Below are 57671 nucleotides of genomic sequence, written 5' to 3'. Positions count from 1 at the left end.
CATTCATTTCCATAGACCTCCTTGGCAGTGAGTTGACGATCCTTCACTTTCTGCTGCTTTGTAAGCCGCACCCTTTCTTCCTTTCGCAAAACGGTTGAAAGAACAGCAAGATATAGAAGAAATACTTCATTAATAATCAAAGAAAGAGACATGATCTGCAGTAAAAATGCTACAAAACATAAAAGCAAATATAAATGCTCTCTCCTTAAATGGCGATTCATGAGTTGAATGAACACCAAAAGAAGAAATAGAAAGTATAAAGAAAACCCTATTAGACCCGATTCCGATAATATTTGCAAAAAGGTATTGTGCGTGTATAAACTCTCTCCATAATGCGCTTTGTTATATTCAATAAAATTATCGGCCCCTATTCCAACAACAGGATGTTCAAGAAAGTAGTTCCACGCCCGACTCCACAATTCAAAGCGCCCGCTTCCCCCATCACTTGAAAAGTCTTCTATTCTTTTTCCGATCAGCCCCACAATATTAATCTTCATGACAACTACGGCTATGTAACCTGCCGCGATAGAAATGATGCCCAATGTACCGAGTGTCCGCCATCTTGCAGCAGAATGGCTGATTGCTGTGTAAAGCAAAATAATCAGGAGCATAGATAATATGCCGCCTCTTGAAAAGGTTAAGACCGTCGTGAGCATGCAGAGAGCAAACCCCGCTTTATTTCTCCAGCTAGTCATATTGCTCAGAAAGTATGTAAAGAAAATCATATTATAAAAAACATACAGATTCGGATCTTCTAGCAAGCCGATCAGTCGCGGATAGCTTCTGTCCATAAGGAGCCCGTAACTGGAAATCATCTCTTCCGATACTTGGAATCCCACTTTTTTTAATCCTATGGCATATAACAGAAGACTTACCATATTAAACAATAAACCTGACTTGGCAATGGCCTCTTGTATTGCATTAATTGAATATTTCTCTAAAACGAACCTTAAAATGAAATAACAGCTGATCAGTAAGAAAATTCCTGCCATAATACGAATACTGGCAAAAGGATAAGCGGAAAAAATGCCGGTAAAACTGTAGAATAAATAGAATAATAACAGCATGATTTCGAAAGCATGCATTTTCTGAAAAGAGAAAACAGAAAAATGAAAAAGTAAATATACACATAAAAAGACCATGTAAGGCTTTAAAGCAAAGCCAATATATAGGTTATATTTACTTAACATAAAGAAAAAAAGCAGTAAAAACAGACTGGCGTGACGCTGCTTTTGATTAGTAGACTTAAGAAATCCCATCTTTTATCCCTCGCTTTACCGCCTCTTCGCTCTGGTCTTTACGAATAATCTTCATTAATTTGCGCATTAAGCCCCGATCAACTGCTATGATCACTAGAAGGGATAACAAGTGAAGAACAGCAGCAAGCATAGGAGAAGCCGAAAAGAAAGAACTCGTAACTGCAAAAAAAGCAAGAAAGAACAATAAATAAGGAAGCAATACTTTAACCGCTAAAGCTTTTCTGTCCGGATTCAAGAGCCAATAGCCTGCTAAAGACAGCAGCTCGACAGCGACCCCTGCAAAAGCAGCGCCTTCCACTCCATATTGATGGCTAAAAGCCATATAAAAATAAATCCCTCCGACAAGAGACAGCGCCTGGACAGTTGTTCGCCGAGACTGCAAAGCTTTCGTCGTTAATCCATCAGCCAACGCTATATTGACGCTTTGCAAGACAAGCAGAAAAGACAATATTTGCAAAGCTTTCGCAGCGAATAACCACTCTTCCCCAAACAATGTGCCAATGATGATTTCCGGTATGTAAAATAAAGAAATCGTCATCGCCATACCTAGCAGTGCCATCATTTTTAGCTGCAACATATTTAACTGCAAATGCTCGATCTTTCCTTTGCTGTTATAGCTTTTAAATAACGCCGGATAAAATGCGCCCGCCAATACCCCTGGAATTTGATATAAAGCCGAAGGAATCCGGTAAGCAACAGCAAAAAATCCCACCTGCTTGAGCGTTAATGTTTTCTCCAGCACAACTGGCCCTAGCTGTGGAAGGAGGACAATTAATAAACCACTTATCATGAAGGACAGCACATTCTTCAACATCCCTTTATGAAAAGCATAGTGAAACCGGATCGCCGTCCGCTTTCCGATCAGGTAAATTCCTATCACTCCTGCTAATAAATAAGATAAACCATACAAAAAACAAATGGCGTATGGGTGCAACGACAAGGTTATGCCTGCCAAAATAGAAGTGACGAGCAGCACGGCTGAACAAATACGGATTACTCCTAAATATTGCATCTCTTCCGTAAGTTGAAAATAGGTGATGCTAATGCTCTGTAAAGCTAAACCTATCACCATGGGCACGATCAAGAAATACATCGTTTTCATTAACTCTGGCTGCCCTTGATACAACAGTTGAATCAGACCGAAGCCGCCCGCAAATGTAATTCCCAATAACACAGCTCTGATTTTGATAAAGGAAGAAAGAACAGCTGGGAGGCTAATCCCTTTCTTTGCCCCTTCGCGAAGCACTGCTACGCTGATCCCAGCATCTGTACAGTAACCCATAATTAGTGAGTATGCTAAGGCGATGCTGAACATTCCATAACTGTGAGAATTCAAATAGTTTGCTAAAATGACAAGTGTAACAGCGTTCAACCCACTCGAAAAAGCGGTACTATAAAATAAGTGAAATACATTTTTACCAATGGAGTTTTTTTTTCTGCTATCCATTCATCATCACCTGCATAACTTCAACTTGTTTGATAAATTGCCCCTAAAAGGTTATTGTTTGTTCTTTCCAGTATCTTTTTCACTTGCAAAGCATTGGCTTCTTTTGTTCGATTTTCTTGAATGACAAGAAGCACACCATCGCAGGCAGATGAAAGGATTTGAGAGTCAGCTGCATCCAAAAACGCCGGTGTATCTAGGACAATGACGTCGTAGCAGCGCTGCCAAACAGTTATTAACTGCTCTATTCTCTCTAAGCTTTCAAGATGGATGGAGAAAGATCCAGCAGAAAGTATATCTAGATTTTGAACAATTCCTTCCATGACCTTTCCTTTTTCTCCCCTTAATAAATTGCTCAAACCCGAAGCATTTCGGAAACCAAACAACTGGTGAATCACTGGCTTTCTGAAATTCACGTCAACCAGCAGCACTTTTTTCCCTGCTTCTGCAAACGAACTGGCCAGCTTTGAAGAAATAAACGGCTGCCTTCTATTTTCTTCTGGAGAGGTCACCATTAAAACTAGATTTTCATGTTTAACCGCATGTTGAATATTCATTTTCATCATTCGGATCTGCTCTGTACTCAACCACTTGTCAGGAGATGGAAGTCGCCTGATCCACCTGTTTTTCCTTCTCTTTAGCAACCAATTGCCTCCTCTCTGGATCATATTCTTCGTAAGGGCGTTTTTCTTTGCTGCTTTTCCGGAATTCTATCTTGCTATCAAACTTCCCTAACAGCGGCATGCCAAGTAAATTCTCCACGTCGTCTTCTTTTTTCACTGAGTCATCCAATTGCTCACGAATAACAGCTAGACCAATCCCCGATAATAGTCCAGTTATAAGGGCAATCGCCAGGGCTGCTACTTCATTATTTTTCTTGATAATCCCATCGTTTTTTTCCAAAATTTTCACTTGGTTGAACTTGAGAAGCGTGTTCATTTTCTCAAGTGATATGACTGCTGTAGTTTTGGCAATATTTCGTGCCAGTTTTTCATCCCGGTCTTTTACCGTTATAGTAACGATTTGAGAATCTTTATTGTTTTCAATAAACAGCTTTTCCTCTAATGAGGTTCCTCTCAAATCAAGCTCTTCTTTTACTGCGCTTAAAACAATCGGACTTTTTATAAAGTCCACAGAGGACGCTAGCATTTGTGGAATTTTTTGTGTTTCCTCATAAGAATTTTCTGTATTTGTATTTTGCAGATTACCAATCAAAATATATTCACTTGCTTCATACGTCGGTTCAAAAATATAAAAGACAGCCCAACCAGTGACTACTACTACGATCACTGCAGTTACACTGATCAAAATCATTCTTTTCTTGATTAAATTTAAAAACCCCTTTATAGTCATATCCTCCTGCATAACAGCTTCTCCTTCCTTCCGTCAGCTCTGTATGACCATCTCTTTCTGGTAATAATAAATCGTTTCTTTTAACCCTTCTGCCAATGAATAAGCCGGCTTCCACCCAAGCACAGTTTCTGCTTTTTTATTTGTTAAACAACTCGCCTTAATATCTCCTGTCCGTTCTTCACTAAAAATAAGAGAAGAAACATTCCCAGCGATTTCATTCATTTCTTTTACCATATCTAATACTGATGTTTGCTTTCCTGTGCTGATGTTGATAATCTCATTTTCACCATGAGTGAGCGCAGCGACATTGGCTTTGGCCACGTCTTTAACAAAAATAAAATCTCTCGTCTGGTTTCCGTCTCCGAGCACAGTCAGCGGCTGGCTGTTTAAAAGTTTTTCAATAAAAATAGAGATCACTCCTGCCTCTCCATTGGCACTCTGTCTCATGCCATATACATTGGCATAACGCAAAATCGTATACGTTAATCCATGCAGCTCTGAAAACAACCTTATGTAGGCCTCCGCATGCTTTTTTGATAATCCATAAAAAGAGAGGGGATTCACCTGATGGCGTTCATCAACCGGCAAGTAATCAGGATTGCCGTATAAAGCAGCAGTGGAAGAAAAAATCACTTTTTTTACGCCATACTTTACGCACGTTTCAAGCATATTCACAGTACCAACAATATTTTCTTCAATATCGTTGAGCGGCTCTAGAAAAGACTTAGCAACTGAGACCTGTGCAGCTAAATGAATGACACAGTCTGGCTGAAAATCCGAGTAAAATTCCTCTAATTCTTTTTTTCTAACGTCTCCTTCATAAAATACAGCTGCTGCAGGGACTTGCTCTCTCTTCCCAGAGGAAAGATTGTCAACCACTGCTACTTGGTGATCTTGCGCCAGTAATTCCTCTGTAATATGTGAACCAATAAATCCAGCTCCGCCTGTAACTAACACTCTCATTCTCTTCTTCCTCTCCCATCGATAGATAATAAACCTTTAATTGGGATATCTGACTATCTTTTCACCCGTTTGTTCTTTTTAGAGAACAACCTTGATGTGAGTATACCATGTGCCTCCGCAATAAATAATAGGTAATTAGACCTGTTTATTCTTTATAAAGAACATTTTTTTAATTTTAGGCGAAAAAATAACCTAAAAATATTCAATTATGCGTTATAATGAACAAAAACCAAAAAAGGAGAATTCTAACATGATAGGTAGGCGTATTAAACAATTGCGTGAGGAAAAAGGATATTCACTGACAAAACTTGCTAATGAAGCTCATATTTCAAAATCCTATTTATCAACGTTGGAGAGTAAAGCCATGACCAATCCGTCCCTGCGCATTCTTTCCCAAATTGCCTTGGCTCTTGAAACCACTCTAGATGATTTAATTGCATCTGAACCGCTTCGGAGAAAAAAGCAACCAGCCCTCAGTAGAAAAGGCTGTTAATACAGACAGTTAGCTAGCTGGAAAATTGATGAAACGACATAAAAAGAAGGAAACTACATTCCTTCTTTCTAGTTTCCTTATCATCTCATGACGTTCTTATATTTTTCTGATCAGCTTCTTACACTGACGACCCACTTGCTCTTTATCTGCCAATTTTATTATTTGTGCCATTATCGCTAATCCGGTTTAGCGGGATCGACGGGATAAGAATATCCGTTGCGTCTGATGCGGCAGTCAAGTCTATAATCGGATTTTTATGGGGAATAGAGGCTAAATCCCACACCATTCCTTCAAGTCTATTATACTGTCCAGTAATTCTTGCAATCTTTTGGGTAGCTGTTGAAGGCTGTATTTGCAAATTTGTCCATTGGTTGCCACTGCACTCATTAGGGACGGTTAATCCGCTCTCCATGTGGATCATGGTCACACAATCATCCAATGAGGCATTGGTAAACCGGTTAGCATTTACCCAGGCCATGCCCGTTGCCGGCTTTTGCGCTTTCAATTTCATACCAGTAGCCATGCCCGCTATTTTCACATTTTCAAAATTAACATAAGAAATTTCATGTCCACTGCCGCCTGAAAATAAGGATATTCCTGTTCCTTTATGGCTACCCGACCAGTTAATTACATTTAATTCTTCAATTTTAGTCCGATTCCAGACATTATAATATTTGTGTTTACCATCTAAACGAATCACGTCCGAATTAAAAGCTGCATCGTCAATAGCAATGTATGCTCCTGTAAGCACGGCGTTTCTCTCCAACTCTATTACTGGAAAGTTTCCATAAACGACGAAGGTTGTTCCATGCCCAAATTCCAGTCTTACTCCTTCTCTAACGATTATAGGAGCAGTGATGTTGTAAGACTTATCTGCAAGCAGGACAGTTTTTGTATTGTTTTGCCTGGCAAATTCAATCGCATTTTGTATTTGCAAGGAGTGGTTAGCTCCTTTAAAATCTTCCGAATATATTTTCTCTATTTGCACCAATTTCGTTCCTCCATCCTTTTTCAGGACTAAACACTGTCTGTCTATTTATTTTATTTCATCCGGTCTATATTGGTGCACTTTACAAGCTATTTTCGTTGCCCTTTGTAGCTAACAGAAGGCTTGTTCCCAATGAGCTGCTTATTTTAATTGGCAAATCATTGCTGTATCTACAAGGACAAGATATAACATGAATTCATCTCCCTTTGCTTTTCTAAAAAAATAAGCCAGCACTCCATAAAGGTGCTGGCGGTTACTCTGCTTTATATACTAGTCTTTGCCGTTTTCAGTTCTCTATACTCTTACTAAATGATGAAGGATACTCATCATTTCTTTCTCGATACCTGCCAGCTTTTCTTGGCTATCAGGTATCGACTTGCCTTTAACGCCAAAATAGATTTTCACCTTCGGCTCAGTGCCTGAAGGCCGTATGCACACCCATGAATGGTCTGCCAATTTAAGTTTCAGCACATTTGATTTTGGTAAACCAGTTGGCCTTATTAAACCTGTTTTCTTATTTATGTACTCCCCTGTTTGATAGTCCGCTAGTTCAATGACTGCTATCCCGTTGAGTTCCTCTAGCGGCTCCGTCCGAAACTTCTCCATAATCGCAGCAATTTTCTCTGCTCCCTCTTTTCCTTTCAGCGTCAGTGAGCGAAGTGACTCTTGATAGAACCCATATGTTTCAAAGAGCTCCATTAATCCTTCATACAATGACTTGCCCTTCCTTTTATAATCAGCCGCCACTTCTGCTATACATACTGCCGCTTGCACTGCATCTTTATCGCGTACAAAATCCCCAATTAGATAGCCGTAGCTTTCTTCATATCCGAATAAAAATGTGTGCTCTCCAGACTGCTCAAATTCTTTCATCTTTTCACCAATAAATTTGAATCCCGTCAGCGTATCCACTGTTAAAATGCCAAAAGCAGCCGCAATTTCCCTACCAATCTCAGAGGTAACAATTGTTTTCATTATCACCCCATTTTCAGGCAGCGTACCGCTCCGCTTTTTCTGTGCAAGCAGGTAATGCAGCATTAGCGCACCTATTTGATTGCCCGTTAGAACGATATATTTTCCCTCGCGGCTTTTTACGGCTACTCCGAGACGATCGGCGTCAGGATCTGTTCCTATTAAAATATCAGCATTTCTTTCTTCCCCGTAGCAAATGGCCATTTTAAACGCCTCATGCTCTTCAGGATTAGGAGAGACGACGGTTGGAAAATCCGGGTGGGGCAGCTCTTGCTCTTTTACGATCCTTACATTTTCAAAACCAAACGCCTGCAACGCCGCTCTGACCGGCTTATTACCCGCTCCGTGTAACGGTGTAAAAACAATTGATACCTCCTTATTAGTTTCTGCCTGATTATACCTAATCGAATTTAACGCACGAATATAAGCCTGATCGATTGAATGGCCTATATAAGTAAGCAGGTCCTTTTCTATTAGCTCTTGTTCAGAAGCTGTTTCAACGGTCAGTTCGCTTCCTGCCTTCTTCACATAGTCAATAATTTCATCAGCCATCGCCGGCGATATTTGACTGCCATCTTCAGCATATATTTTCAACCCATTGTACTCTGGTGGATTATGGCTCGCTGTAATCATTACGCCAGCATAAGCATGTAAGTACCTTACTGCGAATGACAATAGAGGTGTGGGATGCAATTCTCCGAACATATATGTCCGAATACCATGCCTGCCCATTGTTTTTGCAGTCTCCAGGGCAAATTCAGCTGACAAGTGCCGAGAATCGTAAGCGATAACTACTCCGCGAAGCACAGCTTCTTTTCCCTGACTCAACACATATTGCGCCAAGCCTTCTGCTGCTTTTCGGACAGTGTAAATGTTCATTCGATTCGTTCCCGGCCCCATCTCACCACGCATACCGCCTGTTCCAAACTCTAGTTCTTTATAAAAACTGTCCTCAAGTAATTTTTCATCTTCTTGAATGACCTGTAGTTGACTTTTTAACGTATCATCCAATTGGATGTAGCTCATCCATTGGTCTAACTTAACTTTCCAATGCATACTTTCTTCTCCCCTTGCTTTTTACAGAGTAAATGCCTTCCCACCATTCGCCAGACTATAAGATAGCTATTTCTTTCCAAGCAAGTAACAAGCTTAATTTTATAAAATTCAAATAATGAAATCCAGGACTTCCTAACACGCTTTTTGACTCTCTCTTATTACGTCTCTTTTACTTTCCCTATCCCCCTCTTTTAGACAGGCTGTCTAAAAACCTGTTGCCTTTCATAGATATTTAAAGCGCTCTTCTTTACTAAAAATTAGCTGTCTCATATGTTTGATGTCTCTTCTCTTCACGAGCGAAAAAATAATTTAGTAAAATGAGGTTCGCTTAACCAGTCATAGATAAAGCGCCCTATCCATTTTATGTTATCGATAGGGCGAAATCATGATACGTTTAAATTTTGAAGGGAGATTCATCCAGAGACGAAGGTCAAATAAAGAAGAATCAAGCATTCTAGCTAGCCTTCCCGTTTATAGATGGGCATCGTGGTTTCCACTTGATGGGATAGGAAGAGAAAAAGCCACTTTTGTTCCTTTTCCTATAGCGCTTTGAATAGTTAGTCCTTGCCCGTACAGCTGAATAAGACGCTTATTCGTATTATAGAGACCGATGCCTCCTTGTTCAGGATCTTCTAATATCAATTTTATTTTCTCGCTCTTCATCCCACAACCGTTATCCTTAATGACCACTTGTATATGATCTTCTACTCTTTTCACAATTAAAGAAACAACCAACGGGTTAGTCTGCTCAGACCTTCCATGTCTCACCGCATTCTCCACTAGTGTTTGGATGGACAGCGGAGGAACAAGTGCCTGCAAGCTGTCGTCCTCTACTTCCCAGCAAATGGACAGACGTTCACCGAAGCGCTGACGCTCAATATATAGATAAGATTGGACAAGGTTCAGCTCTGATTCCATCGTCACCGTTTCCTGCATGTTGCCCCGGTCAAAGCTCTTCTGTAAATAGTTCCCGAATTCATGCAATAACTTGGCCATTTCATCATGATCAATTTCACTCAGCGCCACGATTGTGTTAAGAGTGTTGTATAAAAAATGAGGCTGCATCTGTGCTTGAAGCAAAGCTGCCTCTGTACGAGCCTGCTTGTGCATTGATTGCTTTAACTGAAGAAGCGCTGAAACCCTTGCCATGAGCTCCGCCTTCTCCACCGGTTTTAAAATATAATCATTTGCTCCTGCCTGAAAGCCGGCTTCGATATCTTCCGTTTTCCCCCGTGCTGTCAATAGTAGAATCGGAAGCTCTGACATCGAGAACTTTTTCCTTACTTGAGAGGTTAATTCATAGCCTGACATTCGAGGCATCATGACATCCGAGATGATTAAACTCCATCTTTGATCATGCAGGTGTGAGAGCGCCTCTTCTCCATTTAAGCAAGTTGTCACCACATAGCCGGCTTGTGCCAATATTCTCTTTAATACAGAGAGGTTAATTGGGTCATCATCAATCACCAGAATCGACTCAGTTTCTTCTCGAGCAAATGATGCCGCCACCAAATCAGGCAGTTTGTCTTGCTTTAATGGTTCCTCGATCCGCTCTCTTTTTTTCCTGCTAATCGGAAGAGAAAAGGTAAAAGTGGACCCTTCTCCTGGAGAAGAGATCACAAACAGTGTTCCTCCGTGCAGCTCAACTAGCTGCGCACAAATACTTAAGCCCAGCCCCATGCCGCCTCCTGCAGCAGTCATGCTCGAATCAGCCTGTTCATATGGCTGGAAAATCCGTTTTTGTGTTTCTTCGTCCATCCCTATTCCAGTATCTTGAACAGAGATCACTGCCTGTCCCTCCTTCTCCAATGCAGAGACAGAAATCATCCCTTCTTCAGTAAATTTCAACGCATTTTGAATAAGGTTGAACATAACTTGTGCCATTCTATTCTCATCTGCAACCACCAATGGAAAAGCCTTTGGCACATCGTTGGTAAATACCACATGCTTCCCCTCTTTTGAAAATGCCAACAGGTCAAACACATACTCAACAATACTGTAAAGATCGACTGGCTGCTTGGATAAAGGAACATGGCCTTCTTTCAGCGCTGAGATATCTGTTAAGTCCTGTAACGTATAGGACATTTTTCGGGCAACTGACTCTATCATCTGCACCTGCCTTTTCGTTTCCTCAGACAGCGGGTCACTTAATAGTGACTGAGCAATATTGATCATCGCATGAAGCGGGTTGCGCAGCTCATGAGAAGTATTCGCCAGAAAATCATCTTTCATTTTATCTGCACGTTGCAATTTTGCATTCAATTGTGTTTTTTCTTCAGCTGTATAATAAAATCTCTTAAACCAAAAGAGAGCAAAACAAACAGTGCCAATTAGTAAATCAAACGGATAGAATGGTACAGCGATCCCCTTAAAAAATTGTTTTACCGCTCCCCCTAATGCACTGGACGAAACAGCCACCACGGTAAAAACAAGATAAATCGTGTACGGTTCCTTGCGAGAAGCTACTTTATAGAAAAGAACTGGAACAAGAAACGCGAGTCCAAGAGTAATAAAACTATAAATAACCGATCTGAAATAATAAAACTCCTGATAGGGAAAAATAATCAAAGCAATAAGATAAATAGCTGTAAATAACTGAAACAAACGGAAGGTTCTATTGAACTGATCCGGTACCAGTGTTTTCAAGAAACTAAAACTGCAAACGACCGCGCCAAAATACAATAGATACGCAAGTTTTAATCTTGCTTCAAAAGCAATATCCATTGGAATAGCAAATCGGAGCAGTTGATCATCATCAATTAGTATGGAAAAACACATGCAAAATACAGCTGTTGCAAGCAAAAGCAAATTTTTCTTCTTAAAAACGAACATGTATAGAATAACTAAGTAAATTCCATGAAAAAAAAGAACAGCTGCAGTGATCAGCTGCATAGACATAGAGATTTGCTCATGATGTCTGACAGCCTCTGTTGTCCCGAAATACACTGGGCGTGAAATGCCGCCTGACCGTAGATAGTGAAAATTAGATACTTGAACCACTAGATCAATCTTGCTGTTTTTCGGCTTGACATTCACAGAAAAAGAGCTGTTTTCTGGATGGGAGCTCACTCTATTTGTACCGAGATTGCCCATTTCTTTTATTAACTGACCGTTCACAAAAATACGAGCAGCAGATTGGATGCCCATAAATCGAATTCTGTATGTTTCCTGCTTATTTTGATCCGTTAAAATTGACAATTGAAAGGTGCCATACCCGTATGGATGTTTCTGCTTGTCCTGAATCCATTCTTTCCAATCAGAGGGAATCGGGACCTGTACAGCTTTTTTCTTTTGCTCTGACAAACTATCAGGTGCGAGCAACTGCTCTGGATAAAAAAGCCACTCTCCCTTTAACTGCATAGGTTTTTTTGATAGGTCTACTTTTGCCGCATCTATTATTCCTTTTTCTGCCTTTGGCATACTAGGGTCATTATAGATATAAAGCCAGGACAAACGAAGCCCTATCAAAACGACGATAAAGCAGAGGACAGCTAGCCATGTATTTCGTTTTTTCATGCTTTTTCATACTTGTCTGTTGTAGACATTGTCTTTTTTCTTTTTTATCTATTAAAACTCTCATTTTTTATTGTCCTCTCCTTCATATAATCATACATACTTCTAGTGCTGTACAGGAATAAGAAACATACAGAACATCGGATGGTCCTCATCCTACTATTCTTTTCTTACAAAATGCTTATCAATGCCAACAAGCAGCTTTGAAAAAGACGCAAAGAAAGCTCTTCTACCGACATAAGGCAGCTTAATCCATTTATCGTGTCATTCTAATTGTTTTGCTCTTTCCATTGTCAAAGGATAGTTTTTTCATTTAAAAGGACTTTTCTCTTACTTTTCCTGCTCTCAATTTCCAGTATTTATGCAAAAAGTGCAATTTCACTCTTACATTTAACACTTTTTTCTCTTACAATATACTTATTAATAAGAAAAAGAGAGGCATATCTATGATTCGGGCTATTTTAGCAGATGATGAACCGTTAGCGCTAGAATTGATGAAAAAACGACTGGCTCATTTTCAAGTAGAGGTAGTTGGCACGTACCCAGATGCACCGTCGCTTCTTAAGGATATCAACAACATCTCTTTCAACGCCGCCTTCCTTGATATTGATCTTCCTGGGATTAGCGGGCTTGATTTAGCTGTTCTTATTCAAGATGAAAAGCCTAATGTCCAAATTGTGTTTACCACGGCACATAGAGATTATGCCATTCAGGCATTTGAACTAGATTCCATTGATTACTTGCTGAAGCCTATACTCAAAGAGCGGCTGGCTAAGACTATTGATCGCCTTGAGGACAAACTAAATCTGGAAAAAGAGAAGGAGCCGATACTGTCTCCTCAGTCCTCTTCCCTCTATATACAATGTTTCAAGCAATTCTCTATTGTCTGTAATAATACGGCTGTTAAATGGAAAACTGCTAAGATTAAAGAAGTTTTTGCTTTCTTAACACTCCATCTGGATAAGCCGGTCCATAGGGATATACTCATTGATCAGCTTTGGCCAGGCCATGATTACCAAAAAGCAAAAATTCATCTTCACACCTGTATTTCTTATGTACGCAAGCAACTGGAGGGGTTTGGTCCCGGCAATACGCTGACTTTTGCAGGCCAGCAATACACCTTGCACTTACATGACGCAGTGCTGGATGTTTCTTCATTTGAAAAGTTATCAGAAAGCGTTTCTTCTAACAATGTAGAGGACGTCGAAAAGGTGCTTCTGCTTTATACAGGTGCTTTTATGGAGGAAGAAGCTTACGAATGGGCAAGGCCGAAAGCAGATGAACTCTCGGCTAAGCTTATAGCTATTTTGCATAGATTGGCCGATTACTATGAACAAAATAGTCTAGAGGATAAATATATAGGGTGCTTGCACAAAATATTACAGTTTAACCCTTATTCAGAACACATCGTCACTCGCTTAATGCTAGGATACGCACATCTCGGCATGCGGGCAGATGCCATCCGTTTATATGAAAATTTTGAGAAGAAACTAAAAGAGGAAATCGGTATTCATCCTGGAAAAGAAACAGTGGAAACCTTGATGCATATTCAGCAGGGACAAACATAAAAAAACACCTTAAGTTTTAACTATCTCCTGAATGATGAATTCCGCAAGAGATTCCTTATTTGGGAGGATAGCTTAAACAATTTCCAGTGTTCACATGTATGAATATTAGTTTCTTCATTTGCTTTCCTTATTTAAATCCACCGTCACCTTCTAATAAAAAAGCCCTTTTTAAAACCAGCTGACTGCTGGTTAAATACATATAAAATCGCGTGCATAATTACATCCATTCCTAAAAGAAAGAAATGGGATTCTCTGAAGCAAGAAGGAGAAAAATTATGTGCAGCAGCAAAAAAGCTCAAATGATCTTTATTTAAAGAATAGCTTCTAAAGTGAGTGTTAGAAGACCCTTTGTTTACTGGCGAAAAGTGAACACAGAAAAGGAGAGAACAGGATCGATTGCACCTTCTCCTTTGATCCCCCATGAGGCGGGCTACTTGAACTGATCCCATAAAGGTGGCCCACTTTTCTACGTGATCAGGCAAAGATATGAACTCCCCCTACTCGTCGACAATCAGCTGGACTTATTAGAAGGCCAGAGACTTTCAACTAGCTTAACAAAAATGCTAAAAAATAATTGATATCACAAAGTAACTGAAATGTCGATTTATATTTTGAATCCATAAGAGATCTTTTTTAATTTCATCTAAGAGAACGGTCCCTTAGAATTCTCTTGCACATTCCCTCTTTTATATCCATCTGAAACAGCTACTCCCCCTCTATATTCTATCTTTCTTTATAAAACTAAGAAATTCACTAGATGTCTCCTTACTTTTAAGAAACTTCTTCACTTCTTCAATTGAAATACCTGCTTTCTTGGCCTCGATCATCAGCGCTAACCATTCTTGATCAACATACTCTTTCCCCTGCATTTCTTTCCCCCCTACTATAGAGAACACAGCCGCTATCATGAACAATCTTTAAACATTCGGCTTTTTGCTTCTATATTTTTATACTTGCTTGCCTGCTTTACATTTACGCAGTTTAATATGATGTCAGTTATTAATTAAGCTTCTTATCTTCAAAAGCTTTTTTGTTTAACGTGACTTTTTTCCTTATCATTTCTCTATAAGTCTTATATGTAAAGCAAGAATACACTTTCCTTCTTATAACTTCCTTAAATTCTTCTGACCATATACCTATTTTTTACTAAGTAACACCAACACAGCAGGTGCCGTTTAACATAAAATTCTTATAAATAGAAGAAAAAGAAGGCTCTATCTAATAAAGGGAGACAACCAAAAAAAGAGTGATTACATAAAACACACCTTTTTGGCGATTAGACTAATCTAAAATCCAGTGAGTGAATTTGCTGTTCGTGTGCATCCTAGCAAAACGTCCCATTATTTGTACATTATGGGTGTTAATACTATAATAAAAAGAATATCAATGTAATACTGTTCATTTGTTACGTTTTCATCCAATTTCCCCCATCCATTCAACGAATAACTTATTATTTAAGGAGTGATGTCCAGCATGCAATATATCGTTCTTTTAATCATCGTTCTTGGCGTGGGAATAATTCTTTATAAAATGATTAGAAAGAAAAAACTATCTTCTAGCCATTACTCTCCATACGATGACCTTACAAAAGGTGTTAAAAATAATCGCTCAATAGCTGGGGATAGACACTCTACTAACTATCGGGAAGAAAGGAAAGATGAGGAACGTTTTTGACTTAGAAAAATGAGTATAGGAGGTTTAACTACGTTTGCAAAAAATAATCGGTGTGCTATTCAGTCTCTTATTAATCAGTGGATGCTCTTCAAATACTAATAAGTTTATCCCTTCAACGATAAACTCTGATTTTCCAGTGCCCGCCAGTGCGAAAGAAACAGAAGGCCAATCTGGTAATCCAAACATCTTACAATACCAAAAATATAATTATTCAAAAGCTGATGAAATTAGCAGCATACACGAAGAGTATTTAAAAGCAATTAAAAACTCAGGCTGGACAGAGTTAAAAGAAGAACAATTAGGCGCTGTAAGATTTTTTGAAAAAGAGAAACAAAAAGTAGCAATTTCTACACATGACGGCTTTTTTACATTGAATGTAATGAAAAATTAAAGGTCTAACCAGCGAAAGTTGATTCAATCGTCTGCCTTTCCCTATTCTTTAAAATAAAAAAAGAGCTTCCAACAAGGGAGCTCTAATCATAATCATCCATCTAAAAATCGGCCGTTATTATTTCTTTCAAAATCTTCTCCTTATCATCCATCCACGATAATTAATTTGCTTCGTTAGCTGAGAAAAAATATTCTTCTTATTCAATTATATTTTCATCGAGAATTATGTTCCTTTCCTTTTCATCTAACATTCTTCTGCTTTTATAAAAGTCTATCATTACCCTATCTCTGCCAATGTACCAAGATAGAGAACCGTTTTATTGTGATATTACATCTGCCTCTGGATCAGGTTGCACATTTTCTTCTATTTTTAATAATGAAGAAAATAAGCGTAGAGCTATCTTTCCCGCGTACATAGCACCGATCTCTTTCCATCTTCTCTCCATCCTTCGCCTGTTAACAGAAACATACAGAAGAGGATTATGGTTAGTGGACAAAAAATCCATCTTTCGCTATGATTCTTTAGGTCACGCCTCCTTCAACTATACCCTGACTCTTAATGACAGCCCTTTCTTAATCAGCATCTACTTATGAAAAAATCGCTTAGTCTTCATGACAAATCCTCATAAAAGAGAAAAAGGAAAAAGAGCTTTTGGCATCGTATGTAAGTAATTAACTGGCGTTAGTAAGCAGAAAAGCATTTTTATTTGCTGTGAGGGGAAAAAGGATAAGTACTTGTACTTCAAAGGGGGGAGAGAATGAGGGAAAAACAGCCGTTTATGGCAGATTTATTAATCATTTTAATCGGTAATATTTTTTTAGGATTTGCTTATGCCAAATGGATGGTACCTCATCATATTGTTAATGGCGGAGTAACTAGCTTATCAATGATCGTGGACAAAGCCTTTCATGTTCCACTTCTATATGTAAGCAACGGAATGACTGGATTATTACTAAGCGTCTCATTATTATTTTTAGGAAAAGAAAACTTTGTAAAATCAATTGGCAGCAGCTTATTTTATGCCCTTTCTTTTTCCTTGTTTTACAGCCTGCCCTTTAATTGCACAATCAATATCGGCGTCGACATTTTACTTGCCTGCCTTTTCATTGCTTTTGGCTATTATTGCTGCATTTCAACAAATGCATCTACCGTTGGAATGGACGTCATTGCGCTTATTTTGCATAAAAGAAATAATAAAATAAATATCGCCAAATCTATTCGTTTTATTAATATCATTGTACTGGTCTTCGGCTTTGCTGTCTTTGGGTGGCCTGCTATCGTTATTGGCCTGATCTTTACGTATCTTTATTCTTGGCTGTTAAATATACTGCTAAAGCGGAATCCGTTATTCACTTTAAGAAAATCCTTTCATTAATCTATGCATCGAGCTGCTAAAAAAAAATGGATTGTGCTACCTCCAGGTCATGAGAGTTTGTGAAGGCCTAGTTCGATTATGCTCGATAAACCAGCAATCTCCGGAACATCGTTCATTTGGCAGCATTTATGATTTGAAAAAACCTTTTCCTAACATGCCCAACACTCGAAAACGTTCCGGAAATCCTTTTTTGCTTATCTGTGTTATCTTCTCTGTTCTCATAAAATGCATCATACACTCTGACTGTTTAATCCCTAACCCTATGTCTTTTTTAGTATTTTTTTCAGCCACTGTCCTGTTAGTAATCCTGGAATCACCCCCATCATCGGAAGCCAAATAGGGCCTATCAATATGCCAAAAACCTTTAATTTCGTTGAAAAAATAAGCCCTACTGTGACAAAATAAGCAGAAAACACGAATGGCAAAAAAGAATAGGGCTCTTTTCCTCCTCCAGCATCTTTAAAGGCATCCCACATGGCGAAAAAGTAAACACAAGGGTAAAACATGAGCCATTGGAAGTCGGCTTGGGCGATCGACTGTTCGATATTACCTTGAAAACTGGCAATGATCATCTGATTAAAATTAGCTTGTACATTAATAAGAAATTCTAAAACAATTAACAAGAGACCTTTAAGGTATTTTCCGTTTAAGAGTTGCCCAAAACCGGGAAGGGCAATGCTCCAAAACAATTTTTCTTTTGCATCCACATCGGTTTAACCCCCTGCTAAGTCTTTTCGGTTTGGAGCGGAAGGCGGCTTTTCCACCCAACCATTTTCAATCATTATTTTAGCCCCGTCGAGCGAGTATTCCCCTACTTCAATCATTAATCGGCTGTAAGCAGCTGACAGATCTTTTCTGGAACTTCCTCCAATACTCCTCCCATAAAAACCGCTGCCCGCGTTATACAGAGCAGCCGTATGGCTCATCATTAATTTGTCGGAAAATACGGCCTCCACCGAATCAGTCACTGTGAAATGGGAAACAGTAGGAACGGGCAAGTTGCTCTCCTCTAAAAATTTCGCAAATACGGCACTATGATGTTGCCCAATCTCTGCTCCTCTTTCCATGTATTTTCGAATCTCCTTTGAATGGGCTGTTTGTGAAAAACCTGTTAACAACGCACTTCCCAATGTATTACGGTATAAATTCATAAAAAGAAAGGAAATTTCTGTGCTTGTTAAAGGCCGCTGCTCACCCAACCAACCAGCCAAGAAGTGCTGCTTATGAACAAACTCTGTCACCTGCGGATAAGGAATATAAGGCGGACGAATATACAGACCTTTGTTCAGCAATATATCTACAGATTGATTGAATAATTCAGTGGCTGCTTGTAAGCAAAGACTAAAAAATTCCCGAATGTCTTGTCTGGCTGTAGTCGGTAAAGCAGTGGTGTATGCATTCAATCCCATGACCCCTATGTTACTCACATAATGCAAGATGAATTCATCGCTGTAGAGCCTCGGCGCTCGCACATTGACATCTTGTTCACTAAAAGCCACAGGAATAACGATGCCTTCTGCTCTAAATATGCTCTCCTCTTTTTTCACACGCGTTTGGGCCGATTCCAGAGCAAACTTTACACAATCTTTTGTGTCGGAATCTTCCACATGATTCAGAAAGTACGAAAGCACACAAATGGACAATGTATCACTCACGTATGCTCCAAAAAGTGAGGATAACTCACTTGATGTTAATTTAATATGATCATGACTTGTCACTTAACCATCTCCCTACTTCAACTTATCAAGTAAATCTAGCATAGTGTCTCCCCAAAAAGGAAAAGTTATGATTATCCTGCAGCAAACACGAAAAATAATTACTATTTACTTTGTGGAGGTTACGATGAAAATTAATAAAGAAATTCCTCTTACCGCAGCTGAGATCGCTTCTCTTTGGACTTCCTATATGAACGACAGCATGTCCAAATGCATACTTGGCTACTTGTTCAAACATATTAAAGACAAAGAAATCAAGCCTGCTATCCGCTTTGCTTTTGACCTGTCATCCAACCATTTAAATCAGCTCCATACTTTTTTTAATCAAGAACAATATGCAGTCCCGGATGGGTTTACTGATAAAGATGTTAATATGGATGCCCCATGGCTGTTTTCCGACGTATTCTGTCTAACCTATGTGAATGAAATGGCAAGAGCCGGGATGCTGGCTTATAGTGGTTTTCTCTCTATGAGTGCAAGAGCTGATATACGCGATTACTTTACAAAAGGATTAATGGAGACTTCTTCCCTTTACAACCAAACGACAGAGATTGCTCTTTCCAAAGGAATTTACCCTAGACACCCTGTGATTGAAGTTCCAAAAGAAATTGATTATGTAGATAGTAAAAACTATTTAAGCGGATTAAATCCTTTCAATAGCAAACGTCCATTAAATGCTGTAGAAATCTCTCACCTTTATCTGAATATAGTGACAAATACAGTCGGGGTTAAACTGTGTGTTGGCTTTGCCCAAACTTCACCATCTAAAGAGATCAAAGAATTTATGATGCGAGGAAAAGACATTTCCAAGAAGCATATTAAAATCTTTGCTGATACACTTTTAGAGAATGAGCTTCAAACCCCGCAGCTTCCTGATATTTCAGTTAGCGATTCAACGACTCAAACATTCTCAGACAAACTAATGATGTTCCATATGTCTCTTCTAAGTGCGACAGGAATAGGCAATTATGCAACTGCTGCTTCTGTCAGCCAAAGAAGTGACTTGGTGGTTAATTACGAACGGTTGTCACTGGAGATTTCCCGGCTCGCCAAAAGTGGGGCTGATATTATGATCAAGCATAACTGGCTTGAACAGCCACCCGGAGTACCCGATAGAGAACGTTTGGTCAGGGAAAAGGAGTAAATCGGGCAGGTGGCGCTTCTCATCTTATGGTAAAGAATGCCTTGCTCTGGACTGCTCCCATCCTTTTTCGATTTTCACCTATAAGTTCGACTCTCCTCAGAGAAAACTGCCAAGGATAGATTTGTTGTCCTGCTTGCATCCTTGGCAGCGCATTTCTTAAAGAAAGAACGTATTTGGTATCATTCGTCCATTTTCTTTAAGTCTACGTTATGAAACTTACTGAACAACCCCGCTTTCCAAAACGACCACATCGGTATTTACTTGAACCGTGACATCTTTATATTCTTCTTTCCATTTTTTAAAATCAAAATTTCTCGTTTGCTGCTTGGCTTTGCGTCCCAAACCAATCGGGTCAATGCCAAGATACTGAAAATGCTTGATTTGTTTTTTTGTACTTTCAGTAATTTGCTGAGCGAATGCCTTTTCAAACTCCTTTATTTTTTGAGGGGTTAAACGTCTCCCTCTGTATTCTTGAATAATCCCTTCTATCTTTATGTTAATCTTGAAGCTAAAAGGATTTTTTTGCTTACTTTTATTTTATTTTCTGAACGAATGCTTTTTATGGTAGCCCGATCGCCGTCTAATTTGACTGTTTTCGTTCCGGCGCTGTATTTGTCAACGAGCAACTTAAAATAGAACATATCATCGTTGGAAACTTTGTCAATCAGACGCCCTTGCCAATCTAATAAGCCAATGCCCGAAATATCGATTCTATCTTCATTGAGCTTCTTAACCATGGGCAAGTAGGCAGTCTTTCCTTGCTGGGTGTAATTATACACAAATAAATGAAGGTTCGTTCTCGGAACGTCTCCACTTGCAATATTGTGTTCTAATGTTTGTGAAATGTATGTCGCATTTCCTTGTTTTCCATAGTCCCCCTCTAGCATCTCCTGAGCTCTTCCCTCTGAAATAGCAAAGTAGACTCTTGATCCAATTCTTGCATCCCGTACAAAAGCATCACTGATCTCAATGATCTCTTTTTTTGCGATGGCTTCACTAAAAAGTACGAGTTTCAGCGATCCATACACAATGGTTGCGTCTGATTGTCTTTGGGCCTTATTTAATATATTGACACTCGATTGATCCACCACGCTCATCGTTACATTTTTAGTTGTTCGATCTGTACTGTATTCTGCCAGCAAAATCGTTCCGCGAATTTTATCGTTCGATGCTGTGTCATACCCTACCCCTCTTTGCGTATGAACTTCATCAATGATGCTTTTTTGAATACACCCCGACAGGAAAAAGCAAAGAATAAGCAGGACACCTTTTTTAATCATTTCTTTTTCACCTTCTTCACAATGAACAGCAAGATAAAGAGAAGAGGAATATAAAGATAATTGATAACAAACCCGACATTGCTAAAATAATCATTCAGTTTATCCACTTGAATCCTTGTCTCCAGCTGCGGAGTGATAAAAAGAAAAATACACAACACCCCGATAGCAGATTTCCGTTGTTTGATTTTCACTGTCTGTTTAAACAATCGGCTGGCACACCATAAATAAATGCAGACGTTTGGAATAATAATAATGTTCCAATTGACGACTCCGATATATTCCAAGCGCTCTATAAATGGAAATTGGACAATTTTTAGCATGGACAAGGTAGGCCATATCGTTTCCTGTAATTGCTCTTCGCTAAAATAGGCGAAAGAAAGAATTGTCGAGTACAGATAAACAATCGTTGTAAATAACAGACCAAAGTGTGCCCACTTTTTTGACCGCTGGCCATTTTGTATAAAAGGGTAAAAGACTAAAAGCGTTTCGTACCCTAACGTAATTAACGTTAAATCCCTTGAGGCCTGCAATATCTCTTTTGTGGAATGCTCATATATTGGAAAAAAGTTATAAAAATCAGTGTAAGGAATGACAAAGAGAAAAACAATGAGAAGATAGATCGGCAAAACAACAGAAAAAAATGATAACCCGCTAATGACACGAAACCCGCCGCTGACAATATAAAAAACAAGCAAGAAAAAGAAAAAAGTAAATAAGAATACACTTATACCTGGAAACATCCATACTTGTACAAGTTCAATATACGTACGCGTGACCGTAAGAAGCCCCAGCAGAAAATAACCAGCAAAGAGTAGATTGAACAGCTTGCCGAGCCACTTGCCAAATACTCGCTCATGAATAGAGGCTAAACCAGCATCTTCCTCGTTGAGCATTTTATATATCATAAACATAACAATATGAGTCGCAACGCCGGCAATGATGACCGATATCCACGAGTCATAACCGGCGCTCTGGGCAAGCAGCTGCTGAAAGCCGAGAATCCCTACACCGATCTGTGTTGAGATAATAACAAAAAAAACAATAAAAGGATCTATCTTCCTTTGTGCTTCTATTGGCTGCATACGAAAAACCTCCGCTGGTTACTCTTCAATATCATGACGTTTTTTTTGCTCATCCGGTTTAAAGCGGATCGGCTTCTGTGCCTGCAAATAAGATGGACGCCGGATTTGTTTATCAAAAGACATTCTAATGAATGAATCTTTTAAATCTCTCCACCTTGGCGGGTACAGTGGTTCAAAGTAAGGGCGCCCTAATGACGTAAGACGAAGCAAATGAGTAATCACAATAAGCAAACAAAAGACGACCCCAAGCAGTCCCCAAAGCTGAGCAAACAAAAGAAAAGGAAAGCGCAGAAAGCGGATCACATTGCCCATCTTATAGACTGGAGTGGCAAAAGAAGCAAGAGCGGCAAGAGCCACTAGAATTAATAAAACATTACTTGTTAAGCCGGCTTCAACAGAGGCTGTCCCGATAACAATCCCGCCAACGATACCAATGGTTTGCCCAATTTTAGTGGGCAGCCGTGCTCCAGCTTCCCTGAGCAGTTCAATAACGAGCTCAAGAATAAGCGCCTCTATCACAGGCGGAAAAGGAATCGCCTGTCTGGAAGTAATCAATGTAGCCATCAAGTCTTTGGGAATCAGCTCATAATGATAGGTCAACACGGCTACATACATCGGCGTAATTAAAATGGAAAATACAACAGCAAACAAGCGAATTAAACGCAAGGCAGAAGCCATCATCCAATTTAATAGATAATCTTCAGATGAACTAAAAAACTCCACCAGGTTGGTCGGACCGATTAACGCATGAGGAGAGCCGTCAACTATGACAATCAATTTTCCTTCCACAAGCGCGGATGCTGCTCGATCGGTTCTCTCTGTATCAAGCATTTGCGGAAATAATGATTTTTTATTGTCAGCCACAATCTGCTCGATATAGGCACTATCGTTAATCAAATCAAAGTCAATTCGCTGTAGCCGTTCACGCATCGTATTGACGTTTTCCAGATTGGCAATATTCTCAATATACAAAAGCGCCGTTCTTGTTTTCGATATAGAACCGATTGTGTACTCTTCGATCATCAGCTCCTTAACGGGCAGCCTTGTTCTTAAAAGGTTGATGTTTTTATCGATCGATTCAATAAATGCTTCTTTTGGGCCAATAACAGCCGTTTCGACCTCAGGGGGGAGAGCGACCGAACAAGGGTTTCTTTAGCATCAATAAAAGCAAAACATCCTTTTTCTTTCTCGTTCTTTGCTTTGAGTACGAGGTATCCTTTAAAAAGCTTGTCCTCAATGAGCCTTTCATCTGTCTCTACTTGTACGTCTTCAATTGGAAGGATCTTTTTTACATCTTCAATGGAGGCAAATGGCTTGTCCAATAAGTACGGCAAAACATCCTTTTCCACGACCTTCTCGTCTATAAGAGTAGAGATATAGCGGATGGAGAAATGGAGACCCGTCTCTTGATTGTAATAAAAAGATTCTTTTTCATCTTCCGACTTAGCAGGTACATTATCCGTTTCTTCGGCATGCTGTTCTTTTAATTGTGATTGTTTTTTTCTTTTTTAAAGAAAAACTCCATTGCGACCCTCCGCTTTGTAAATTCTTGCTAAAATGTTCATCCAGCCTTTCTTTCAGTCATAAAGAAAGACCGTCACATTGATGTATGGATGCTGGACTTTTAATTATTCAGTTTCTTACAGTTCTTCTCTATATATGCTTACCGCTTCACTCTATTTATTGTTCATTTCTTCCTTGGGAGCAGTATAGACAAAAAAAAGCAATTATTAAACATGCTGAACACATCGCTAATTTGTAGACAATAAAAAACAGCTGTTTTCATGAATTTTATTGCTATTTCGTAAAAAAGAGTGGTTGATTTCCACTTCCGGATGCTCCCATCAGCTTCTTTATCAACCGTTTGCTTTCTTACACACAGTTAAATCTTTTAGAAAAGAGTCTGACAAAAAAACTGTATGGTTTTTAGTATAGATAGCAAGCAGGTGTCCTCTGCTTGCTATATTCTGCCCTTTGCCAGCTATTTATGAAAACAAGGAGGCGGCCTGGTTACTTGTCTGTTCCTTGTTTTATGACATTTCTTTCGCTGATCACCAGAACCCTGCACCGCCATCAGCATAAGCAGCTCCAATAATGATCAACAGAATAAACAAAACAACAAGTAATGCGAAGCCTCCACCATAACCTCCTGCACTCATTAAGCGCACCACCTTTGTTATAAGCTACTATAGCTTATGAAAGTTCTCCCAAATTCGGAATGAACATTGAATAATATCCTTTGGTGATGAGGCAGATGAAAAAAACAATCAACATTTAAATGAGGCAAATAACGAAAGAGAATTTCATTACAAAAGCGGTACATATGAAACAAATATTAAAATCGACTTTTATGGATTAGTTGTCAGTTATCCGGAGGCTTTCACGAGAAAGCTTTAAGACTGCCTTAAAGCTTCTATAAGGTAGTGATGATGCTTTTGGTGTCCCCTGCGATTCGCCCGCTAAATCGGCCACCTATTACGCCCAACCTTTCAGCAGGCCGGCTATTGAGACAAGGTGGCGGGTGCTTGTAAATGCCTATTTATGAAAAAAGGAGAACTTCTGTTACTCTGCCAGCCTCTCAGGATGTTCTTAAGTGTTGGCGATACCTTCCATATCCTCCCTGTATTGGAGAATGATCCTTTTTATGCTTCTTTTCGCTTTTTTATAAACCAAAACCCATCCATCGGCATAACTATATTATAGAACCGCTATTCCTGTTAAAAAGGAGGTGAACTTCTATGAGCAATGGGTTGAATGGCAGCATTTCTGAAATTTTCCTTGGGTTTCTAACAGGCGTGGCTTGGCTCCTCTTGTCAGTATTAGGGGTAACTTCTACTTTCTTTGGACTAATTGGTCTAGGAGAGATCGCTGATATTTTAAGTACGATCCTTGCAATAGTTGGATTTCTTGCCTTCCTTCTCTTCGGAGCATCGATATTCAGAAGAATCTGGCGTAATACCTTTCGATAATCTTAATGTACAAATTTAAATATCGTTTAGTCCCCTTTAACAGCTGCGTTATAAATAGGCTGTTAGAGGGGACTTTTTTGCTTTTAAAGTTTTCGAGAAAATTTGTCAAATGATCTAAACAGAAACATGAAGAGGAAATAGAGAGGGAAAATGAACCTATGGCTCACTCTATTATTTCTTCTACTTATCTAGATCCATGAACGGTTGTTTATTTTATAGCTAAAAGAGAGATATAATAAGCAGAAACCATTTACAATTCTAAAAGGAGGTAGATAAGATGAGAAAGTGGCTTTGGTTGGTCATTCTACTTTTTATTATCACATCCCCTATACTCATTTGGCACGCCAAACCTACCAAAAAGATAAATCTATTAATCTTTGATAAAACGGTGCCTGACGACACGTTCCGGGAACACCAAGGTCTGACGTGGTTAGTAAACTATAAGAAATATAATCAGCCTTCAGGCGCACCTTATAGAAAGGAAACAGATTACGCGGGAACCGTGCCAATTGCCGAAAAAAAATATACAGATCGAACTATCTCGCAATTATCCAACTCACCGCAGCTCATTTATACAGCTGATACATATGGAATCGATACTTCCCACTCTAAAGGCTCCCGTGGGGGAATAAGCAAAAAAGAATGGACGGAGCTGCAAGAGCTTTATTATGATCAGCAACCTGTATGGGTCTCAGAATACAATAGCTTTGCTTCCCCTACTTCCAAAGATATACGTAATGATTTTCTAAATTTCTTGAATATCGATTGGACGGGATGGATTGGACGCCGCTTTGAAGAGCTAGATCCGGCCAAAAACAAGGAAATTCCTCGTTGGGCCATTGAGGCATACGAAACTCAAGAAAAGCACAAATGGAAAAGCTCTGGTCCTGGCTTTTTGTTTATTCACGAAAATGGAAAAATCGTTGTACTGGAGAAACGGCATCTGAAATCTGATAAACTGACTGTAAAATTTACAGCTCGCGGAACGAAGGAATTCAATCTGAAAGAAAGCCCTCGTTATAATTATTGGTTTGATGTCATTACTCCGCGGAATCAACAAGAGGTGATGGCCAACTATGAATGGAAACTAAATAATAAAGGAAAAAAACTTCTCAGTGAACATGGAATTCCTGATACGTTTGCGGCCGTCACTAAAACAGAAAAAAACGGCTCTCCCGCCTTTTATTTTGCAGGAGACTATAATGACATCAACAACTTGCCGTCTTTTTATAAAGTTACGGGTCTCATCAAAGTCAAAAGCCTATTTACAAGCGAAAACTCAGCAGATAGTGATGCTTTTTACTGGAACACTTATGCTCCGATGATGGAGACGCTTATTGATCGAGCATCCCGCATATCTCCGAAAAAGACACAAGCTGTCAAAACGGATAAAGAAGAAGTAGACGGCATTTCCATCAATGCTAAAGTAGCCGATGACCGTTTCCAAGTTTTAAAGAATGGTAAATGGGAGCCCCTAACGATTAAAGGGGTCAATATGGGAATGGGAAAACCAGGCGCATGGCCGGGAGAAGCAGCCATCTCAGAAGAAGAATACTATCGATGGATCAAGCAAATCGGCGAAATGAACGCCAATGCCATCCGGGTATATACTCTTCATCCTCCTGGATTTTACCGGGCTTTAAAACGCTATAATGAACAAGCCGAAAAACCTATTTATTTATTCCATGGCATCTGGATAGATGAGGAGCCGCTTGAAGAAAAGCTGGATGCCTTTGACGGTGGAATTATGAAACAGTTTAAATCAGACATTAGGACCATTGTAAATGTAGTGCACGGCAATGCAGAAGTTCCCGAAAAACCGGGACATGCCAGCGGTTCATATAAAGCAGATGTATCACCTTATTTAATCGGATGGATTGTTGGAATTGAATGGTATCCGGATATGGTCGACCATACGAACAAAAAACACCAGGAAAAAGGTGATTTCATCGGCACATATATGCAGACAAAGAAAGCGCAGCCGTTTGAATATTGGCTCGCCTCCATGATGGATTATACCCTTCAGCAGGAAACCAAAAATTATGGTACGCAGCACCCTATCAGCTTTACAAATTGGGTGACAACGGACTTACTCGACCATCCTTATGAGCCTCTTGAACAGGAAGACTTGGTCGGAATCAATCCAAATGTCATTCATCCGACAAAACAACTGAAAACAGGTTATTTCGCTGCCTATCATGTCTATCCGTATTATCCGGATTTCTTAAATATCGATGAAAATTATTTAAAGTATAAAGATCATCGCGGGAAAACCAACAGCTACGCCGGATATTTGCACGACTTGAAAAAGGCGCACACGATGCCCGTATTAATCGCTGAATTCGGCTTGCCTGCTTCACGAGGCATTACCCATTCCAACCCCTATGGCTGGAATCAAGGCCATAATAGTGAAGAAAAACAAGGTGAGGTCGTTACCGAACGCTTTGAAGATATTATCAAAGAGGGTTACACTGGAGGACTGGTATTTAACTGGCAGGATGAGTGGTTCAAGCGAACGTGGAACACAATGGAATTCGATGACCCGAATCGTCGCCCGTATTGGTCAAATGCTCAGACAAACGAACAGCAATTCGGCATCGTTAGCTTTGACCGTTTAAAAATTCGTGTTGATGGGAAAACCGATGATTGGGACAAAGCAAATGTTATCCCTGTACAATTAAAGAAAAATAGTGCCATTAAGCAAGCGTTTATCACTCATGATGAAAGATATCTTTATGTTCGGTTGGATTATAACCAAACACAAGCAGCTGGAATGGATACCACTCTTCTAATCGACACGATAGCTCAGCAGGGCAATAAAAACATTTCTTATAATGGCGGCATTACCTCGGAACGCGGAATTGATTTTCTATTGCGGCTGAATGGAAAAGACGATTCGCGCATGCTTGTGGACAGTTACTATGACAGTCACTACTTTATGTATGGAGAAAAATTAAATCTGATTTCTAAGAAGCCTTATGCCTCTAAAAAGAATAACGGCACATTTCATAAAATCGAGATGGCGTTAAATAAAACATTAATCAACCCGGTTACTAAGCAGCGCTATCCTTTTGAATCGTTCGAAACTGGAAAGCTAGAAAAAGGAAATGGCAATCCAGACAGCAAAAATTATAACTCTCTAGCAGATTATGAAGTAAATGAAAAAACGGGAATAGTCGAAATTCGCATTCCGTGGATGCTGCTTAATGTAAAAGATCCGAGTACAAAAGAAATTGCCGGCGACTACTGGAAAGACGGCATGGAAGCCTCCAAGAAAATTAAGGCAATCTCTTTTGCGGCAACAGCCGGCTCAGAACCAATTCACCTACGCGCTGACGATTTCTTTTCTTACAGTTGGAAACCATGGGAGCAACCTCAATATGAAGAACGCCTAAAGCAGTCGTATTCAATTATAAAAAGAGAGTTTGCCAAATACGAATAATGACGGAGACATACAAATGAAAAAGATATTACTTCTTTCCAGTTTCTTTTTGTTTATGACTGCTTTTTCATTGGTTCTTCTCTTATCACTAAAGGAGAATAGGAATATTCGTGACTTATTTTCAGAAAAAGTACATTTTACTCGATCCACTACTGATACTTTTCATACATGGAACGATCAAAGATGGGAAGTTAGAGAACGGTTTAAACTAGGTCGTGGTTATTTGCTCTCTCAACAAATTGAACATACTCCCGGGAGCGTAAAGATTAAATTAAATCATCAAACGGCAGATGGCGGTGAGATACGTACAAGGAACACTTTTCAATACGGACAGTTTGAAGCGGCCATTAAAGTCGCCCATGCACCGGGCTCTATTACAGGATTCTTCCTATATGCGCCGCCTGATCTGCATCACGAGATTGATATTGAAATTTTTAATGAGCCAGAAAGCAAAGCGCTCTTCACTATTTATCAGGATGGCAGAGTAGCGAAACAGCAGGAATATACTCTCCCCTTTGACCCAACGGAGGAGTTTCACGATTATCGAATGGACATCCTCCCTGAAGAAACGCGTTTTTTGATCGATGGAAAAGTCGTCCAGTCTTGGGAAGGAAATTTCAGCTCCTCTCCGATGCAGCTGATGATCAATAGCTGGTATCCTTCATGGCTTGATATCCAAGGGCCGGCATTATCAGCCACTGTGATTAACAAAGTCAGCTATAAACAAATGAAAAAACCAACTGGTATGGAGAAAGAATAAGTCTTTTGTGACTAAAGCGGGGAAAAATAAATAATTAGCATTAAATTTCACAGCAAAAATCCGGCATGAAACATTTCTGCCGGATTTTCTTTACTTTTCGTTTTTACGGACACTTTCATTAGGGTTGTCCCTCTTTATTGTAGATAGCAAACCGACCATCACGGCCAAGAGATGGATAAAGAAAAAAGTATACGCATTAAAATAGATACTATTTGTATATTGATTAATCCATCCAAAGCGATAAATCTTTGATTGAGGATGATCCGGAGGGCCTCCCAATTCAACAACCAACTCATTTTTATAACTGATAACCAACAGTATTAGCAACAGGCAGCTTGCCGTAGAAAGCACGAGAATTAGCGCTCTCATCTTCCATCCCCTCACACTGCCTCTTACTAACTTGTAGGTTAAGAAGCAGCTGATAGCAAAAATAGGTGAAAATGCTAGAATAACTAGCATGCCAAGATTTCCATTGCCGGAAGTTTCATCAGGCTTTATCGTAAATAAATGCTCTATATTGTAAAATCCTAAAAAAGAAACAAAGAGACTCATCAACCAAAAGATATGGCCCTTTTTCAATAGGATATCCCCCTTTTATTACGCTGCCTGTCGTCCCATCCAAAAGTTATTCAGCCCTTATATTTTACAATACTTGCTTAATAACAGCCCCTTATCGGAGAAGATCACTGTTTTTTTGCCCATGATTACGAGCGATGCACAATGAATCCCCTATTTATCTTTTGCTCTCTCGAATAACACCTGCATATCTTCCGCATTAAACTATACAGGCTTTCTGGCCTTCTTCGTTGCTCTTCATTCCTCCACCGCTCCTGCTTTTTTGCTTTCTTTGGCAATAGAGAAAATGGCTGCCGCCAGAGCAATTAAAATAAACACTCCGCCTACACTCGCATTATGTTCGATAGAGGCATGTTCAATGACGAGCCCGCCGATGAATGAACCGAAGGCAATGCCGAAGTGAAGAGCTGAATTATTCAAGCTTTGCTGAATATCTGCCGTTTCAGGAGAAATTTCTATCAGATAGCTCTGCATGGCTGGTGTGATGGCCCAGCTTAGCATGCTCCATACAATCATTACAATCAAAAAGAGTGGCAAAGCAAATGTGGTATGGGGAATAGCAAAAAGAGTTAAAGCAAATAGAACAAGCACGGAAAGAATCGTCCTTTTTGCGCCAAACCGATCTGCCAGCATCCCGCCAAGTCCGCCTCCTAAAACGGCCGCTACGCCGAAAACTAAATATACAATGCTTACCCACGTGCTCTCCAAATGTAAAGATATCTTTAGAAAGGGAGTCAAGTATCCGTAGAGTGTTAAATGGCCCGCCAGGAATAAGAAAGAAATGAACTGGGCAAGAAGAATTTTTCCATCTTTCAGCGTTCGAAGCTGTTCTCTAAACGGAATCGATGGCCTGGCTTCTAGTTTGCCCATGAAAAAGTATACCCCTGCTATTGAAAACAAAGTTAACAAGCAAATAAGGACGAACGGAGCTCTCCACCCAAATGCATTTCCAAGCATTAACCCGATTGGGACGCCAAGCACGAGAGAGGCGCTAATCCCCATAAACACTACTCCAATTGCCCGGGCACGATAGGCAGCAGATACGATGTTTGACGCCATCGTTACACAGAGCACAACGAGCAGCGATCCGCTTGCCGCTGAGAGTACACGAGCAAACAGCAGCATACCGTAAACAGGACTGATGGCAGCTATCCCATTGCCAATAAAGAAGACAAACAAAGCAAGCAATGTTAATTTTTTCCGCTCAATTTTTGACGTTATTGTCAACAAGATGGGCGCTGAAATAGCGAATATAAGTGAAAATATCGTGATCAAAAAACCAGCCTTCCCCAGACTTACATGCAAATCTTCGGCTACCAGATCCAATAGCCCTCCAATAATTAATTCAACCATTCCGACAACAAACGAAACGATAGTGAGCAAATATACCCTTTTATCCATACAAACACGCCTTCCTTAAAAAGTTACTACTAAAAGAGTAACTTTATTAAAGAGAAAAAACAAGAAAAAATTTTTCGGCAACGTGGAGTTTTACGATTGTGTTATGATATTTGTAAAAAGAGGAATAAGGAGCCAAACCATGCTTCAACAATTCGGATTTACTCAATATGAAAGCAAAGTGTATGAATCTCTTGTCTCAGCTGGAGAGCCATTAGATGCTACAAATATCGTGAAATTATCCGGCGTTCCCCGTGCAAAAGTATATGAAGTGCTTCATCGAATGGGAGAAAAAGGAATGATTCTTGAATCAACGATCGAAAAAAAACGGCTATACGCCGCCCTTCCTGTTGAATCAACGATCGAAAAACTGAAAGCTGATTTTGATTCACATATTGATCAATTGCGACAAACTAGAGTGAAACAAACAACAACCGATGATCGTGTCTGGACGCTAAAAGAAAATCATTCCATTCAGGCTTTATTGAAAAGTATGATCCAAAAAGCATCCCAGTCTATTCTCATCTCTGGATGGTCAGACGACTTCTCTGCTTACCTTCCTCTTCTCGAAAGCAAATCCTGTGAAGGGGTAGAAGTAAAAGTGCATGTAATCGGTGAAATTCCGACAGCTATCCCTTCGGTTACCACACTGATCCCAGATATGAACCATCAGCATTTGGAAAAAAGCCGAATTTTGATAGTGGATGGGGAAGAGATGTTATTTGCAGGGATTGAAGATAATAAGTGGCAAGCCATTCATACCTTCTCTAGACCGCTAGTCAAATTCTTCACTGAATTTTTCTATCATGATGTAGCTTTGACGAAAATTACTGATAAGTATAGGGAAACCATTATGAAAGACCCATCCATTCGCGATTTACTGCTCACACTAAGATATTAATTGATAACAGGCTGCAGCTTAGTCAGAAATTGACTGGCAGCAGCCTCCTTATTTATGTTCTGAATGCTTATATATTTTCTACGGTTGCGAGCACATCTGATGGCTGCCGGGCAATATAGTCGGGATTCGCCTTTAATGCAATGGTCTCATCGTCATATCCCCAAGCCACCCAAACAACTTTGATCCCTGCCCTTTTACTAGCAGAAATATCCCTTTCTTCATCACCGACATATAAAACATCGGACGGTTTTAAACGATGTTTATTCATTAATTTTTTCATCAATTTGTCTTTCGTGAAAATATGCTTGGAGCATAAGATGTCCTCTATGTAATCAATTTGATGAGCTTTAAGCGAGCGAGCGATAATATCCGTCGCGTTAGATGAAATAATAGCCATTTTTATCCCTTGTTGGTTAAGTTGGTCAAGCATGTCTTTGATCCCTGGATAAAAAGGAAGACCTTTCTCTGACTTCCTTAAATATCGATAAAGCTTTGGAGCAGCCAATGGAATGCTTCTCATTGGAAAATTTAAATGCCGGCATCTTTCGGGAATGGTCATCTTCTTTAACAAATCAATGTCCTCTATCTTCATTTCACGGTATCCCTCTTTTGCGGCAAGGTCATTATAACCCGCAATAAATAGCTCAATTGAATTGGCCAGCGTCCCATCAAAATCAAAAACCATATATTTCACCATAATTATCCCCCTGTAATTTCCTTGATAGTCGAATGATACCATTACTTTTCATTCTATATACAACTGTACAGTATTTTCTATTTTTGATGTGCGTATAATTAGATAAACTGTCTTTTCATAGGATGGTTAATTAATAGATACTTATATGTTAAAATATTTCCAATAAGGAGGATGAATAGATGGAATGGTTTAGTGGCAGTTATAAAGATGTTCAATTTCAAATGTTTTCTACGAGTCATATAACAGCATTGATAGTTTTAGTCCTGATAGTTTTTTCTCTTTTTCTATTTAGGGACAAACTTCAACGCCAAAACATGAGAGCCATCGAATTAACCGCTGCTTTCTTTTTAATCGGGATTGAAACAGCTTACCATGTCTGGATGCTCCAGACTGGCACGTGGACAGCAAGCCGTTCTCTTCCACTTGAATTGTGCAGCTTTGCTACCTTCTTTACGATTCTCCTACTGATAACAGGAAAGAAGATATTTTATGAAATCTTATTGTTCATTGGTCTATTGGGAGCGTCTCAAGCATTGATTACTCCCTACTTATATTTCGGTTTTCCGCACTTTCGTTTTTTTCATTTCTTTTGTACACACATGCTGATATTTTGCACTCCACTTTATTTTACGTGGGTGAAGGAATACAGACCTACATTTATGTCTATTGTAAAAACAATGATTTTTCTTAATATCCTTGTGCCTGTTATTTCATTCATTAATCAACTCACAAAAGGCAACTATCTTTACTTGCATCATAAGCCTGCGACAGCTAGTATGCTTGACTTGCTAGGACCTTATCCATGGTACATCCTTTCACTGGAAGCAGTGGCCTTTGTGTTGAGCGTCATTGTCTGGCTGTTGTTTCGAAAAAAAGCGGCAACAATTGTAGTCAAAAAAGATTTTCAACACTATCTATAACTGAAAAAGCAAGAGCAGATCATCACCGAGCTCCTGCTTTTTCTTAAAATCTTACCGATAAGCTAAAAAATAGGTTCGCCATGTTCCGCTGTTCGACTATTAAATACTTCTTCGGCGGAGGGGTCCTCTTTATATAGATCTTCGACATGAGGATCATCTGCAAACGGATAGCCAAAAGCGCCGCCAAATAACCCTAGACGGTTCATCAAGCTCACTATGTTCAGGCTGATCTCCCGCTGGACTTCTGCTATTTGAGCATCTGTCATTTTGTTTAAATTGGCTTCGCTTGTAAAGTCTTTAGCAAGCAGATCGCTCTTCATTTTATCTGTAAGCTTAGATTCTTTCTCCACTGTAAAAGAAAATGCACCGCCATACTTTTTATCTGTGATGGCTGCTTTTATATCTGTCCTTTGATTAGAATACTTTTTCATTGTGCTGACATCTTGTACCTGTTTGACTTCCCCGCTTATTTTATCTGGGAGTCTATGAGCTTTTTCTCCCGGGGCAGTAAATGTGAAAGAGCGGCGGATCGTTTTCCTTCCTCCTTTGTTCTTGCCAATTACAGAGTTCATTTTAAATTTGACCGTTTCTGCTTCCCTGTTCAGAGAAATTTGCAAATCCTCCACCTGTTTCTTTTTCTCCCCTTTTATTTCACTTGCTACTTGAACAGCTATTCTTTCTTTGTGGCCTCCTGCCAGAACCCGTTGAAAGGTAAACTCTTTAACACGCTGTCCTTGTCCATACCGAATATGTTTCGTGTGAACAGACCACACTGCTTGTTCTGAAGAAGGGGCAGCTACAGTCAGCTCCATGGTCCGATCGATAATTCTACCTTTTTTATCTATAAATAAAATGGAAGAAAAGCCTCGAGGAAATGTTGTTCTTTGTAATTTTTTCCGCACTTGTTTCAGGCCGTTTACAATTTCAGCTTCTATTTTTCCTGAAGAAGAAGCCTCCTTATGCACTTCTGCTGATCCACTCAGTTTTTCTTTCGTTTCCATTTGAGCTCCTATCATTGAATGAAGTTTTTTATCTTTTATTAACCGTTCTAGGCAACGGTTGAGCAAAATCTTTGTCTCTTTTGGTGTAAGTGAAAGCGTGACTTTTTTCACATGTATTGTTTCTCCTCTAAACCTATACTTCCCTCTCTTCTCAAGAGTAAAGCTGTCCTCTTTTAGCTGGTCTATTAAGAATGGAAAATAGTGTGTTCGTAAATAATCCGTTACGCCTTTTTGACGGTGTATTACTTGAGAGAACTCCAACGTTTCCGGGCCTTTATAAAATGGGTATATCTTTTTCATAAACTCGCCGTATTCATCTGAGTATAAATATAAAAACTTTGAATAAAGAAAGGGAACCCTCATCCCTATTTGTGAATTCGTATAAATAATATCCATATCAAAGGCTTGTTCATTTTCGAGGTTGAGAGCAACGTGATAATTACCCGCATGTTTTTTTGGATCTTTTTCCGTTTTTATTATCATTTCAGCATTCTTAAATATTTTCTCAATCGCTGCCCTATCGGGATCATACGTCCAATTGCTCATCTCCATTTTTGCTTTAAAACGAGCGTGAGAGATGGATGGCTGCTCCATTCGCTTTTTGGAGAATTCCCATGATTCACTGTGCTGTTTTGCCAACTCAGCTTTCATTTGCTCGTACGCTTTATATTCCGATAATAAAAAAAGCTCTTTCGGTGATGTGTTCAATAAAAGGACTACTGCTGTTCCAGCAGCGAGCAATAGCACAAGAAAAGCTGTTTTTAATCGAAGTTTGCGCCTTATTTCTTTACGCATTTGGCCCTCCAGCTCCCTTTATCCCTCTAATTTTCTGCAGAAAGGACAGAACGGGAGACTCTCATTACGTAACTCTTTATTATTCAAACAGTCTTGCATTTAATCTCTCCCTCTCTACAAGCTATATCACGCACAGTCTCTCTTCTTTTATATAGCTGCTGTCAGGAAAATAGAACTGCCCAAGACAGATTTTAAATTTTTGTATGTTTCTGAACGCAGTCTGAGCCGTCCGCTGTACAGCGGACGGCTCAGACTGCTCCTATTTCAATAGTCACCCCCTGCTCTTCATCAGGCTAACAAACACTTTCAATCGGCCAGATGACATTATCCTATAATTTATCTGTCCTCTTGCTTTCTGTTAACCAAGCAGCTGCTGATAAAGTTTTTTGGCTGCATCCGGATCTTTCGATTCGTGCACGAGCATCCTGCCATCCTGAAAAAGAACAATTCGCTTTCCTGCGATCTCCACTGACAATAAAAAGCCATTTGTTTTTACTTTTTTACCCTGTCGCTCAAACGACAAGGCCAGCTCAGCTAAATTAAATGTTCTATTGACTGGCGGCCTTACCTGCACTGTATTTCTTCCGCACAAGATGGCGGTCTTTGTTCGTTGATCTCTTGTTAAATACGGATGAGTCGCTTTTTTGCCGCATGATGGACAAGCGCTCTTCTTTAAAGTGGCTATATTAATAGACGAATGTGTATTTTTCCATAAATCAAAGGAAACTAGCTCTTTGCGTATATCTTTCCATCGGCCAGCAAGAATCTTCAATGCTTCTGCTCCTTGAAAAGCTGTGGTCATTTGTACTGCTGGCGCAATAATTCCAGCGGTATCACAAGTCATACCTGCAGCTGGCAGAACGTCAAGCAAACAAGCAAGACAGGGAGTTTCTCCAGGAAGGATGACACAACTGATTCCCTGGCTGCCAACACATGCTCCATATATCCAGGGGACATTGTATTTTTGCGACAAATCATTGATTAAAAATCTTGTTTCAAAGTTGTCTGTTCCATCAAGCAGTAAATCAGGACAGTGTTCAGTCATTAAAGCAGAAAGCTCCTCTGGACCCGCGTCTGCTGTTACAGCTGATATGTCTACATCAGAATTGATTTCCTGGAGTCTTTTTTAGCTGCCTCTGCTTTCGGCAGGCTGTCTTTTGCATCCTGTTCTTTATAAAGCTGCTGCCGCTGCAGATTCGTCCAGTCAACATAGTCACGGTCAATCAATGTCAGCTTCCCAATCCCTGCCCTGACAAGCATTTCAGCCAGAGAGGACCCTAATGCACCAACTCCAATAATCATTACATGCTTATTGCGGTAAGAGTCCGTTTCTTTTAAAAATAATTCCTGTCTCGAATAACGGCCTTCCATCATAGTTCTTCCTCCTTAACCGCCGCCAACAAATTGAATAATTTCAATACGATCGCCTTCTTCTACATTTGTTGAGCCTAGCTGTTCCTTTGGAATAATCTTACCGTTTGACTCAATAATCACTGTTTTTCCCTGCAGTGAATAAACAGTGAGCAAATTCTCAAGCGTCGGTTCCTCCAAGACAACTTGCCTTTCTTTGCCGTTAACCACAATATTCATCTATTTGCTTTTCCTCCTTTTTTATTTCAGCTCGATAGCATGAGGCGGCAACAGCCGGTTCTTTACTTGCAAAAATTCCCGACATCACCGCAATTCCTTTCGCTCCAGCTGCTTTAATTTCCTGAACGTGATGCGGCATAATCCCTCCGATCGCGATCACCGGAATGCGAGAGAAACCCACTGTTGTTTGCAATAACTCTAGCCCCTTAGGTTGTTTACCAGGCTTGGAAGCCGTTTCATAAAGGTGGCCAAACAAAAGCCAATCGACCGCCTCTCCTTGTATGGCTGCTGCGTCAGCCGGCTCATGAATCGAGCAGCCGGCCTTTATATTTTTAGCAAAGCTTCTCACCTGTCTAAGCGGCAAGCTATTTTCTGTCAGCTGTACACCGCCGGCTCCTGTGGCAAGCGCCACATCTACACGGTCATTTATAATCAGCTTTTCAGCAGGAACCCCCCTAGTGATAAATGTCTCAGCCCAATGAAACAACTCTTTGGCACTGCGTTGTTTCTCTCTAATATGAATAAAATCAACAAACGGTTGAATGCTAGCGGCCGCTTCAGACGCCTGCGCCAGTTCGAGCTTTCCCGTTGTGATGGCATGAAGCTGAAAAGCCATCCGTCTCCTCCTCCACCGCCAAGATATCCCAATCTTTTGAAACAGGCTGATAGCCCAGCTGTTTTAGTCTCTTTTTCACTTCATCTACCGAACGATTATCAGAAATCTCAAATTGGCTATTGTTTTCTTTTTTGTTAGCATATCCGCCTACAACAGTAGAGGAGGCAGCAGACATTTTTGTTACCCCGAGCTTAATGAGATGATCTCTGAGTTCCGCCTCTTCACGTGTAGAGAGTGTAATACCTGCTCGCGGCATAAATAGACGAAAGGCGAGCATAGCCTGGACAAGGTCTTTATCCTCTACATTAACCCGCGGCTCGAATCCACCCAGGTTCGGACGAATGCGAGGAAAAGAAACCGCAATTTCTGTTTCTATATATTTTTTCTGCAAATACCTTGCATGCAGAGCGGTGAAAAATACTTCCTTCTGCCAATTATCCATTCCAAGCAGGGCGCCGATATTGACTGATCTCATCCCGGCCTGACAGCCTCTCTCTGGTGCATCAAGACGGTAGCGGTAATTTCTTTTTGGGCCTTTTATATGAATCTCTTTATACACCTCCTCATTGTATACCTCCTGGTAAACCGTGAGCCCATCTACCCCAGCCTGAAAAAGCTGATGATATTCTTCCGTATCAAGCGGCTGTACCTCGATGGCGATTGAAGAGGCATGCTTTCTCAAAATTTTTGCGCCTTCCGCCAGATAATCTACCGATGAATGAATACGTGATTCTCCTGTCAGCAAAATAACGTGCTGAATCCCCATATCCTTTAACGCCTTTGCTTCCTGGTCAATTTCTAATGACGTTAACTTTCGTCTTGGAAAATCATTATCAAAGCTAAAGCTGCAGTAAGCACATTTATTCACACAATAATCTGTTAAGTAAAGCGGGGCATACAAGGAGATTACTTTACCAAAATTCCGAACTGTTAATCGCTGGGCTTTTTGAGCCATTTCTTCTAAACGTTCGCCGCCTGCAGGGGAAAGAAGCGCCAATAGGTCTTGTTCATTCAAATCGTCTTTATTTAAAGCTCTATCTACATCAGTTGTCGTCATGCTAGCTAACCACTCTTCATATGGTTGATCTTTGATTGAACGGTACACCTCATAAAAACTCAAAAAATCCCTCCTTTTTAACGTAAAAATCCAGTTAACGGGGAGGAAGCAGCTGCTTTTTGTGATACTGCTCCCAGCCCCGCCAGATAAGCCTGTCTTCCAGCCTTAACAGCTAAATTGAACGCTTTAGCCATGCTTATCGGGTCATCAGCTGTGGCAATTGCCGTATTGACTAGCACCGCGTCAGCCCCCATCTCCATGGCTTCAGCTGCCTCAGACGGTTTGCCGATCCCTGCATCAACAATAATAGGCAGTGTTTTTTCTTCTATTAGAATCCGAATCATTTCCTTCATCCGGATGCCCCGGTTTGATCCTATCGGTGAACCGAGCGGCATAATGGCTGCTGCCCCAGCATCTGCTAGCTTTTTTGCTGCCATTAAATCCGGATTCATATAAGGAAGAACAATAAATCCTTCGTTAGCAAGGATTTCTGTGGCTCGAATGGTTTCTTCATTATCAGGCAACAAATACTTCTGATCGGAAATGACCTCAATTTTAATCCAGTTGCCCATCCCGGCGGCTCTGGCCAGTCTTGCAATTCTAACTGCTTCCTCGGCATTTCTAGCTCCTGAGGTATTGGGCATGATAATCATATTCGGCGGAATATCTTCTAAAATATTTTCATGCTCCGCTTCTAAATCTACCCTTCTCACCGCCACGGTAACTACTTCTGATTCTGATTCAGCAAAAGCCTGTTTCATGACCGAGTGATCTGCAAACTTTCCTGTGCCGGTAAAAAGCCGATTCGTTAACTTTGCTTGACCAATCATCAATTCATCCATTTATATTCCTCCTTTTTGCAATAAAAAAAGCCTGCCACAACGGCAGGCTTTTCTTTATGTACACCAAATAAACATACATAAATAGAGACAGCTTCCCTCCGTTGGTACTAACCAAATCAGGTTCAAGGGTTAGATGCATGCATCCTCTCAGCCTTAAAGGCACCCCTAGCTAAATTTTCTATTTAATTTTCTCCATTATACTCTGAATCTTCTAAATTGTTAAGCGTTTTTTGCGATTTTAATAAATCTCTAATTTCTGTAAGGAGCTCTTCCTCCTTTGAAAGTGAAGGCGTCTCCTCCTCCTTTTCCTGACGGTATAACTTATTAAATACCCGTACAAAGAGAAAAAGAGCAAATGAGATAATTAAAAAATGAACAATGGACTGTATGAAGAGACCATATTTCACCTCAGCTCCTCCGAAGCGAAACATTAACTTTGAAAAATTAATGCCCCCTATAAGCAGTCCAATGATCGGCATAATAATGTCCTGCACGAGAGAAGAAACGATTTTACCAAAAGCAGCTCCGATAATAACACCGATCGCCAGATCAATGACATTGCCGCGCATGGCAAATTTCTTAAATTCTTGCAACAACTTGGTTAAACTCCTTTCAGCTATCCTTTCAACGACCAACTCATTTTGACTCAACCTTGGCTCCTACACCAATCCGTTTCATCTCGCCCCAATCTTTCTTGCCAGCTAAAAATTGGAAAAAACCTTCTACCCGCCACTTGATCGTCAAAGGACGATACCAGAAGGTTTCAGAGAGCGCATAGAAAAATAGCTTCACAATATTGGCCGGTTTCGGATATTTCCTCAAACTCCATTCTTCCAGAAGCACACCGCTCATAGATAAAATAGAACCGTATAAAAAAGATAGAGAAGCCATCAATATAGTGACCTCGGCATTAATAAATGAAAATAGGACCCCGAATAGGATAAGAATATAGCCGGCTAATTCAACGAATACACCCATCAGCTCAATCAAAAAGAAATAAGCCATGGATAGCACGCCTACAAGTCCATATTTAGGATTGAACAGCATATCTTTATGGTTCCAAATTACTTCGCAGAGCCCACGATGCCATCGCTGGCGCTGTCTACGCAAATAAAGCGCAGACTCTGGAGCTTCTGTCCAGCAGACGGGGTCCGGAACATACAGTATCTTTTTATTGAGCCCTTCTTCTTTAATCATCCGGTGCAGGCGCACCACAAGGTCCATGTCTTCTCCAACGGTGTTTGTGCGATAGCCGCCAATCCGAATGACTGACTCCTTCTCAAAAACGCCAAATGCGCCTGATATAATCAGCAGCAGATTATGACGGCTCAATCCGATACGGCCGATTAAAAAGGCCCGTAAATATTCGATCACTTGCATAATGACAAAGGGTTTGTTGGATAAATCAACGGTCATCACTTCTCCGCCTTCAATATGACAACCATTGGCAATCCGCACACTCCCGCCGACAGCAATCACTTCGCCATCTGAGTCGAGAATCGGCTTTATGACTTTCAGGAAAGCATTTCTTTCTAAGACAGAATCCCCGTCAAGTGAACAGACGTAAGGATAATGTGATAAGTTCATCCCAGCGTTCAAAGCATCCGCTTTTCCGCCGTTTTCCTTGTCGATCATATAAACATTTTTATAAATGGTCGAACGATAGATCCCTTTAACCTCTGCTGTTGGAATTCTTGTACGCAGCACTGTATTCGTCTTTACCATTTGGAATGACTCAATCATCGTTTCCACTGTGCTATCCTTCGATCCGTCATTGATCACAATCACTTCATATTCCGGATAATAAATGCTGAGGAGAGAACGAACACTGTTATAAATGCCTGCTTCTTCGTTATAGGCAGGCACGAGAATAGAGACAGGTTTTGTGTCAAAGGAATCAAGCAGGTCTTCTTCCGCTTCTTTAGAATTAAAGCCGTATTGGCTTCGCAGTTGCTTTGCTGAAATGAATAAAATAACAAAATAAAATAACAGCACAACTATTGTATACGAAATAAATAACCATGACAAAAAAGTGACGAGGCTGCTAATAAATTGGACAATCATATTATCGCTCCTTCGCTTTCAAGCCACTGGGCAGCCATATCTTTTGCATAGCGGTCGTGATGAGTTTCTATTATATGCTGCAGAATCAGTGCACCATCAGCATACTTTTGAAGAGCTTCCCCGGCAGCATTGCGAACAAACCAGTTTTCATCCGCAATTAATTTTGTGAGCTGGGGCAGGAAACGATCTTTTTTTGCTGCGCCGGCTAACTTGGCAAATAGCATTCTTTCCTGCCAATGAGAAGAGTAGCTAAATGAATAGATATCCGCTGAATCATCAGCATACCCGAACAAATACAATACTTTTAAAGCAGCAATTCGAAGCTCTAAATGCGACTGTTTCAATTGGTCTACAATAAAAGGAATATATCGATAATCCTGTGTTTCTGCCATCCACTCAATGATCGCCTGTTTAAAAATATTGTTTAACTTCTCATAGTTTTCAATAAAAAACGATTGGTATGTACCGTTAAACCTTCTTAATACGTCCTTATATAAAGCTTTAGAGAACGGTGGGGTAAGTTGGATGAGATCTGTAGCCAACGCTTTAGATTGTAGTGAAGCCAAAACCCGAATGGCTTCCGTCTGCTCTGCCTTCGTTTGAAACGAATCTTCTGCCAGAGCAAGCCACAAGTATGGTGCAAAAGAGGCCATATGGAAATTCTCTATATGATACAAGACGTTCATTCTTATGCTCCATCGCCTTTTTGTTAATCGCCGACGATACTCCTCTTTTAACCATTCTTCAGCAAGCATCGTAATCATGGCCGCTATTTCTTCACCCTTAAACATTTTAGAAGCTTCCTCCAGCAATTCTTCGAGCGCCTGGAGGTTAAGCGGATGACTACTCAACCATCGATTGTGTAAATCTTTTTCATCCCCTAACAAGTAGGCAAAAAGATCCGGACGCAAGTAAGCCTTTATTGATTCTACTTTCTCTGCCTTTCTATTTGTGTTTACTTTTTGGATCAATAGAAAAGCAAGCAAAAAAAGCAAAATTATGACAAGTGCCAAGTCTATATATAAGATCACTTTCAATGTATCACTCAACTTTGCTCACCCGCTTTATTATCGCCTAATAGTTAATTTATCGATTGATTTCTATATTCCACTAACTAAAAACAATAAACAGTTATTTCCTTTTATATTCTATCAAAGTTTGCACCGACCGATGTCTAGATAAAAGGAAATGTCAAGGTTGCCTCTATAGAAAGAAGCATAAGACAGCGGATGCTGCCTTATGCTTGTCCTTCCTCCTGCCGTTTTCTTTCCCAGGAGTCTGCTTTGCCGATTCCTTCAATTGAATCCGCATAAAAAACAGGCTCTTTTCCGGCTCTTCGCTGTTGTTGATAATCTTTTAGGGCTGCTACAGCAATTTTATACAGCATCGCGATAGCAACCAAATTGATTAGCGCCATGATGGCCATAAACAGGTCCGCCATGTCCCAGACAAGACTGATTTTTGCAATTGAGCCAAAGTACACCATGCCAATAACGGCCATTCTGTAAATAAACAAAGCGATCGGAGAGTTTTTAATAAATTCCAGATTCGTTTCGCCATAATAATAGTTTCCGATCACAGAACTGAATGCGAATAGAAAAATAGCCACAGCTAAAAAGATAGCTGCCCATTCACCGATATGCACAGACAAAGCGGACTGGGTTAAGTTAATGGAAGAAGCATCTTCCCTTAAGTATTGTCCTGACAACAAAATAATGAAAGCTGTAGCGGAGCAAACGACGATCGTGTCGACAAATACACCAAGCGTTTGGATGAGCCCTTGTTTCACAGGATGACTGACAGAAGCGGCTGCCGCTGCATTTGGAGCCGATCCCATTCCCGCTTCATTCGAAAATAGTCCCCGTTTAATTCCGTTCATAACCGCAGCCCCAAGCGTACCGCCTACTGCTTCCTCCATACCGAAAGCATTTTTGATAATTAACATAAACATAGCCGGGATTTCTGTGATATTGATAATTAGAACAAATAAGGCCACAAGAATATAAACAATAGCCATAACAGGTACGAGCACCTGCGTAACATGAGCAATTCGCTTAAGACCGCCAAAAATAATTAAAGCTGTGAGTATGCATAGAACAAGGCCAACAATAGGCTTTGATACGTTAAAGCTTTCATTCATAGCAATGGAAATAGTGTTAGACTGAACAGCATTAAAAACAAGGCCAAAACAAAAGGTGATGGTAACAGCGAAAATGATTCCCATCCATCTTTTATTCAGCCCTCTTTCCATATAATATGCAGGGCCGCCACGAAAGCCATTTTCATCTTTCACCTTGTAGATCTGAGCGAGCGTACTCTCTATGAAACTAGACGCTGCTCCAATGAAAGCGATCAGCCACATCCAAAAAACAGCGCCGGGACCGCCGGCAGCAATAGCCGTCGCTACACCCGCTAGGTTGCCTGTTCCAATTCTTGAAGCTGCACTAACTGTAAACGCCTGGAAAGAAGAGATTCCTTCCTTTCCTTTCGCAGAGATGGTTGATTTCTCAAAGATCACGCGAAACATTTCTCCAAACAAGCGAAATTGGACAAATCTCGTGCCGAATGAGAAAAACAAGCCTAACCCAATTAATAAAGCAATCATTACATACGTATACAAATAATCATTGACTGACAGTATGTATTGATCGATCTTCTCCATCCAATTCATAAAACGCATCCCTTCTTAAAAATGAGTGACAGAAAACAGTCCTTTACAATCTATCAGAAGATCGCTCTGCAATCAACCGACCTAGGTACCCTTCTCTCTTCCCTTTAATTTTTAGAAAAAAACAAAAAGAAGCTGGATAATAGTCCAGCTTCTTTCAAAAGATGAAAAATAGACCTTGCGATATGCTAAAAAACTAGCAATGCTCGTCATCTGCTTTTATGATTCTTCTGCCTTTATATCTCTCCAAACAGCAATCACTTTTCCGCTATCATTTTCATCTAAAACAAACGTCCCATTCGAATAACGATCACTTCGCTTTAAACTCGCAAAATCAAATTGTTCCGTTAGGCCTTTTTCTGTTTGCAAGACAAATTGTGTCTCTTGTTCGATCAGTGTCAATCCAACGACACGGTGCGGATTTCCTTTTAATTCTCGAAGCATCACCACTCCTCTTGCTGCACGTGAAAGCGGCTCAAATTCAGTGGACTTCATTTTCTTGACAGCTCCGCGCTGCGTAACAAGCAACAAGTCTTTTTCTTCGTCTTCTTTCCATACTTCAAGGCTCACTAAATGGTCGCCGTCTTTCAAATTAATCCCCTTCACTCCTGCGGCTCTTGGCCCGACAAGGCTTGCTTCTTCCTCGGAAAAGAGGAGGCCGTACCCATAAAAAGTAGCCAAGAACACTTGATTCCTTCCATCTGTTACATGTACTCCGACTACCTCATCATCCTCTTTTAACTTAATAGCTGTCAGTGCCCGTGAATAACGCTGTACTTTATAAGCAGCCAATTCAGTGCGTTTGATCATGCCATTTTTTGTAGCAAACAACAAGTAAAGCGGCTCCTGGAAGTCCTTAACAGCAAAAACAGCGATAATCGATTCATCCTTTTCAAGAGTTACGAGGCTCGCCAGATGCTGTCCGAGGTCCTTCCAGCGAATATCAGGAAGTTCATGAACAGGTAAATACAAGTAGCTCCCCTTGCTTGTAAACACAAGCAGTACATCTGTTGTGTGAACCTCTGCCTTGTAAAGAAGGCGATCGGTCTCTTTCATGGCAAGATCCTTTCCGCCGGATGCCGAATAGGAGCGCAAGCTTGTTCGCTTAATATAGCCATCTTTCGTAACTGTGACGATGACTTCTTCATTTGGAATGAGCACTTCCAGGTTTACTTTTATTTCTTCGATTTCCTCTTCTATCACTGTTCGTCTTGTGTCGTTGTACTTTTTTCGCACTTCTTTTAATTCTTTTTTAATGACGCTTGTCAGCTTTTTTTCACTTGCCAGAATAGCCGTCAGCTGCTCTATCTCCGCTGCAAGTTCTTCTGCTTCCTTCTGCAGAGCTGTAATATCCGTGTTCGTCAACCGATATAATTGCAGGCTGACGATGGCTTCCGCTTGAGCTTCCGTAAAATCGAATGAAGCCATTAAATTATTTTTGGCATCGCGTTTATCCTTTGATGCCCGTATGGTAGCAATAACCTCATCAAGAATAGACAGCGCTTTGATCAAGCCGTCTACAATATGCTGGCGTGCCTTCGCTTTTGCCAACTCATATTCCGATCGCTTCGTAACAACTTCCTTTTGGTGACTTATGTAGGCATCGAGCAATTCAGGTAACCCCATGAGCACCGGCCGCTGATTATGAATGGCCACCATGTTAAAGTTATAGCTGATTTGCAAATCACTTACTTTATATAAATAATTTAAAATTCCTTGGGCGTCGCCATCTTTTTTCAACTCAATCACGATTCGGAGACCAGTCCGATCTGTTTCATCCCGTACTTCTGCGATTCCTTCTACTTTGCGATCAAGACGGAAATCATCTATTTTTTTGACAAGGTTTGCCTTATTTACATCATAAGGAATTTCAGTAATGACAATTTGCTTTTTCCCACCGCGAATTTCTTCAATTTCGGCTTTTCCACGTACAATGATCTTTCCTTTTCCTGTTCTGTACGCTTTTTCAATGCCTTCAATTCCCTGGATAATACCGCCTGTCGGAAAATCAGGTCCTTTAATCACTTTCATTAAATCGGCTACTGTGCAATCAGGCCGTTCCATTCTCATAACCGCTGCATCGATCACTTCACCTAGCTGATGAGGTGGTATTTCCGTCGCATAACCTGCGGATATCCCTGTTGACCCATTGACTAACAAGTTAGGGAACCTTGCTGGCAAAACAGTCGGCTCTTCTGTCGTATCGTCAAAGTTAGGAATAAAGTCAACCGTGCGCTTATCGATGTCCTTTAGCAATTCTCCGGAAATAGCCGAAAGCCTTGCCTCTGTATAACGCATGGCCGCCGGAGGGTCACCGTCGACTGAGCCATTGTTCCCGTGCATTTCCACAAGAAGCTGACGAAGCTTCCACTCCTGACTCATTCGCACCATCGCATCGTAAACTGAAGAGTCACCATGCGGATGGAAATTACCGATAACATTTCCGACTGTTTTGGCAGATTTCCGAAAGCCTTTTTCATGCGTATTTCCTTCTGTATGCATCGCGTATAAAATCCGGCGCTGTACCGGCTTCAATCCATCCCGGGCATCGGGAAGCGCGCGTTCCTGGATAATATATTTGCTATAGCGCCCAAATCGGTCTCCAAGCACCTCTTCAAGCGGTAAATCTTGAAATACTTCTTTTTGCATCTACTTACTCCTCCTTGCCGACTGAAAGGTTCTCGTTTTCTAAAATATTGCCGTCCTCTTCCAGTCCAAAAGCAACATTTGATTCAATCCATTTCCGGCGCGGCTCCACCTTATCACCCATCAGCGTAGTGACACGGCGCTCAGCTCGGGCTGCGTCATCAATAAGCACGCGGATGAGCGTTCTCGTATCCGGATTCATCGTAGTTTCCCATAATTGATCGGCATTCATTTCACCAAGGCCTTTATAACGCTGGAGCATACAGCCTTTTCCTACTCGCTTCATTGTTTCCGAAAGCTCTTCATCTGTCCAGGCGTATTCCACTTTTTCTTTTTTTCCGCTTCCTTTGCTTACTTTGTAAAGCGGTGGAAGGGCGATATATACTTTTCCAGCTTCAATAAGCGGCTTCATATAACGATAAAAGAAAGTGAGCAGTAAGACTTGAATATGTGCACCATCTGTATCGGCATCCGTCATAATAATGACCTTGTCGTAATTGGCGTCTTCCACGTTAAAATCTGGCCCTACGCCCGCACCAATTGCATGGATAATCGTATTAATTTCCTCATTCTTAAAAATATCAGCAAGCTTAGCCTTCTCCGTGTTAATCACTTTTCCGCGCAATGGGAGAACAGCCTGGAAGCGGCGATCGCGTCCTTGTTTGGCTGATCCGCCGGCTGAGTCACCCTCCACTAAATACAATTCATTTTTTTGCGGGTTGCGTGACTGTGCAGGCGTAAGCTTACCGGAAAGCACACCTTCATTGCGCTTGCGCTTTTTCCCGCTACGGGCATCTTCACGGGCTTTTCTTGCTGCTTCTCTTGCCTGAGCGGCTTTAATGGCTTTTTTAATTAACAATGAGCTTGTTTCCGGATTTTCCTCTAAGAAGTAGGACAGCTGCGAAGACACCACGCTGTCAACTGCCGACCGAGCTTCGCTTGTGCCGAGCTTTCCTTTCGTCTGTCCTTCAAATTGAAGCAGTTCCTCTGGAATACGTACAGAAACAATAGCAGCTAAGCCTTCACGAATGTCGGTACCTTCGAGATTTTTATCTTTTTCCTTTAATAGATTTACTTTGCGCGCATACTCGTTAAATACCCTTGTCATGGCTGTACGCGCTCCCGCTTCATGGGTGCCTCCATCCTTCGTCCGGACATTGTTAACAAACGACAGGATCGTTTCGGAGTAGCCGTCATTAAATTGGAAAGCAAATTCTACTTCAATCCCATTCTGTTCTCCAGCAAAGGAAACTACCTGGTGCAAAGCATCTTTCTCTCCATTTAAATATTTAACAAATTCCTCGATGCCTTTTTCATAATAAAAAACTTCTTCCAGCTTTTGACGTTCATCTATCAAGCTGATTTTCATGCCCTTTAACAAAAAGGCCGATTCTCTTAACCGCTCACTTAACGTATCGAAATTATAATGAATGGTGCTGAAAATAGCCGGGTCTGGCTTGAAGTGGATGGTGGTTCCTGTTTTTTTTGTTTTTCCGATCTTCTCAAGCGTCGTTACCGGGACGCCTCCATGCTCAAAGCGCTGCTGATAAATAAAACCATCACGATGAATCGTCACTGTCAGCCACTCAGACAAAGCATTGACGACAGAAGCGCCGACACCATGCAATCCGCCGCTCGTTTTATATCCGCCTTGTCCAAACTTCCCGCCGGCGTGCAAGATCGTCAAAATAACTTCCGGAGTTGGCTTTCCTAGTTTATGCATACCAGTAGGCATACCGCGGCCAAAGTCCTGGACGCTCACCGACTGATCTTTGTGGATAATGATTTTTATTTCGTTGCCGTAGCCGGCAAGCGCTTCATCCACTGAGTTATCTACAATTTCATAGACTAAATGATGCAGACCTCGCGTGTCTGTAGACCCAATATACATTCCAGGTCTCTTTCTGACCGCTTCCAGTCCCTCGAGGACTTGGATGGCATCATCATTATAGTCAAAGGTCACTTCTTTTTTTGTCACAAAAATTCCCCTTTCAGACTTCCTAGAGAAACAAACAAACGTTCGTACACTTTATTATATCATAAAAATTCCAATGCTTCACCTTCCCATTATGCCGGAAGTTTACAATTGTACTGTTCCGTTCTGCATTTTCCTCTGCCTTATTGTATGGTCAACATGCAATTTATGCAAATAGATAACAGTAAAAAACAAGCGGAAATGGACCGCTTGTTTCTTAGTTGCCCGCTTATTTAGTGAGGGCATGTTCCACCTTTATGCATCTATCCATAATGACGGTCTTGCCTTTTTCTTTTAAAAACTCATACGCTTCTTCATTAGCTACACCAAGCTGTGCCCAAAAAATCTCACAATCTATCTCAACGAATTCTTTGGCAATCTCCGGTAAAAACTCTGATCGGCGAAATACATTTACAATATCAACAGGCTCCTTAATATCTTTTAAGGAAGCCACCGCTTTTTCTCCCAGAACTTCATCAACAGTAGGGTTTACTGGAATAATTTTATATCCAGCTTGCTGCATCGCTTCAGAAACCATATAGCTTGTTCGGTTTGGATTATCACTTAAGCCGATGACAGCAATAGTCTTTGCCTTTTTTAGCAGCTGTCCCATTTCTTCTCTCGTTGGATTAGTAATCATAACTAACTCTCCTCCTTGCACTCAATAATTCGGCTTCTTTTAGCCATTCTCCTTCTATTACTTTTATTCCCTTCAAGCGACCACCGCATTCTCTTAAAGAAGGATCTTTTACATTTCATACTGCCAATCGATCCATCAGCTCCACTTGGATGGTACTTATCTAGCAAAAAGTTTAATGTTTTGTTTTCCCCATTCATACATCATCAAAACAATAGGCATTAAACTTTAGCCTAACTCTGTTAATGAATATTCCACTCTTGGAGGAACTTCAGGGAACACCCTCCGATGGACAATGCCACCTTCCTCTAACTCTCTAATCTGTGTAGTTAACACCTTATGTGTGATTCTTGGAAACAGCTGTTTAATTTCACTGAACTGCAAAGTGCCATCAGTCCCTAAATAATAAACAATGGTAATCTTATATTTGCCGCTGATAAGAGATAAAGTCAAATCTTTTTCACAATTAAACTGACCATTTTCTATCTTTTTTTATATCTCTGACCGTAAATCGTTCATTTGCTGTTCCCACTCCCTGTATTTCTAAAAAAAGTATCCTTTTAGTAACCATCTCACAAAAAAGTGCGTTCTTCCATAAGACAAAAGCATCTTTTAGAATAAATTTCAGTCAGACACAACCATCACTAACTATCCTGTCCTAAGCAGCACATCTGACCTAATTGAATCAATCAACTTCTGTGGACAACGGGCAAAACGTCTGCACTTATTAGTGCCAAGCTTCCTGGAAGTTTTCATAAGTGTTTTTCTACAGGATTATCAAAAACAAGGAGGTTCATTCATATGAACAAAATTACATTAAATGCAGCAAAAGAGATGATTGCTGTTCATCGGATGGAAGATGCCTGGTTGGCGAGCATTGACATTGCCCAAAATAAGGCTTGGACTTCTGTCGCTTTAAAGATGCCTTCCGCAAATTTAGCTGAAGCTACCGTCCCAGCTGCCGAATTGTACGGCTTGAATACAACTAATAATGGTCGCCTTGTCGTTTTTGGCGGTAGGATTCCCCCTTATTAGTGGGGGAAAAGTAGTAGGAGCCGTCGGAGTCAGGGGTAGTACGGTTCCACACGATGTTCAAGCGGCTGAAGCAGCTGTTAACGTCTTTGACGCCAAATTTGCCTGAATAGAAGAAATTAAACTGAACAATCAATGAAAAAACGCTTTGGATAGCAGCAGCTTCCAAAGCGTTTTTTCGTTATTTCTTACACTAACCGACGTTTAAACGATTAAAAATCCTTAACTGCCGAGCGTTTTCTTTCTAGCCGTCACTAATAGAAACTGCTCTACACAAATAGCAATAATTGTTCCAAAGATCAGCCCATTATTTAAAATAGAAGCAGCCGCCGCAGGAAAATTAGTAAAGGCAGCCGCAGGGACAAACATGACACCTACTCCTGCTAATAAAGAGACACCGGCAACAAGGCGGGCTCGTTCTTTATTTTTTTCTTTATCCATTTCAGCAAAAGCAAAACCAGCCATGCGAGAGAAAATTACGAATGTGACCGCATATCCAACTGGAGCTGGCAAGGAAGCAAGCACATTCATGACAGGTGGAAACACGCTCATTCCCACAACGAGCAGTGAACCGATGAAAAACGGCCGAATGGAAGCATTGCCTGTCTGGGCTACAAACCCCGCTGCTCCTGAAATAGGAACCGAACCAATGGCTGAAAAGCCTCCTCCGAGCATTTGGTTGATACCAGCCGCCACGCCAGCACTGCGATAACTACCTTTTTCACTTGAACCATCTAAGTGCATAATGACTTCTTCCATTACTCTAATCGAAGCAATCATATTAGCTGTTAACAAAAGTGTAATAAAAGCAGCTGTGACGATTGTGCCTGAATCGAATAGCGGCGGGCCAAAAACAAACAAGCCCGGTAGATGGAACAGTTCTTTTCCTGAAGCAGAATGGAAGGGTGCCTCGCCAATAAGAAAGAATAGCAGCCAGCCGAAACCAAGTGAGATAATAACCGAATACTGTCGCACCCATTGAATGCGGTGCGCAGAAAAATAAAAGGCCGCTATCAAGGTGACGGCACTCCCTGCCATCACAAGCGGGCGAACGCTCTCCGTTTCATTCGGCAAGCCAAGCATTCCTTTCAAAAATGAACCGCTCAGCTGTAAAATAAGCAGCAATAAATAGATAAATGTTACTGTCGGGGTGAATAATTTAGCCATTTTTTCGAGCAAACCAAAAGCGGCCAGAAAAATAAAAATGATACCTGAAACGATCATTCCCCCTTCAAGGCTTTGCAGAGCCTGCTCCGTTGAAGAATAGATTGTGCCTGCAAAACCGGCGTAAATCGCAAAGACTCCCCACCATAGTCCGGCCGGCCCTTCATTAATAGGCAGCCGATGTCCAATTAAGGCTTGGATCATTCCGGAAAGCCCGAGCACAAACATCGTCCTCTGTACAAATTCCGCTGTATCTGCCGGAGAGAGATGAAATAAACCAGCAATAGCAATTGGAGCTACAAGTGAACTCGCCAGCATAAAAAACAGCCATTGAACAGCACTAAAAAACAATCCCATATTTTCACCTGTTTCTTTCTGAAGTTAAATCTTTCCGTTTACTCAGCGTACGCTAATTTTTTCAATCAGGCAACGGAAAAATCTCCTCTTCTTATTCTATGCATGTTAAAATAAGAATCAGCATGTAAAAACTTTCATACATTCTATTGTAAAGGACAAGATTAAAGGAGTAAGTTTATGATTACTGGACTTATTATTTTACTAGCTTATTTACTTGGATCGATTCCTTCCGGCTTAATTATCGGCAAATGCTTTTTTGGCATTGACATTCGTGAACACGGAAGCGGCAACCTCGGTGCAACCAACTCGTTTCGTACACTGGGTGTAAAGGCGGGAATTGTGGTGACGCTTGCTGATATTTTAAAAGGGACAGCGGCGACTATGCTTCCACTCTGGCTTGATCCAGGCCTGAATCCGCTTATCCCCGGTGTGATAGCAGTAATCGGGCACATGTTCCCTGTATTCGCTAACTTTAGAGGGGGAAAAGCAGTCGCAACGTCAGGCGGCGTCCTGCTAGGCGTCGAACCGGTCATGTTTCTTGTTATCCTGCTTAGCTTTTTTATTTCACTCTATCTAACGAAGTATGTATCCTTATCATCGATTATTGTTGCTATCGTTGCTTTAACCTATGCGATTATTCTTCAAAATCCGCCGCTCATTATCGTTGTCGGTATGTTAGCCTTTTTTGTTATTTATCGCCATCGCGCCAACATCTCGCGGATTAAAAATAAGACCGAGCCCAAAATTAAGTGGATGTAATCATTGTCATTCTCTTAATCGTTCTGCTTTTACAGTCAGGGGTAGGATGCAGACAAAAGCAGCGCAAGTTGCGGCAATAAACAGTTGCCCGCACGAGCGCTGCTTTTTCTTTTTTATTATTCATCATCTACAACCTGCTAATCTCCATTTATATGGAAGGAATGATTTTAATCGATACTCGTGAAAGCATCCCCCTCTATTTCATCTAAAAGTTTTGACAGGTTTTCCTCGGAGATCACTTTAAAGCCATGCCTGTGAAGCAAAGCTGCGGTTACGCCGTTGCCGGCTATCTTTTTATCTCTAAATTCCCCGTTATAAATCATCGCGCTTCCGCATGAAGGGCTGTATTCTTTTAAAATAACAGCCGTTGCTTTTATTTCTTGAGCTTTTTTAAGGGTGTCATAAGCACCTTTTATATAAAGCACTGTGACGTCCCTTCCGGACTTTTCCACTACTTTCGCCTGGCCATCAAGGACAGCTTCCCCATCGCCGCCTACGATTTCTGCTGGTTCTCTCGGCGTGGAGAAACCGCCAAGCAATTCTGGACATACAGCGATCGCTTTCTGGCTTTCCACCAACTCTCTTATCTTGCTGTGTAAACTGTGTGAACCGTTATATCTTACTTCAAAGCCCGCTAAGCAAGAACTTACCAAAATCATTTTTTTCACCTCTTGTCATTAAGTGGATTTGCCTTTCTTTTAAAACAGGCAGGCATCTGTTTTCATTATTTTCTGCATCCGTGATACACTTAGAAAAAGTAGAGGTGAATAAGATATGCATATTCAAGTAGAGGCAAAGGCACGCTCATGGTTTGAAAACGAAATGGAAGTAAGTCAAGGTGACTATGTCCGCTTTTTCGTCCGTTATGGAGGCTCCAGCCCCCTTCATCAAGGTTTTTCACTCGGTGTCACCAAAGATGAGCCTGTGGAAATCGGAGCAAAAACCGAAATAGATGGCGTCATTTATTTTATAGAACAAAAGGATTTATGGTTTTTTGATGGTCACGACCTGCAAGTGAACTATAATGAAAAACTGGACGAGCCAAAATACGATTATGTAAAGCCCTCTTAAAGAGCGAAAAGGCCGCATGCTGCGCCTTTTCGCTTTTTATAATTGAAACTTTTCAATATGGCTTTGCAGCCCTTCTCTTTCTAAGATCTCTTTTTGCCGGTCTCCAAGCAGATCAAAGTGTGAATAGCCATCTTTTCTTTTGTCAATCCACTCTTTTTTTAAGCCGTACTTTCTTCCCCAGCGGGCGAGCGTTTCTAAATCCTTGCACCCTACTTTTGTGACGGTACGACAATGGGGAAATCTTTCATCCAGCCAATAATGGGTTAAAAAAGCAATATTTCCATTGTCGATTTGCCGCTTCCACTCTGCCAGCTCCTGTTTATGTATGCCGAATGCCATTTCCTTCTCCTATCTTTCTATGCCTGCTTCTTATTTTCTTCGTATACTTTATGCCAGTCTGGAAACACCCGCTTCAGTGACACCGGACGGAATGTATCTTTTTTTACGACCGCATGAGAAGTTGTCCCCGTCAAACATACTTCTCCTTCTTTATTTTTAATTTCATAACCATACACAGTACGGACACCCGTATATTCTTCAATCCAAGAGTAAACCCAGGCTGTATCCCCATAACGAAACGGCTTTTTGTAAGAAAGCTGTATATCAAGCACCGGAGCTACATACCCTTCTTTCTCCATTTCAGCATAGTTAAAGCCTAAATCCTCAATTAATTGAGTACGGCCAAGCTCAAGCCATACCACATACTGGCCATGGTACACAACTTGCATGGCATCTGTCTCTGCATATCTTACTTGTACTTCTTTCTCTGAAATGAACATCTATCGAGTCTCCCTTTTGCAGTTTATCTTCTAATTTACTCAGTATATCTCAGCCTGTTGGTAAAATAAAGCATGTTTACACTTTCAGAAAAACAGGGAATCACTTAAGGACAGACATTAAGAACAAGGAGGGTTTCTTTTGATTGATTATCTTCACAGTAAAAAACAGGAAATGATTGATCTGTTAGAGACCATCGTCAATACAGACAGCAATTCTTACGACAAGGAAGGTGTGGATCAGGTAAGCGCTTTGCTAAAAAATAAATTCGAAGAGATTGGCATGTATGTTAAGGTGCATCGACAAACTAAACAAGGGAATCACCTGGAAATTAAAGCAGAGCGGGAAAGTCAACCAAAAATTTTGATCGTCTCCCACATGGACACCGTATTCCCTAAAGGTGAAGCGAAGAAGCGGCCTTTTTCAATTATTGGAGATAAAGCCTACGGACCAGGTGTAAATGACGAGAAAGCAAGTCACGTTCAGCTTCTCTATGCGATGAAAGCATTAAAAGAAAGCGGATCAGCTGCTGTGAATAACGTTCATATCATCTTTAACAGTGACGAAGAAATTGGCTCGATTTCCTCTAAGGCATTAATTGAAGAAGCAGCAGCAGAAAAAGATTACAGTCTCATCGTTGAATGCGGGCGGCCGAATGACGGGGTAGTCACCGAAAGAAAAGGAGTCGGCCACTTCGTCATGAGGGTGCAAGGAAAAAGTGCTCATGCGGGTGTAGAACCAGAAATCGGCATTAGTGCAATCGAAGAGCTTGCCTATAAGGTCATCCGCCTCCAAGAGTTAAATGATTATGACCAGGGACTGACGGTAAATGTTGGCCTAATTAAAGGAGGCACTTCCGTTAACACGGTGCCGCCATATGCGGAAGCAGAGATTGATGTCCGTGTAAAAAATAACGATCAGGCAATGAACATCACTAAATCGATTCATAAAATCGCCGGTGAAGAAGTCGTTCATGGAACACGTACCGAACTAAGCGGCGGTATTGACCGCCCTCCAATGGAGCGAACAGAAGAATCTGAAAAGCTTTTTAATAGGATACGAGAAACGGGCAAAGAGCTGGGCTTTGCTATTCACGAAGTCAGCACCGGCGGCGGATCCGATGCATCCTTTACAGCAGCAAAAGGCATTCCGACCATCGATGGTATGGGTCCTATCGGTGAATTTTCACATAGCGAAACAGAAGAATATACAGATTTGCATTCACTGGTAGACCGCACAATCTTGCTCGCAAAAACGATTGAGCGGTTATCCAAGTAACTAAGTAACTAAAAAATTTGAGGTGTAAATAATGGATATAAAAAATATTATAAAAAACCAAAAACGAGAAAACGGCGGTCAGCGCGCATGGGCAGATGGTGGAATGACTGCAAGTGCGACAGTGGAAGCATCTACAATTGGTGCTGATGTGCTAAAATCCGGCGGTAATGCAATGGATGCGCTGGCCGCCATGCAATTTGCGCTGGCTGTGTCGGAACCTTTTAATACCGGGCTTGGCGCCAGCGGCTTTATCGTCTATTATGATGCCAAAAAACATGAAACAAAGGTTATCCACGGTCATTCGAAAGCACCTAAGAATGCCCGAACAAATGTGTTTGTGAATGAAGATCAGGATGTCATTCCCTTTCTGGAGCGATCTACTCCCGGAACAGCCGTAGCGATTCCGGGTGTTTTAAAAGCATTCGATAAAGCGCTGGCCCTTTACGGACGCAAAACTTGGGAAGAAGTGATCGAACCTGCTATCCATTTATCTGAAAAAGGTATAGAAGTGAATGACTTATGGGTAACGGCCATTGAAAGGTTCGGAAACCGCCTCGGAAAAAAAGCCAAAGCTTTCTTTTTTCCAGACGATGTTCCTTTAACTAAAGGAGAAGTAGCTATAAACAAAGATCTAACCCGGGCACTTAAAGAACTTCAAAAAGAGGGTGTGGATTCTTTTTATAAAGGAGCGATTGCAAAAGCCATCGCTGAGGAAGTTCAGAAGCTTGACGGGTGCTTAGTATTAGAGGATCTGATTAATTATGAAGCAAAAGTAGCTAAGCCGCTGCAGGCTGCTTATAAAGGATTTGATATCGTGGTGCCGAGCCCTCCAAATGGAGGTGGTTTTGCCCTTCTCTATATGCTTAAACTATTAGAAAAACTAAATATTGGCCAATACAGCGTCCGTTCATGGGAGAAGTATTATTTAATCGCTGAGACGCTGCGAGTGATGACTGCTGACAAACTAGCCTTTATGACTGATCCTGATCTGTACGATATTCCACTTGAAGGATTGCTTCACCCCGACTATCTGGATGAGCGCCTTCAGTTATATAATTTTAAATTCCGCAATGATAAAGTTGCGGCAGGAAACCCATGGAAATTTGATCAAAATAAACAACCGAGCGGCCTGATGGCGCAGGCTTTTGAGATCGGCTCAGAAACTACCCACTTTGTAGCTGTGGACAAAGATGGAAATATTGCTACCTGCACCTCTTCCCTTGAACACAATTTTGGCTCGGGAATCATGGTGCCCGGCTATGGATTCTTATTAAACAATGACATGACAGATTTCGACCCCTCACTCGGAGGAGTAAATAGCGTAGAGCCGAATAAATATCCGGTCAGCATGAAAACCCCGACGATGATTTTTAAAGATGGGAAGCCTTTCTTAACGCTTGGTTCACCCG

General features: G+C 40.8%; 54 protein-coding genes, 3 pseudogenes and 1 riboswitch (2 of these 58 only partly in view). Of the genes and pseudogenes, 17 read left to right on the top strand and 40 right to left on the bottom strand.

Going from position 1 to position 57671, the window contains the following annotated elements:
- A protein-coding gene (locus CJ483_RS00275; RefSeq protein WP_120030867.1) for a glycosyltransferase family 4 protein crosses the window boundary here: on the bottom strand, positions 1–7 show its start. 1046 nt of this gene lie to the left of the window's left edge; only the first 7 of its 1053 coding nucleotides appear in the window; it begins with the start codon at positions 5–7; its stop codon lies off the left edge, out of view.
- Positions 1–1259, bottom strand: the 5' portion of a protein-coding gene (locus tag CJ483_RS00270) for an O-antigen ligase family protein (protein ID WP_120030865.1). It extends 19 nt beyond the left edge of the window; only the first 1259 of its 1278 coding nucleotides appear in the window; it begins with the start codon at positions 1257–1259; the stop codon falls past the left edge of the window. Before CJ483_RS00270 ends, CJ483_RS00275 begins: the two co-directional genes overlap by 26 nt.
- Positions 1246–2706 carry an oligosaccharide flippase family protein gene (locus CJ483_RS00265; protein ID WP_120030863.1) on the bottom strand — a complete coding sequence of 487 codons (1461 nt, stop codon included), beginning with the start codon at positions 2704–2706 and terminating at the stop codon, positions 1246–1248. The genes CJ483_RS00270 and CJ483_RS00265 overlap by 14 nt, the downstream gene beginning before the upstream one ends.
- A 20-nt stretch (positions 2707–2726) precedes the next feature.
- On the bottom strand, positions 2727–3269 hold the full coding sequence (locus CJ483_RS00260; RefSeq protein WP_182916912.1) for a CpsD/CapB family tyrosine-protein kinase: 543 nt from the start codon (positions 3267–3269) through the stop codon (positions 2727–2729).
- Positions 3270–3297: 28 nt separating this feature from the next.
- The gene (locus tag CJ483_RS00255; protein WP_120030858.1) at positions 3298–4068 is read right to left on the bottom strand and encodes a YveK family protein; all 771 of its coding nucleotides are present in this window, start codon (positions 4066–4068) and stop codon (positions 3298–3300) included.
- A gap of 21 nt (positions 4069–4089) precedes the next feature.
- A complete protein-coding gene (locus tag CJ483_RS00250; RefSeq protein ID WP_120030856.1) occupies positions 4090–5019 on the bottom strand; it encodes an NAD-dependent epimerase/dehydratase family protein in 930 nt (309 codons plus the stop codon).
- 250 nt (positions 5020–5269) lie between these two features.
- On the opposite strand from CJ483_RS00250, the gene CJ483_RS00245 reads away from it, so the two are divergent.
- Entirely contained in the window at positions 5270–5512 is a 243-nt protein-coding gene (locus CJ483_RS00245; RefSeq protein ID WP_120030854.1) for a helix-turn-helix domain-containing protein, read from the top strand.
- 142 nt (positions 5513–5654) lie between these two features.
- Here CJ483_RS00245 and CJ483_RS00240 read toward each other — a convergent pair whose 3' ends face one another.
- From CJ483_RS00240 to CJ483_RS00230, 3 genes are all read right to left on the bottom strand, one after another.
- Positions 5655–6548, bottom strand: a complete 894-nt coding sequence (locus tag CJ483_RS00240; protein ID WP_406909510.1) for a hypothetical protein — start codon at positions 6546–6548, stop codon at positions 5655–5657.
- Positions 6549–6794: 246 nt separating this feature from the next.
- Complete coding sequence (locus CJ483_RS00235; RefSeq protein WP_120030850.1) at positions 6795–8528, bottom strand: phospho-sugar mutase; 1734 nt, start codon at positions 8526–8528, stop codon at positions 6795–6797.
- 471 nt (positions 8529–8999) lie between these two features.
- Positions 9000–12044, bottom strand: coding sequence for an ATP-binding protein (locus tag CJ483_RS00230; RefSeq protein WP_120030848.1), 3045 nt, complete (start codon positions 12042–12044; stop codon positions 9000–9002).
- A gap of 443 nt (positions 12045–12487) precedes the next feature.
- Here CJ483_RS00230 and CJ483_RS00225 point away from each other — a divergent pair, with 443 nt between their 5' ends.
- On the top strand, positions 12488–13609 hold the full coding sequence (locus tag CJ483_RS00225) for a response regulator (RefSeq protein ID WP_120030846.1): 1122 nt from the start codon (positions 12488–12490) through the stop codon (positions 13607–13609).
- 716 nt (positions 13610–14325) lie between these two features.
- Here CJ483_RS00225 and CJ483_RS00220 read toward each other — a convergent pair.
- Positions 14326–14478 carry an anti-repressor SinI family protein gene (locus CJ483_RS00220; protein WP_120030844.1) on the bottom strand — a complete coding sequence of 51 codons (153 nt, stop codon included), beginning with the start codon at positions 14476–14478 and terminating at the stop codon, positions 14326–14328.
- Positions 14479–15082: 604 nt separating this feature from the next.
- Here CJ483_RS00220 and CJ483_RS00215 point away from each other — a divergent pair.
- Both CJ483_RS00215 and CJ483_RS00210 read left to right on the top strand, forming a co-directional pair.
- Positions 15083–15283: a FeoB-associated Cys-rich membrane protein gene (locus CJ483_RS00215; RefSeq protein ID WP_120030842.1), complete on the top strand. Its 201-nt coding sequence runs from the start codon at positions 15083–15085 to the stop codon at positions 15281–15283.
- A gap of 34 nt (positions 15284–15317) precedes the next feature.
- Positions 15318–15674: a hypothetical protein gene (locus tag CJ483_RS00210; RefSeq protein ID WP_120030840.1), complete on the top strand. Its 357-nt coding sequence runs from the start codon at positions 15318–15320 to the stop codon at positions 15672–15674.
- A gap of 316 nt (positions 15675–15990) precedes the next feature.
- Here the strand turns inward: CJ483_RS00210 and CJ483_RS24785 are convergent, their stop codons facing one another.
- Positions 15991–16119: a hypothetical protein gene (locus CJ483_RS24785; RefSeq protein WP_259455518.1), complete on the bottom strand. Its 129-nt coding sequence runs from the start codon at positions 16117–16119 to the stop codon at positions 15991–15993.
- A gap of 312 nt (positions 16120–16431) precedes the next feature.
- Here CJ483_RS24785 and CJ483_RS00200 point away from each other — a divergent pair, with 312 nt between their 5' ends.
- A complete protein-coding gene (locus tag CJ483_RS00200; protein WP_120030836.1) occupies positions 16432–17049 on the top strand; it encodes a YitT family protein in 618 nt (205 codons plus the stop codon).
- Positions 17050–17309: 260 nt separating this feature from the next.
- On the opposite strand, the gene CJ483_RS00195 is transcribed toward CJ483_RS00200, so the two are convergent.
- Positions 17310–17756 carry a hypothetical protein gene (locus tag CJ483_RS00195; protein WP_120030834.1) on the bottom strand — a complete coding sequence of 149 codons (447 nt, stop codon included), beginning with the start codon at positions 17754–17756 and terminating at the stop codon, positions 17310–17312.
- Positions 17757–17762: 6 nt separating this feature from the next.
- On the bottom strand, positions 17763–18767 hold the full coding sequence (locus CJ483_RS00190) for a DUF3231 family protein (RefSeq protein WP_120030832.1): 1005 nt from the start codon (positions 18765–18767) through the stop codon (positions 17763–17765).
- 124 nt (positions 18768–18891) lie between these two features.
- Between CJ483_RS00190 and CJ483_RS00185 the strand changes: the two genes are divergently transcribed.
- On the top strand, positions 18892–19908 hold the full coding sequence (locus tag CJ483_RS00185; RefSeq protein WP_120037715.1) for a DUF3231 family protein: 1017 nt from the start codon (positions 18892–18894) through the stop codon (positions 19906–19908).
- A 216-nt stretch (positions 19909–20124) separates the two neighbouring features.
- Here CJ483_RS00185 and CJ483_RS25590 read toward each other — a convergent pair whose 3' ends face one another.
- The 5 genes and pseudogenes from CJ483_RS25590 to CJ483_RS00160 all read right to left on the bottom strand — a co-directional run bounded on the left by CJ483_RS25590 (position 20125) and on the right by CJ483_RS00160 (position 24429).
- Positions 20125–20385: a Ger(x)C family spore germination C-terminal domain-containing protein gene (locus tag CJ483_RS25590; RefSeq protein WP_481747727.1), complete on the bottom strand. Its 261-nt coding sequence runs from the start codon at positions 20383–20385 to the stop codon at positions 20125–20127.
- A 14-nt stretch (positions 20386–20399) separates the two neighbouring features.
- On the bottom strand, positions 20400–21188 hold the full coding sequence (locus tag CJ483_RS00175; RefSeq protein WP_120030828.1) for a Ger(x)C family spore germination protein: 789 nt from the start codon (positions 21186–21188) through the stop codon (positions 20400–20402).
- Positions 21185–22270 carry a GerAB/ArcD/ProY family transporter gene (locus CJ483_RS00170; protein WP_120030826.1) on the bottom strand — a complete coding sequence of 362 codons (1086 nt, stop codon included), beginning with the start codon at positions 22268–22270 and terminating at the stop codon, positions 21185–21187. The genes CJ483_RS00175 and CJ483_RS00170 overlap by 4 nt, the downstream gene beginning before the upstream one ends.
- Positions 22271–22288: 18 nt before the next feature.
- Positions 22289–23772: pseudogene (locus CJ483_RS00165) on the bottom strand (spore germination protein); the annotation flags it as partial.
- A gap of 549 nt (positions 23773–24321) precedes the next feature.
- The gene (locus tag CJ483_RS00160) at positions 24322–24429 is read right to left on the bottom strand and encodes a YjcZ family sporulation protein (RefSeq protein WP_120030824.1); all 108 of its coding nucleotides are present in this window, start codon (positions 24427–24429) and stop codon (positions 24322–24324) included.
- 579 nt (positions 24430–25008) lie between these two features.
- Between CJ483_RS00160 and CJ483_RS00155 the strand changes: the two genes are divergently transcribed.
- From CJ483_RS00155 to CJ483_RS00145, 3 genes are all read left to right on the top strand, one after another.
- Entirely contained in the window at positions 25009–25239 is a 231-nt protein-coding gene (locus tag CJ483_RS00155) for an ABC transporter (protein ID WP_120030822.1), read from the top strand.
- Positions 25240–25516: 277 nt separating this feature from the next.
- Entirely contained in the window at positions 25517–28681 is a 3165-nt protein-coding gene (locus CJ483_RS00150; RefSeq protein ID WP_120030820.1) for a hypothetical protein, read from the top strand.
- 16 nt (positions 28682–28697) lie between these two features.
- Complete coding sequence (locus tag CJ483_RS00145; protein ID WP_120030817.1) at positions 28698–29441, top strand: glycoside hydrolase family 16 protein; 744 nt, start codon at positions 28698–28700, stop codon at positions 29439–29441.
- A gap of 90 nt (positions 29442–29531) precedes the next feature.
- On the opposite strand, the gene CJ483_RS00140 is transcribed toward CJ483_RS00145, so the two are convergent.
- Both CJ483_RS00140 and CJ483_RS00135 read right to left on the bottom strand, forming a co-directional pair.
- Entirely contained in the window at positions 29532–30020 is a 489-nt protein-coding gene (locus CJ483_RS00140; RefSeq protein ID WP_120030815.1) for a hypothetical protein, read from the bottom strand.
- A 234-nt stretch (positions 30021–30254) separates the two neighbouring features.
- A complete protein-coding gene (locus tag CJ483_RS00135; protein ID WP_120030813.1) occupies positions 30255–31418 on the bottom strand; it encodes an MFS transporter in 1164 nt (387 codons plus the stop codon).
- 139 nt (positions 31419–31557) lie between these two features.
- Between CJ483_RS00135 and CJ483_RS00130 the strand changes: the two genes are divergently transcribed.
- On the top strand, positions 31558–32316 hold the full coding sequence (locus tag CJ483_RS00130; protein ID WP_120030811.1) for a TrmB family transcriptional regulator: 759 nt from the start codon (positions 31558–31560) through the stop codon (positions 32314–32316).
- Between the two features lie 67 nt (positions 32317–32383).
- Here CJ483_RS00130 and CJ483_RS00125 read toward each other — a convergent pair whose 3' ends face one another.
- On the bottom strand, positions 32384–33013 hold the full coding sequence (locus CJ483_RS00125) for an HAD-IA family hydrolase (protein ID WP_182916911.1): 630 nt from the start codon (positions 33011–33013) through the stop codon (positions 32384–32386).
- Positions 33014–33192: 179 nt separating this feature from the next.
- Between CJ483_RS00125 and CJ483_RS00120 the strand changes: the two genes are divergently transcribed.
- Positions 33193–33933 carry a YwaF family protein gene (locus CJ483_RS00120; RefSeq protein ID WP_120030807.1) on the top strand — a complete coding sequence of 247 codons (741 nt, stop codon included), beginning with the start codon at positions 33193–33195 and terminating at the stop codon, positions 33931–33933.
- A 62-nt stretch (positions 33934–33995) separates the two neighbouring features.
- On the opposite strand, the gene CJ483_RS00115 is transcribed toward CJ483_RS00120, so the two are convergent.
- The 14 genes and pseudogenes from CJ483_RS00115 to CJ483_RS00050 form a co-directional block, all read right to left on the bottom strand.
- Positions 33996–35729, bottom strand: a complete 1734-nt coding sequence (locus CJ483_RS00115) for a DUF6583 family protein (protein ID WP_120030805.1) — start codon at positions 35727–35729, stop codon at positions 33996–33998.
- 358 nt (positions 35730–36087) lie between these two features.
- Positions 36088–37100, bottom strand: a pseudogene (locus tag CJ483_RS00110) (ThiF family adenylyltransferase).
- Between the two features lie 15 nt (positions 37101–37115).
- Positions 37116–37319 carry a sulfur carrier protein ThiS gene (gene thiS / locus CJ483_RS00105; RefSeq protein ID WP_120030803.1) on the bottom strand — a complete coding sequence of 68 codons (204 nt, stop codon included), beginning with the start codon at positions 37317–37319 and terminating at the stop codon, positions 37116–37118.
- On the bottom strand, positions 37303–37935 hold the full coding sequence (locus CJ483_RS00100) for a thiamine phosphate synthase (protein WP_120030801.1): 633 nt from the start codon (positions 37933–37935) through the stop codon (positions 37303–37305). Before CJ483_RS00100 ends, thiS begins: the two co-directional genes overlap by 17 nt.
- A complete protein-coding gene (gene thiH, locus CJ483_RS00095) occupies positions 37877–39055 on the bottom strand; it encodes a 2-iminoacetate synthase ThiH (RefSeq protein WP_120030799.1) in 1179 nt (392 codons plus the stop codon). Before thiH ends, CJ483_RS00100 begins: the two co-directional genes overlap by 59 nt.
- A 14-nt stretch (positions 39056–39069) precedes the next feature.
- Positions 39070–39834: a thiazole synthase gene (locus CJ483_RS00090; protein ID WP_120030797.1), complete on the bottom strand. Its 765-nt coding sequence runs from the start codon at positions 39832–39834 to the stop codon at positions 39070–39072.
- 76 nt (positions 39835–39910) lie between these two features.
- A riboswitch (TPP riboswitch) is annotated at positions 39911–40011 on the bottom strand.
- 5 nt (positions 40012–40016) lie between these two features.
- Positions 40017–40430 carry a large conductance mechanosensitive channel protein MscL gene (gene mscL / locus CJ483_RS00085; RefSeq protein WP_120037713.1) on the bottom strand — a complete coding sequence of 138 codons (414 nt, stop codon included), beginning with the start codon at positions 40428–40430 and terminating at the stop codon, positions 40017–40019.
- 40 nt (positions 40431–40470) lie between these two features.
- A complete protein-coding gene (locus tag CJ483_RS00080; RefSeq protein WP_120030795.1) occupies positions 40471–41898 on the bottom strand; it encodes a glycosyltransferase family 2 protein in 1428 nt (475 codons plus the stop codon).
- Positions 41895–42947, bottom strand: coding sequence for a HEAT repeat domain-containing protein (locus tag CJ483_RS00075; RefSeq protein ID WP_120030792.1), 1053 nt, complete (start codon positions 42945–42947; stop codon positions 41895–41897). The genes CJ483_RS00080 and CJ483_RS00075 overlap by 4 nt, the downstream gene beginning before the upstream one ends.
- A 188-nt stretch (positions 42948–43135) precedes the next feature.
- The gene (locus tag CJ483_RS00070; RefSeq protein WP_120037711.1) at positions 43136–44560 is read right to left on the bottom strand and encodes an alanine/glycine:cation symporter family protein; all 1425 of its coding nucleotides are present in this window, start codon (positions 44558–44560) and stop codon (positions 43136–43138) included.
- Positions 44561–44785: 225 nt separating this feature from the next.
- Positions 44786–47215, bottom strand: a complete 2430-nt coding sequence (parC, locus tag CJ483_RS00065) for a DNA topoisomerase IV subunit A (RefSeq protein ID WP_120030790.1) — start codon at positions 47213–47215, stop codon at positions 44786–44788.
- A 4-nt stretch (positions 47216–47219) separates the two neighbouring features.
- The gene (gene parE, locus CJ483_RS00060) at positions 47220–49175 is read right to left on the bottom strand and encodes a DNA topoisomerase IV subunit B (RefSeq protein WP_259455757.1); all 1956 of its coding nucleotides are present in this window, start codon (positions 49173–49175) and stop codon (positions 47220–47222) included.
- A 241-nt stretch (positions 49176–49416) separates the two neighbouring features.
- A complete protein-coding gene (locus tag CJ483_RS00055; RefSeq protein ID WP_120030786.1) occupies positions 49417–49827 on the bottom strand; it encodes a CoA-binding protein in 411 nt (136 codons plus the stop codon).
- 228 nt (positions 49828–50055) lie between these two features.
- Positions 50056–50310, bottom strand: a pseudogene (locus CJ483_RS00050) (winged helix-turn-helix transcriptional regulator); the annotation flags it as partial.
- Between the two features lie 315 nt (positions 50311–50625).
- On the opposite strand from CJ483_RS00050, the gene CJ483_RS00045 reads away from it, so the two are divergent.
- Together CJ483_RS00045 and CJ483_RS25420 are read left to right on the top strand one after the other, a co-directional pair.
- Positions 50626–50859 (top strand): GlcG/HbpS family heme-binding protein, encoded by a 234-nt coding sequence (locus CJ483_RS00045; RefSeq protein WP_342753522.1) that lies wholly within the window; start codon positions 50626–50628, stop codon positions 50857–50859.
- The gene (locus tag CJ483_RS25420) at positions 50816–50965 is read left to right on the top strand and encodes a heme-binding protein (RefSeq protein WP_342753521.1); all 150 of its coding nucleotides are present in this window, start codon (positions 50816–50818) and stop codon (positions 50963–50965) included. Before CJ483_RS00045 ends, CJ483_RS25420 begins: the two co-directional genes overlap by 44 nt.
- Before the next feature lie 113 nt (positions 50966–51078).
- On the opposite strand, the gene CJ483_RS00040 is transcribed toward CJ483_RS25420, so the two are convergent.
- Positions 51079–52377, bottom strand: coding sequence for a purine/pyrimidine permease (locus CJ483_RS00040; protein ID WP_120030784.1), 1299 nt, complete (start codon positions 52375–52377; stop codon positions 51079–51081).
- Between the two features lie 177 nt (positions 52378–52554).
- On the opposite strand from CJ483_RS00040, the gene plsY reads away from it, so the two are divergent.
- Positions 52555–53136 carry a glycerol-3-phosphate 1-O-acyltransferase PlsY gene (plsY, locus tag CJ483_RS00035; protein ID WP_120030782.1) on the top strand — a complete coding sequence of 194 codons (582 nt, stop codon included), beginning with the start codon at positions 52555–52557 and terminating at the stop codon, positions 53134–53136.
- On the opposite strand, the gene CJ483_RS24265 is transcribed toward plsY, so the two are convergent.
- Positions 53123–53263, bottom strand: coding sequence for a hypothetical protein (locus CJ483_RS24265; RefSeq protein ID WP_182916910.1), 141 nt, complete (start codon positions 53261–53263; stop codon positions 53123–53125). The two genes, plsY and CJ483_RS24265, sit on opposite strands and share 14 nt — an antisense overlap.
- Positions 53264–53303: 40 nt before the next feature.
- Positions 53304–53795, bottom strand: a complete 492-nt coding sequence (locus CJ483_RS00030) for a 2-thiouracil desulfurase family protein (protein WP_120030780.1) — start codon at positions 53793–53795, stop codon at positions 53304–53306.
- A gap of 115 nt (positions 53796–53910) precedes the next feature.
- Between CJ483_RS00030 and CJ483_RS00025 the strand changes: the two genes are divergently transcribed.
- Positions 53911–54207 (top strand): HesB/YadR/YfhF family protein, encoded by a 297-nt coding sequence (locus tag CJ483_RS00025; RefSeq protein ID WP_120030777.1) that lies wholly within the window; start codon positions 53911–53913, stop codon positions 54205–54207.
- Positions 54208–54243: 36 nt separating this feature from the next.
- Here CJ483_RS00025 and CJ483_RS00020 read toward each other — a convergent pair whose 3' ends face one another.
- Positions 54244–54546 carry a hypothetical protein gene (locus CJ483_RS00020; RefSeq protein ID WP_120030775.1) on the bottom strand — a complete coding sequence of 101 codons (303 nt, stop codon included), beginning with the start codon at positions 54544–54546 and terminating at the stop codon, positions 54244–54246.
- A 17-nt stretch (positions 54547–54563) separates the two neighbouring features.
- Positions 54564–54986, bottom strand: a complete 423-nt coding sequence (locus CJ483_RS00015; RefSeq protein ID WP_120030773.1) for an acyl-CoA thioesterase — start codon at positions 54984–54986, stop codon at positions 54564–54566.
- 139 nt (positions 54987–55125) lie between these two features.
- Here CJ483_RS00015 and CJ483_RS00010 point away from each other — a divergent pair, with 139 nt between their 5' ends.
- Together CJ483_RS00010 and ggt are read left to right on the top strand one after the other, a co-directional pair.
- Positions 55126–56262, top strand: a complete 1137-nt coding sequence (locus CJ483_RS00010; protein ID WP_120030771.1) for a M20 family metallopeptidase — start codon at positions 55126–55128, stop codon at positions 56260–56262.
- A gap of 31 nt (positions 56263–56293) precedes the next feature.
- Positions 56294–57671 (top strand): gamma-glutamyltransferase (ggt, locus tag CJ483_RS00005; RefSeq protein WP_120030769.1); only part of this gene is annotated, 1378 nt, incomplete at its 3' end.

The sequence above is a fragment of the Bacillus sp. PK3_68 genome (genome assembly GCF_003600835.1).
Taxonomy (GTDB): Bacteria; Bacillota; Bacilli; order Bacillales; family Domibacillaceae; genus Pseudobacillus.
The sequence above is the reverse complement of the archived record's forward strand: the minus strand, read 5'-3'. Positions and strand labels throughout refer to the sequence as shown.

Excerpts from the sequence above, each read along its gene's own strand:
- CJ483_RS00265 (WP_120030863.1), bottom strand. The coding sequence starts at position 2,706 with ATGGATAGCAGAAAAAAAAACTCCATTGGTAAAAATGTATTTCACTTA.
- CJ483_RS00260 (WP_182916912.1), bottom strand. The coding sequence starts at position 3,269 with ATGATGAAAATGAATATTCAACATGCGGTTAAACATGAAAATCTAGTT.
- CJ483_RS00255 (WP_120030858.1), bottom strand. The coding sequence starts at position 4,068 with ATGCAGGAGGATATGACTATAAAGGGGTTTTTAAATTTAATCAAGAAA.
- CJ483_RS00250 (WP_120030856.1), bottom strand. The coding sequence starts at position 5,019 with ATGAGAGTGTTAGTTACAGGCGGAGCTGGATTTATTGGTTCACATATT.
- CJ483_RS00245 (WP_120030854.1), top strand. The coding sequence starts at position 5,270 with ATGATAGGTAGGCGTATTAAACAATTGCGTGAGGAAAAAGGATATTCA.
- CJ483_RS00235 (WP_120030850.1), bottom strand. The coding sequence starts at position 8,528 with ATGCATTGGAAAGTTAAGTTAGACCAATGGATGAGCTACATCCAATTG.
- CJ483_RS00230 (WP_120030848.1), bottom strand. The coding sequence starts at position 12,044 with ATGAAAAAACGAAATACATGGCTAGCTGTCCTCTGCTTTATCGTCGTT.
- CJ483_RS00225 (WP_120030846.1), top strand. The coding sequence starts at position 12,488 with ATGATTCGGGCTATTTTAGCAGATGATGAACCGTTAGCGCTAGAATTG.
- CJ483_RS00220 (WP_120030844.1), bottom strand. The coding sequence starts at position 14,478 with ATGCAGGGGAAAGAGTATGTTGATCAAGAATGGTTAGCGCTGATGATC.
- CJ483_RS00215 (WP_120030842.1), top strand. The coding sequence starts at position 15,083 with ATGCAATATATCGTTCTTTTAATCATCGTTCTTGGCGTGGGAATAATT.
- CJ483_RS24785 (WP_259455518.1), bottom strand. The coding sequence starts at position 16,119 with ATGGAGAGAAGATGGAAAGAGATCGGTGCTATGTACGCGGGAAAGATA.
- CJ483_RS00200 (WP_120030836.1), top strand. The coding sequence starts at position 16,432 with ATGAGGGAAAAACAGCCGTTTATGGCAGATTTATTAATCATTTTAATC.
- CJ483_RS00185 (WP_120037715.1), top strand. The coding sequence starts at position 18,892 with ATGAAAATTAATAAAGAAATTCCTCTTACCGCAGCTGAGATCGCTTCT.
- CJ483_RS00175 (WP_120030828.1), bottom strand. The coding sequence starts at position 21,188 with ATGATTAAAAAAGGTGTCCTGCTTATTCTTTGCTTTTTCCTGTCGGGG.
- CJ483_RS00170 (WP_120030826.1), bottom strand. The coding sequence starts at position 22,270 with ATGCAGCCAATAGAAGCACAAAGGAAGATAGATCCTTTTATTGTTTTT.
- CJ483_RS00160 (WP_120030824.1), bottom strand. The coding sequence starts at position 24,429 with ATGAGTGCAGGAGGTTATGGTGGAGGCTTCGCATTACTTGTTGTTTTG.
- CJ483_RS00155 (WP_120030822.1), top strand. The coding sequence starts at position 25,009 with ATGAGCAATGGGTTGAATGGCAGCATTTCTGAAATTTTCCTTGGGTTT.
- CJ483_RS00150 (WP_120030820.1), top strand. The coding sequence starts at position 25,517 with ATGAGAAAGTGGCTTTGGTTGGTCATTCTACTTTTTATTATCACATCC.
- CJ483_RS00145 (WP_120030817.1), top strand. The coding sequence starts at position 28,698 with ATGAAAAAGATATTACTTCTTTCCAGTTTCTTTTTGTTTATGACTGCT.
- CJ483_RS00135 (WP_120030813.1), bottom strand. The coding sequence starts at position 31,418 with ATGGATAAAAGGGTATATTTGCTCACTATCGTTTCGTTTGTTGTCGGA.
- CJ483_RS00130 (WP_120030811.1), top strand. The coding sequence starts at position 31,558 with ATGCTTCAACAATTCGGATTTACTCAATATGAAAGCAAAGTGTATGAA.
- CJ483_RS00125 (WP_182916911.1), bottom strand. The coding sequence starts at position 33,013 with ATGGTGAAATATATGGTTTTTGATTTTGATGGGACGCTGGCCAATTCA.
- CJ483_RS00120 (WP_120030807.1), top strand. The coding sequence starts at position 33,193 with ATGGAATGGTTTAGTGGCAGTTATAAAGATGTTCAATTTCAAATGTTT.
- CJ483_RS00115 (WP_120030805.1), bottom strand. The coding sequence starts at position 35,729 with ATGCGTAAAGAAATAAGGCGCAAACTTCGATTAAAAACAGCTTTTCTT.
- thiS (WP_120030803.1), bottom strand. The coding sequence starts at position 37,319 with ATGAATATTGTGGTTAACGGCAAAGAAAGGCAAGTTGTCTTGGAGGAA.
- CJ483_RS00100 (WP_120030801.1), bottom strand. The coding sequence starts at position 37,935 with ATGGCTTTTCAGCTTCATGCCATCACAACGGGAAAGCTCGAACTGGCG.
- CJ483_RS00090 (WP_120030797.1), bottom strand. The coding sequence starts at position 39,834 with ATGGATGAATTGATGATTGGTCAAGCAAAGTTAACGAATCGGCTTTTT.
- CJ483_RS00080 (WP_120030795.1), bottom strand. The coding sequence starts at position 41,898 with ATGATTGTCCAATTTATTAGCAGCCTCGTCACTTTTTTGTCATGGTTA.
- CJ483_RS00070 (WP_120037711.1), bottom strand. The coding sequence starts at position 44,560 with ATGGAGAAGATCGATCAATACATACTGTCAGTCAATGATTATTTGTAT.
- parC (WP_120030790.1), bottom strand. The coding sequence starts at position 47,215 with ATGCAAAAAGAAGTATTTCAAGATTTACCGCTTGAAGAGGTGCTTGGA.
- CJ483_RS00055 (WP_120030786.1), bottom strand. The coding sequence starts at position 49,827 with ATGATTACTAATCCAACGAGAGAAGAAATGGGACAGCTGCTAAAAAAG.
- CJ483_RS00045 (WP_342753522.1), top strand. The coding sequence starts at position 50,626 with ATGAACAAAATTACATTAAATGCAGCAAAAGAGATGATTGCTGTTCAT.
- CJ483_RS25420 (WP_342753521.1), top strand. The coding sequence starts at position 50,816 with ATGGTCGCCTTGTCGTTTTTGGCGGTAGGATTCCCCCTTATTAGTGGG.
- CJ483_RS00040 (WP_120030784.1), bottom strand. The coding sequence starts at position 52,377 with ATGGGATTGTTTTTTAGTGCTGTTCAATGGCTGTTTTTTATGCTGGCG.
- plsY (WP_120030782.1), top strand. The coding sequence starts at position 52,555 with ATGATTACTGGACTTATTATTTTACTAGCTTATTTACTTGGATCGATT.
- CJ483_RS24265 (WP_182916910.1), bottom strand. The coding sequence starts at position 53,263 with ATGATGAATAATAAAAAAGAAAAAGCAGCGCTCGTGCGGGCAACTGTT.
- CJ483_RS00030 (WP_120030780.1), bottom strand. The coding sequence starts at position 53,795 with ATGATTTTGGTAAGTTCTTGCTTAGCGGGCTTTGAAGTAAGATATAAC.
- CJ483_RS00025 (WP_120030777.1), top strand. The coding sequence starts at position 53,911 with ATGCATATTCAAGTAGAGGCAAAGGCACGCTCATGGTTTGAAAACGAA.
- CJ483_RS00020 (WP_120030775.1), bottom strand. The coding sequence starts at position 54,546 with ATGGCATTCGGCATACATAAACAGGAGCTGGCAGAGTGGAAGCGGCAA.
- CJ483_RS00015 (WP_120030773.1), bottom strand. The coding sequence starts at position 54,986 with ATGTTCATTTCAGAGAAAGAAGTACAAGTAAGATATGCAGAGACAGAT.